This is a genomic window from Campylobacter sp. 1569, assembly GCF_024723675.1.
GTDB classification, from domain to species: Bacteria; Campylobacterota; Campylobacteria; order Campylobacterales; family Campylobacteraceae; genus Campylobacter_D; species Campylobacter_D jejuni_C.
In genome coordinates this window covers 1-54,923 of sequence record NZ_JANQDB010000002.1, presented here as the reverse complement: position 1 = coordinate 54,923, position 54,923 = coordinate 1, and the positions used below count along the sequence as shown (strand labels likewise).

The following is a 54,923-nucleotide window of genomic DNA, read 5'->3' as shown; positions in this document are numbered from 1 at the left end:
AAAGAATAGCTCATCGTATTACCTTTTCTTTATTTTTGCTTAAATAATTAAAATTGGTGTCGGTTTTTTCTTTTAGTTTTTGAGAAAACTTTTCCAAATTTTGCAAGTGCAATATTTTTTCTTCTTCTTTTGTTTTTTGATGGCAAAGTTCTGTTTTTAATTCTATCTTTTGAATATCCAAGCTCAAATCTTTACCAACTCTATGCTGGTTTTTAAACATGAAGTCTATAAGTGCCTCTTTAAAATACCCATCTTCCACCAAAGACCCATCGTGATATGTTAATTCTTTAAAGCCATTTATACATATTAAACAATCATTTGAACTATTTTCAAGTTTTACTTTATTTTTGAAACTATCATAAGCAAAATATTCATATGTAAAATCATTTTTATACACTCTAAAGAAGGCTCTTGACTTGTAATTTCTAAAAAGCCATTTTAAAAAACTTTCTTTATTTTTAAATCGTTCTTTAAACTCAAGTTGTGCTATCTTGCAAACAATTCTAAGTTTTTCATAAGTAGAACCGATGATTTTTTCACTCATACATGTCTCAAAATAATAATCTAAAAAAACATGTATATCTTTGACATCTTTTAAATATCTACCAACTATATCCACCGCTTGAGCTTCATTAAGCTCTAACAAATTCATTAAAATTTTAACTTTTTCTTTCATTTCATCCTCAACTAATACTTACTACATCAATATAATCAATATATTTTTGTTCTTGACTATCTTCAAATCCATAATAATCCATCAAAGAACTCACCACACAAGCTTCAGCTTCTTTTTTTCTAGCTTTAAAAGCATTTTTTCTTAATGCATTTTCCTTTGCATATTTGAGCCAAGTATGTAAGCTACCAGCAACAGAAGCCATTTTTTTGTTGCTTCTCTTCCACTGTCTAACATCCCAATACTCTATAAAATCTTCAGCCAAACTCTCATCAAAGCAAGTATTGTGCTTTTGATTAAAGGTATTAATCTGCTCCATTAGATCATCTACACTAGGTTTTTTAAATTTACCCATGCTAAACTCCTGTGTTTTTAAAGCTCCAAAATCAACAACAAAAAAAGTTCGCGTAGCGTTATTATTTTTATTTGTATTCTCTTTATTTTCTAAATTTTCTAAATTTATAAATTTATTATTATTTATATTTATATTATTTTCTTTATACGCGTGCGTGTGTGTTTCTATATATAGGGAATTTTCATTTTTTTCTTTTTCAATAGTCATTTTTGTGTCGATTGATAAAGTGTTATTTTCAGCAACTTTGCTTAGGTTTTTATCTTCTAGTTTAAGCTTATATTCAGTTTTATTAAAATGCTTAATAATGTTTTTATTTTCATCAAATAAAATCCATTCAAAAAAATTCAAAGAACCTTTTCTTACTTTATCTATTTGCAATAAATCAAAATCTATTAATTCTCTCTTTGCTACCCTAAGTCTTTTTAAGCTTATTCTTGTATCTTTTTTGATTAAAATAAGTTCTCTTAAGTAAATTTCACTTACTAAAGTTTTTTCACTCATTCTCTTAAGCTGTAAATAAAGAGCCAAAGCATCCATACTTAAGCCACCATAAAAAATCGTATTAGCTACTTTTGTGAAACCTCTTCTAGCTCTAAGTGACTTTTTAGCTCCTAAAGCCACTTCTAAACTAGCTTTAAAATGCGGTATACTCATCATTTTTCCTTAATTTATTTCCTCTTGGCTGATTTATATTTATCTTTGAACTTTTGATGTAAAAAATGAGACAAAGAATAAATAAAAACTCCGATTAAAAATCCTATACTAAGACCCGAAAGCAAGTAGTTAATCACACTCATAAAACATCCTTTTCATCCGCACTCCTTTTTAGTTAAAATTCCCCATCTTTAAAGAAAGGAGGATTAAAATGGAAATCCAACAATTAGAAAAAATCATTTTAGATTTAAAACTAAGAGTTGAAGCATTAGAAAGCAAAGTGGCTTTATTGGAAAAGGATAAAAACACTTCGCAACACTTTAGTCTTGATACTCCAGATTTAATTAGTGACAAAGATTAATCCTTATTAAGTATCAAAGCGTTTTCAACCCTTAAAGCCAAGCTAATATCAAGAGAGATGAATTTATTTAAAGTCGAAAAAATATATTCATCAACACTTTTATTATCTTGGCTAGAAAGTGTTTCAAGCACCTTATAATGCTCATCTTTAATTTTAATTTTTAAATTAAGCTCTTTCACTCACACTCCTTTTTTGGTTTTCCTCTATAAAATCAAGCAGCTTATCTCTATTTACTCTACCCCAAATATTTGGTGGGATATGATATTTCTCCCAAAGTTCTCCCGCAACTTGCACTTTTATCCCAATGCGAGAACTCAAAATACTATCAACTCCAGCCTTACTATAATAAGTTAATAGAATTTTTTTCAACTCTTTTCTGTTCAATTTTGCTTCCTAACTTTTTAAATAAAAATGTAGTATAACTACCATAAAAATAAGCTTAAAATTTATGTTGTTATACTACATAAATTTTATAAAAAAACGATGTATAATTACTACAATAAAAATAAGGAATGCGATGTTTTATAAATTAAACAAAGAATATTTAACAGAAGTGCTGAAAGAGAAAAAAATCAGTAGAAGTAAACTCGCTCAAATGCTAACAGACAACGGCTATGAAATATCATTAGATGGCATAGCCTATTGGTATAGATCTGAAAACAACCAACCTGAAAATTATGAAAATGTTATAAAAATTGCTCAAGTGTTAAATGTTCCGATAGAAAAATTAGCACCAATAAACGATAATATAAAAACAAATATAATTCCCTTGTTAAAAAAAGACAATCAAATCGAATTTAAATACTATCCTGATGTTTCTGCTTCAGCTGGATATGGAGTTTTAGCACAAGATATAAATTATACTAGTATTTGTGTTGATGGAAGTTTTCTAAAAGAGATTTTAGACATTCCTATAAAAAAAAGCTATGATATTATAAAAATAAATGGCGATAGCATGGAGCCACTTTTAACACATGGAGATTTTGTTGTTATTGATAGAAGCAAAAATACTCTTGGTACTATATCGAGTGCTGATATAGTTATTTTTAGACAAGGCGAAGATCTATATTGTAAAAAAATTAAAAAAGAAGCTTTTTGCGATTTTATTTATTTAGTATCTGAAAACAAAGACTACAAAGAAGTTAAAATTAGCGATTTTGCACAGTGTGAAATTATAGGGGTGGTTGTATCAAAAATGACAGTTGAAACCTTTAAAAATTTTATAGAGTTTGTAAGATGAAGTATAAATATGATATATTAGTTTTAATTTAATATTTTTACATATTTATGTTAAAATACAAAAATTTACAGTTAAAGAAAACACAATGAAACACCAAGACTTAATAAGTAAGCTAAAAAACTATTTAAAACATGAACAAAACAATAATTATATCATATATGGCAAAAAGAAAATAGGAAAGACATATTTCATTAAAGATTTCATTAAAATTAATGAATATCAAGAAAATAGTTATATTAATTCTTTAATATCTACTTTTGAAGAAATTAAAAAAAATATTATAGAAAATCAAACAAATATAATCGTAATAGATGAATTAAATAAAATTTCAAAAAATAAATTAAAAAAAATACTCAATTTGGTTAACGACTATCAAGATAAAAAAAATTTTTTATTGATAAGCACAAAAAAAGGAAAAGAAGTAATTTCTAAAAAAATATACAAGTATAAAGAAATATATCTTAACTATTATTTTTTAAAAGATACAATTGAAAAAATTTCATCCGAGAAAAATATAGTAGATATACTAGGTATAGTAAGTATAGTAGGTATAGTAAAATATAAAAATTTAAACGAGTTTTTTGAATTTTTATATCATATATCTTGTATTAAAAAAGAATTAAATAAAATTGATTTAAACTTAAGAGAAGATGTGCTTAAACAGTTTTTTTATAGCATGAAGTATCATATTTTCCACAAACAAGAAAGAAAAGTTAAAATCAATATTACTGAAGTATATTTTAAATATGGTGTAGAAGCTTTTACAGATATATTCAACCACTTTTATGAAAAGAAAATAATAAATAATAAATTATTTGCATATGAGTATTATATTGAAAGTGATTTTTTCAATCGTAACAGCAATGATATTATATTGTTTTTAGATCCTGATACTTGCAAGATTTTAATTAAAAATAATATAATAACAAGAGAATTATTCATACAAACTATAAAAAATGCTATTGAAAAAATAATAACAAACGAAAAATTACTTTGTATTTATTTTGATATATATATAGATATATTAAATAATTTTGATTATTTGGATAATAATAATGAAGATATAAAAACAATATTTAATATTTTTTTAAATATTGTTATACAAACCAATACAGACAAAATTATTAAATTAGATGAGCATAGAATAAAAAAAATAAAAGAAAAATTTCTAATAGATTTTTTAAAAAACAAAAATATACAGTATTTTTTTAACAATGCGGTATTGAATGAATATACACAAAGTAGTTCTTTGAAAGATAACAAAATAATAAAAGCATTAAAAGCAATAGGACATATAAAAGAGAAAGCAGAAAAAACAAAATTATTTTTTAGTGATAAACACCCCAAACCAAACGAAATTATTTTTTATTAAAAAATAATTAGAAACAAACAAAAGATAATGGATATGAAAAAATGCTTAAAAAGATATTCTTATTAGCGCTATTTACCTCATTATCTTTTGCAAAGTACACGCAATATAAACCGAGTGAAGATTTTGCAAAGTATTTTACTACACAAAACTGCTCTCAAGTTTTAGATAAATTTTATTATATTAATTGCTATGATTATAACTACAAAGGTACTAAAGCAGTAGCTTATAAATTAGAAGCAGATAATCTAAAAGGCGAACAAATCAAAAAGCGTCCGCACTTTGAAGATGATACAAATATACCTAAAAAATATCGTACCACTTGGAGTGATTATAAAAATAGTGGTTATGATAGAGGACATACCCTTTCTAATGCCTCTATGAGAAAAACTACTCAAGCTCAAAGAAGTACATTCTTAATGAGTAATATTACTCCGCAAAATCCACAAATTAATCAAAAAGTATGGAATAAGATTGAAAAAAGAGAAAGACAAGTAGCTTTAAAGCTTGGAGAAATTGAAGTTTTAAATTTAGTTAATTATGATAGCAACCCACAAAGAATAAAAAATCAAATTGCTATTCCAAACTCTTATATCAAGATTATAAAAGGTAATAATTTTAAAGAATGCTATCGAGTGTCAAATCATGAAGTGGAAAACGAGAATATAAAAAATTATAAGGTTGATTGTGGTAAAATTTTATTTTAAAAATACCTTTCTTTATTTTTAATAAGATATAATTGTAAATATTTTAATAAGGTAACACTTAATGCAAAAAATAATAATTAAAAATTTAGGACCCATACAAGAAGCAGAGATAATCTTAAAACCATTTGTAGTATTTATAGGAAAAAGCGGTAGTGGAAAAAGTGTAATTCTAAGAACCATTAGTATGCTAAAATGGCTATATAAACATGAATGGATGAAATCATTTTATGAGCCAAAATTACTTAACTCTATAAGTCAAGAAAAATTTAATGAATATCTAAAAGAATCCATGCTAGATACTTACATAGACAAAAGAACTGAAATTGCATTTATAGATAATAAAACTCCAGTAATAGAAATAAAAAATAAAGAAATAATTATACATCTAATAAAAAACAAAAATCCAATTGGAAAAATAGTATTTATAAATGATACTAGAAATTTTTTACCAGAATTGTTTACGCTTCCAGAGCAAAGAAAAATCAAATTATCGTATCATACAGATGATATGATAGCAAATTTTATTGAAAGTATCAACAAGTTAAAGAACTTCAAACTAAATACTATGGAAAATATAACATTTATTTCTGAAACAGAAGCAGATTTTAATAAGTTTTATTTAAAATATAATGACATTAAAATACCATTTGAGCAATCAAGTTCTGGGGAGAAGAGCGCTAGCATATTGGAAATAATATGTAATTATTTTGCCCATGAATATAATATCGAACAAAAAAGTGCAAAAAAAATTATTCTTGAAAACATATTAAATAAATTTATTACAAATAAAAATAAAATACAAGAACAATACCGGAGCATTGAAGAAGAAATATTAAAACAAATTAATTTTCTTCAATTTCTTTTTTCTCAAAAAAACAAACCGACTTTAGAAATTTTTATAGAAGAACCGGAATCAAATTTATTTCCAATTAATCAAATGAATATGGCTTATTATCTCACAAGCCTTAGGAATGCAAAAAATAAACCGAATATTATGTTTTCAACTCATAGCCCATATATATTAACATCATTAAATAATATTTTATATGCTTCAATGGTTGAGCAAAAACTGCAAAATAATAAAAAAGATGATATTTATAAAATAATTGATAAAAAAAATATTATAGATTATAAAGACTTAGCAGTCTATAAATTAGAAGATGGAAAAGTTGAATCAATTATGGACAAAGAAACAAATCTAATTGATGCTGAATATATAGACACTGTGTCAGATAAAATAATGGATGATTATTATAAAATAGCAGAGTTGGATAAATGAAAAAAAATATATTAGAAGAAAAGTTTATAAATAAAGACGAGTGCTATAATAACACATTAGTATGTGAAGATAGTGTAAAATTAATACTTGAATGCAATGGAAGAGATTTTTATAAAATTTTAATTGATACAAAAGATATTAATAAATTAGAAAATAAACAATCAAGATGTGATTATCTTGTTGCTACAACTGATTTAAAAGATATAATTATATACACAGAATTAAAAGGTGGAGATTTAAAAACAGCTTATGAGCAAATACTAGCTATATATGAATTACTTAATGAAGATTTTGAAAAACGATATATAGCCATAGTACATACTGGAAATCCAAAAGCATCTACTATAAAACAAAAATATGAAAAAAAATTAAAAAAGAGTAATTTTGAACTACCCCCACTAACTTCAAGTAAAATTATAACGCTTAAATATAATCCAAATACTAAAACAATTAGCAAATAAAAAAATGGATACCAAATTATCCTCAATACCCCATCAACCTTTTATATCCATCACAGCCAAGTTGATAACCGCCATCACAAGCTAAGCCATAGTATTTTTTTGCTTGTTTAAAATCAACCCTTACACCTTTTCCATTTTCATAAAGCCCACCAACAACTCCACAGCTTACACTATCTTTATATTTATCACATAAAAGTTTTAAATTTAAAAAAGCTCGTCTTATAGTATCTGGTTTTATTAAAAGTGCAGTATTTTTTTTACAGGCACAGGGCATGTCTATTATATCAGATTGTAATTTATCATTATAATACAAAGGACACACATAAGCCCGATTAACTTCAAAATCACTCATCTTTTTTAGTAGCTTTAATGCCTCTATAGCTTTTGTATCATTAGTTTTATTTAAAGCAAAATCTATCAATTCTGATGATTTTTTCCAACTATCTAAAGCTATCAAGCGATTAATTTCTTTATACTTTTTATCTTTGTCCATATCAAGAATTAAACCAACATAAGCCATTATTTCAATCAAATTAAATATATTGCTCTCAACTTTAAAATTTCCATCTATAGCAAAATTATTATAAATATGTAAACAAGCTTCTTTATTCTTTTTATCATAGCAATCGCTAAAAGATTTTTTGTATAGTTTTTCTTCTGAAAGATTAAAATTTTTGCTTTTATAACCAACAGCATGTTTTTCTATATACGCAGACATTTCAATCTCTCTTCGCTCACACACATCAAACCCAAAAGCATATATACATACAAATAAAATCAGTAATTTTTTCAACAACAACCCTTTATTTTGCCTCTATTTTATACTCAAAATTATATCATAAATGCATTTTTTAAAATATGTAGATATACTACATATATTTAAGTTTATTTTAAATGTAGTTATACTACAATTTCTTCATCGAAACAAATGAAACCTAAGAAACAAAAAAGGATTTAAAATGTTAGATAGTTGCTACCTTGATTTAGAAAAAAGAGAAAGAGAAGCTGATACTCTAGCTAAAGAGCTTATGTATGATGAGAGTATGAGTGGTAAAAATCTTTTTTATCTTAAAGATTTGATAGAAGATTTTATAACAGATCTTGAGTGCAAATTGCAAGATTGGGAGTTTTCAACTTCTTTAGAAACTTACAGAGAAGAAGATGTTAACTTTAAGATTTGGGATTTAATATCCAAAGTAAAGGAAACGCAAAAAACTTTAAATGCTATTAAAGCTTAACAAAGTCTTTTACTAAAAAGACTTGATTAAGCTTTTGACTGCTTGGAAATTAAGCTTTACTATCGCGTTGATAGTTCTTATAGCAGAAGGGTTAGCAAGTTATCCAAAAACTTGGCTTAGCATAAATGTTTATAGTGCTATTTTATGTTTTCTTGCACTTTAAAAATGACAGAAAACTAAGGGTTTAAGAAAAATTTTGTATAATTATAAAGTTTAAGTTGCTAACTTATCTCGGTGTTGAGAAAGGAGGCTCTAAAATGTTAGATAAAACTTTAACAATTTTAATCTTAATCTTAGAGCTAATTAGAGAGCTTATAAAACTCTAATACTTTTTAACACAGATAAATTTTAACTAAATCCGCTTAGCATAAACTTAAACAATTATACAATACCGAGATTTGCGGATTTACTCGGCTTTCTTAAACCCTTTTTATACTCAAATGAGCGCAAAGATTTTTGTTTTGATTTTACATCACATTCATTAAGTTTTTTTCATTGCGATTACTCCTTAATTATAAACAATAAGACATATTTTTTCCTTTTTGCTTTGCGCTCTTTTGAGTATAAAGATTTTGAAAGGAATATCAATGAGAGCAGAAGTAATAAACAAAAAGGCATACGTTCGTTTTGATGATTATGCAAATGAAGTCAGCGAATATAAAAAGAAAATAGTTTTATTAGAAGAAAAACTAAAAGAAGCTAAAGACTTATTTAAAAGTGAAAATAAATTAAGAATGGCTATAGAAGTTGAAAACATTAAACTATTAAGCTTATTAACAAAGGAGCTTTGATGTTGTTATTTTTCAAAAAAGATGATGATTTAAAAATAAAGCTTTTCAAAGCCCAGCATCATATCAGGCTTAAAAACAAGGCAATCAATCAAAGCTTATTAGCTTTAGAAGAAAAAGAAAAAGAGCTTAGAAAACTTCACTCTTTTAAAATAAAAATACTTGATGAGTTAGGGCTTATAGCTATGGATAACGCTGAAGAATTAGCAATTAAAAAAATAAAAACACTAAAGGAGAAAACATTATGAAAAAACAAACAAAACCGCTAAGTATAAGAATTCCATTAGAATTAAAAGAAGAGTTACAAAAAATAGCAGATAAAGAATACCGCCCTTTAGCAACTCAAATAGTTAAAATTTTAAGCGATTATGTTAAAAATAAAACTAATTAGGGTAATCACCTTTTTGCCATAATGAATTTTCGCCTTCATAGGTATTAATATAATCTTCAATGATTTTTCTTATTTGTAAAGCCATAGGGCGATACTCAAGTTCGCATATATAGGCGAGTTTGTTTTTTGTTACAGTATCAAGCCTTACAGATATAATTTCAGATTTATTGTTTTTTTGCTTTTCTTGCATCGTCTTACCTTTTGTATTTTATTGTAATTCTAATAAAAAATATTTTTTTTGTAAAGCATACATTGTATTACTTGACAATACAAAAATAATTATATATAATTTTGGTATTCTTAAGAATACAAAAAAATACGAAAGGTTACAAATGAGTCAAGAAGATAAATTTTTAGAATGCTTAGAAAAAGCAACTGGTAGAAAAAGAAAGCTAGATAATTTTGAGGTTTTAGCTTTTGCTTTTGATTTATTTTGTTGTCTTGATAATTACATCCAAAATATTAAGGCTAGAGATGAAGAAATTTTAAAACTATTAAAAAGGAATGAAAAATGAACTTAGAAATTTTTAAAAAGGATAATTTAGAAGTTAGAGTAATAAAAGATGAAAATAATGAGCCTTTGTTTTGCTTAAGTGATGTTTGCAAAGCTTTGGAAATACAAAACTCAAGAGATGTCAAAGTGGCTATAAATAGGGAGTTTGAAGATGATGTAGATAATATCTACCCCATCCAAGATAGCTTAGGTAGAATACAAAATGCTATCTTTATTACAGAAGCTCAACTTTATTTTGTGATGAACAACAGCCGAAGTAAAAAAGCCAAACCTTTTAGAATGTGGGTTAATAAAGAAGTTTTACCTAGTATCAGAAAAAATGGAAGCTATGGCATAAAGCCTTTAACTCATAAAGAAGCTTTACTTTTAGGTTTGGAGCTTTTAGAGAAAAACGAAAAACTAGAATTAGAAAATGTAAATTTAAAAAACGAAGCCAAAGAAAACGCACCACTTATTCACTTTGCAAATCGTATAAAAAATACTAATGATGCTATTTTAATAAGAGATTTCGCAAAAATACTTTATGAAAAAAATAAAATTGAAATCGGAGAAAAAAGACTTTTTGCCTTTTTAAGAGACAATGGCTTTTTAATGAGTGATAACAAACCTTATCAAAAATGCATAGAGCAAGGACTTTTCAAAGTAAGTGAAACAACTATCAGCACAATAAATGGAGATAGATTAGTAAGCACGACAAAAATTACTGGCAAAGGACAAATCAAAATAACAAATTTACTATTAGAAAGGCTTAATCATGCAGTATAAAATCATAGAATTAGAACAAGGCTCTAAAGAATGGCTTGAGTTTAGAAAAGGAAAAATCACAGCTAGTATAGTCGCTTCTTGTATTGGTGAAAAAGGTGCTTTTTTAAGCAAAGAAAAGGCAAAAGAACTTATACAAGGACTTTTTGAGCCATATACCAATAAAGCTATGCAAAAAGGTAGAGAATATGAGGAATTAATCAGAGCAAAAATGGAATTTATGATAGGAAAAGATATAACTCCTATTGTTATTCAAAGCTTAGAAAATGAGCTTTTTATGGCTTCTTTAGATGGTATAGATGATGAAAAAACAATATACGAGTTTAAATACTCAACGAATAACGAAGAATACGAGCAAGTGTTAAAATTTAAAAAACCTAGCCCAAAATACTACGCTCAAGTCCAATTTCAACTTTTTGTAGGTGGTTTTGAAAAATGTGTTTTTGCAGTCTTAAATGAGAATGATGATTTGACTTATTGTGTAGTTAAAAGCGATAAGGAATATCAAGATTTTATGCTTAGAAAAATAGATGAGTTTATAAAAGATTATCTCGTTAATCAAAAAAGCGACTACAAAGAACTTGATGATGCTCATGCAAAAGAACTAGCCTTAGAAATAATTAGACTTGAAAGCACAATGAAGCCTATAAAAGAAAAACTAGAAGCTCTTAAAAAAGAATTTATAGAGTTAGCAAATGGCGAGAAAGTTAAATGCTTGGATATTAGTGTTTATCCGCAAAATAGAACAACGATTGATTATAAAGGCTTTTTAGATTTTACTAAATTAGAAATCCCAAAAGAATATATAAAACAAAGTACTTCAATGTGTTTAAAAATCAAAAAAGGAGCATAAAATGAGTGAATTAGTAGTAGCTGAAAAAACACAAAAAAATAATTTTAACTTTAATCCATATGAATTAGCACTAGTTAAAGGAGATTTATCAAAATTAAGTGATGAAGAAAGAACTTCTTATGTAAAAAGTATTTGCGATAGTTTAGGCATCAATATGTTAACTAAGCCTTTTGAGTACATTGAACTTAATGGCAAATTAACTCTTTATGCAACAAAAACAGCAACAGATCAGTTAAGACAAATCCATAAAGTATCTATCACTAAAACAGAAGCTAATCAAATTGGAGATATTTATATGGTTACGGTTTATGCTAGCACTCCAGATGGTAGAACAGATTGCGACACAGGAGCTTTAAATATTAAAAATTTGGGCGGAGATAACCTAGCAAATGCTTTAATGAAAGCCATAACTAAAGCTAAAAGGCGCGTTACTTTAAGTATTTGCGGTCTTGGAATGTTAGATGAGAGTGAATTAGATACTATCAAAGACTATAACAATACTAAAGCAACGCTAATAAAAGATGAAGCAAATGAGCTAAAAAAACTTGGGCTTGAACTAAGAAAAACCTTAGAGGATATGGGCTTAAATAAAGAAGAACAAAATGCATTTATCAAAAACAACAATATCTTTACAAGAGAGAAAATAAAAGAATTGTTAGATGATAAAAATAAAATATTCGAACTTAAACAAGGACTAAAAAATGATACCAACATTTAAAGCAAATTATGAAGTGGCAAATTATCAGCCACTACTTGAATATTTAAACGAAGGTGGTTTATATAGTGGCTATTTTAGAAAAATATTCTTATATGATACTATCGGCAACACAGGCCATACAAATACTTTTGTAAAATGTGAATTTGTATGCCAAAAACACAATAAATTAGCTGATTTTAATTTATTTATTGCAAAGAATGGAGATTTTACATACACAACTTCAAAAGGCGAAAAGGAAAGCTACTTAGGCTTTAGACAACTTAACGCAATAATGCTATTTTTAGGTATAGAAGAACTTGATCTTAGCAAAAAAACAAAAGCAAATATCTACGGAAAAGAAACAGAAGCTACAAGTCTTGATGAGCTAACAAATAAAACTTTGCTTTTGGGTTTTGACACAGAAGAGTTTTTAAATAAAAACAATCAACTTGAAAATAAAATAGTACTTAGTAGAATTTTTAACTCAAAATTACAAAGTCTTGATGAATTTAAAAACCAAAAAGAGCCAGTTGCATATAAAAACTTTAAAGCCAAACACAAAAAATTACCACAAGAGCAAAATGAGTTTCAAGCTCAAAGCATTTCATTTAATCCATATGCACAAAATTTTAATCAAAAACCTCAACAAATTCATACTTTAGATGCCACTTTAGAAGATGATGGTGAGCTTCCATTTTAAAGTAAGTAAAAATGTTAAAAGAAAAAATTAACACAGCCATAGAACACGCAAGAGCTTTGGCTTTAATTAACAAAGAATGCTTAGAGTTGATTGACTACATGGAAGAGTGTGATGAGGATGAATTAAGATCTAATTTAGATGACTTAAAAAAACTCTTGATAAAAGCAAAAGAATTATTGAAAGGCGAAAAATGACAAGAGAACAATTTAACGAAATCAAAGAAAGATTAGCTAAATATAGAGAAATAAGGCATTTAACCTATGAAAATCAACAAGCAGAGTTTTCAGTTAATGCTTTTGAAAAAGTTATCGAGTATTTTAGAGTTAATAATGATTCAGAAAGAGTAAAAGCACTTTGTGGTATTGCAGTATTTTGTTTTAATGCTTTTGATATGGATTATAATTATTACTACGAATTTATAAGCAGTAATGAGAATATAGAAATATATAAACTTACTGATGCGATTATTGAAGTTTGTTACAGAGAAATTAAAGAATTCTATGCAGAATCATATATACCTTTAATTATATCTTATTGCAGATTTTTAATTAAAAACTTAGGCTTTGACTTTTATAAATGTATGTTAGAAACAATAAAAGAAATAGAAAGTAAAAATATAGGCAATTACTGTGAATATGAAAATAAGTTTCATCAAATGCCTGGTGCTTATACTTTAGATGAGGCATATAAATTAGCATTTTATCGCGAATCAAATGAACCAAGTCTAAATGGAAAAACTAAACCTAAATTACACAAAGAAAATAACATAATGTGGACTTTTAAATACAAAAGTGCATTAGGTGGTGATATGGAATTAAATTTTATCAAATGGTACAAAGCTGATTATGAGGGTTGCAAGCTATGATTACAAAAACAATAAGATCTGCTTTAAATGCCCTCTCAAAAGCTTTTAATATTATTATCTCAATATTAGCTTTAACTTTTGCATTTCTTGGGATTTGTGCAATTATCATAGGATTATTTATTCTTGAAATTTTCTCAAAAGATAATCTTAAAAAATGTAAAAGGATGTTTAAATTAGATAAAACATACTAAAATCTTCAAATCTATAAACAAAGAAGTTGTTTATAAAATACTTTTTGATAAAATTATACAAATAAAAGAAAGGTTAAAATGACAGAAGAAAACATCGTTAAAAGAGTTTGTAAAGAATTGAATATTACTCAAGCCGAACTAGGAAGACAACTAGATGTCCCTGCTTCCACAATAAATACTTGGGCTAGTGGTAAAATTCCAAAAATGGCAGAAGTAGCATTAACTCTTATGCTAGAGAATAAACAACAAAAAGAAATACTAGAAGCAATTAAAAAAAGCAAGGGATTTTATAGGTAGGATTTAAAATCCGTCCTATATCAGTTTTATTTTTCTCATTTTTGAGAAAAATAAATAATAGGCTTTTCGATAATTTTATTGAAAAGTTTTAAATAAGAAAATGCAAAGGATAAGTATGGAAAATAAAAAACTACAAATAACTTTTAATGGTGAAATGCTAGAGATTATGGAAAAAATAGCACAATCTTTAGGAATGACAATAAATCAATATATAGTTTATGCAGTTACTAAAGATTTAGACAATAGATTAAATAAGTAATCCTTTTAGAATATAATATTAATCTATTAATATTCTTTTAAGCTTCTTTTTGGAATAATTTTAGAATACAAAAACAATCCAAAAGGAAGCTAAATGCAAACACAAATTCAAATCTACAATGATAAAACAATAGGTGCTGAAATAAATTCAGCTAATGCAAGAGAAATATTTTACTACCTAAATTCATTGCAAGATTATTCTAATTGGATTAAAAATCGTATCAGCCACTACAATTTCATTGAAAATCAAGACTACATTATAGAACTTGTTTATACAAAAGGTCGCCCACGCAAAGAATACTATGTAACCTTAGATATGGCAAAAGAACTTTGTATGGTTGAAAACAACGAAAAAGGCAGACAAGCAAGGCGTTATTTTATAGAATGTGAAAAACGCCTTAAAAACCTCGAAAAAGAACAAATGCAAAAACTAGCTTTTAGACAGAGCTTAGGTTACAAATCTCAACTAGCACAGCAAAAGCTAAAGTATGAAAATGAGATTAAAGCTTTAAAGTATGATTTAGAACATAAAAACGAGCTAAGCTTTAAAAGAAGACTTAATCAAAAAGAACTACTTGAGCTTAGAAAAATACTTGCTCGTGATTATAACATTCTTTGTATGAAAGAGTGGGAGTTTAGTTTATTTGCAGAAAAAATAGGAAAAAATGAAGTTTTTGAAGCTATCTTAAAAAGGCTAGAAAACAAATTATACTACTATAAAAACTACGATGATATAGAAAAATTTTATTCAAAACACCCATTCTTTAAAAAACAATTCTAAAGGAAATAAAATGGCTACAATTTATGACAAAAATGGAAATATTATTATAGAAAAAACTGAATTTAGTTTGAGCGAACTACTTGATTTTTGTAGAAAGCAAAAAATATCTTTAAAAAATGCTAATTTTAAAGAGCAAAATTTAACAGGCGTAGATTTTAATAGTTTAGATCTAATCGGGGCTGATTTCACTAATGCCATTTTACAATGTTGCGATTTTCAATCAAGCATTATATCAAATGCTGTTTTTACAAATGCTGTTTTAAAAAACGCTTATATGCAAGATGTAATTGCAAATGAAACTAATTTTAAAAATTGCTCACTACAAAACATTTTTTCAAATTCTGCTAGATTTATAGATTGTGATTTTAGCGGGGCTGATTTAAGAGAAAACAATTTCTTAAAAACAAGAATTACAAATCCATTTTTTAAAAATACTTTAATTTCAAATACCATAGGAGATATGAAAAACATATGCTCATTACAAGTAGAAAAATTTTCCATATCCTTTAATTCTCAAGATATAGCCATAGGTTGCAAACAAGAAAGCATATCATGGTGGAAAAATGTAAAAAATGAAGAGTTAAACGATAGTCGTGAAGATTATACGCAAGTATGGAATGCATACAAAGACATTTTATTTAAAATCATCAATATAAAATACAATATTTAAAGGAAACCCCATGTCAAATATAGAATTTTTAACACCAAAGCAAGTAGAGCAAATGTATGGATTAAACCCTTTACAACAATTTAGAGCAAGAAGCAATGGCATGCCACACTACAAGATTGATGTTAAAACAATCAGGTACAAAAAAACAGAACTAGATCATTGGTTTAAATCTAAAAAAGTTATCATTTAAAATCAAATGGACACAAAGAATTTAAGTATTCGCCATACCAATTCATAAGCTGTTTTCTTAAATCAATGGCCTTACTTCTATTATAAGCTCTTTCAACTTCACTTCCATTTACATGGTGCAATATCATCTCAGCGATATCTTTGCCTATGCCAAGTTTTATAAGCTCGTTGCTTTTTTCTGTACATATACTCCTAAAAGTACTTCTAAATCCATGTATTGTATGTTTCAAATCATACATTTTGAAAAACTTGCTTGCAAAGTTATCGCTAATGCATTTATCAAAATTAAAAAACACATATTCTTTGTTTACATTAAACATCTTTTGTATTTGTAATATTTTTAATGCATATTCATTCAATGGGATAATATTTTCACCATTGCTTTTTACCTTCATATCTTCAGCTTGTATAACCCAAAGATTATTATCAAAATCTATCTCACTCCATTTAGCAAATCGTATATTTTTGCTTCTTTGCGCTGTCAAAAGCGTAAAATAAATTGCATTTATAATATTCACATTAACCCTAGCTCTTTGCCTATACTCTTTCATACATTCAAGCATAAACTTAACTTCTTTTTCTTCTACTAAAGCCTTAAAATGCTTCACATTGCAATCATCATTAATTAATCTATAGTACTTTTGTAAATCTTTTAAATCTGCAATAATGTTAGTTTTTAATTCTCCTCTTTGTCTTGCGAGTTCTAAAATCCTGCAAATAAAAGCAATACTTTTATTTAAAGTTGAATAAATATTTTTTGAATTCATATGATCATAAATAGGAAGAAAGTCTTTCTTTTCTAGCAAATTAATAGGCTTTTCTCCTAGCATAGGCTGTATGTATTTTACAAAAGTCCCCTGTTCCTTTTTTATAGTAAAATATGAAAGTTTTTTTCCTATAGTTTCCATATAGTGATCATTTGCCATATTTAATGTAAATTTTTTATTCTTATTATCGATAAAATCCCCGCTTCTTAATTGTTGCAAAATCTTAATCGCTTCCTTTCTAGCTTCTGCAAGACTTAACAATCCTTTTCTAAACTCTCCTATGGTTATATATTTTTTTAATTTTTGCTCTCTAAGTTGAAAAACTTTTCTACCTGTAGGATGAATTTTTAAATAAAGCTCTTTTGGCTCACCGAGCGGAACTAAGTATTGTTTTTCCTTTATTTCTAATGCTTCTATATCACTTTGAGAGAGTGCCATTTTCGCCCCTTTATACCCAAAAAATACCAAAAATATACCCAATATCTATAAAAATAACGATGGGTATAAAATGGGTATTGAAATTATATCAAATAAATGAAATAAAAGAAATAAATAAAATACTACAAATACCTAAAAATAGATGTTTAAAGAAATGTAAGAAATATATTTAAATAATAATGGTGTCCCCAGCAAGGTTTGAACTTGCGACCTCAGAATTAGGAATTCTGCGCTCTATCCAGCTGAGCTATGAGGACAAATATTTTTATTATTTTAAGAAAAAATTTATTTTATAGAGCTTAAAATTTAAGCTCTATAAAAAAACATTTTGGATTTTCATTAAAACCTAAAACCCCATTATGCGCATCAATAATTTGTTTTGATAAAGAAAGGCCCAAGCCATTACCTTTTAACTTAGTTGTTTTAAAAGCTTCAAAGACCATTTTTTTATCTTTAATGCTTACTCCATTATCATAAACCTTGATAAAAACTCTATCTTCTTTTTGCTCACATTTAACTTTTATACAACCATCATCATTTTCGCTTTCTTCAATAGCATCTATGGCATTATAAAGCAAATTTTGCAAAACTAAAGCAAGCAAAGATTTATCTGCATTGATTTTTAAATCCAAAAATTCAAATTTAAAATCAATATTAGCTAGATAATTATAAGCTCCAATAGCTTGTTCGCATTCATCTTGTAATTCTTTTAAATTAAACTCATTTAAATTAACATGAACTCCTTTTGTAAAAAGCAGGGTAGAATTTACAATACGCTCTACTCTTGAAATTGCTTTTTGAATTTCTAAAACTATATGCTTATTTTTCAACTCACTTCTTTCAAACAAAGTAGAACTTAACAAAGAAATAGAACCTATAGGATTGCGTATTTCATGCGCTAGGTGTGCTGCAACTGTTCCCATACTAGCTAATCTTTCATTTCTTTTCTCATCACTAATATCTGTTGCATTCACTATCAGTTTATCAGTATGGGAGGTGATTTTGATTAAATAAAACTTATGATCAAACTCAAGCTCATAATGTGTTTTATCAAGATCAATGCATTCTAAAAACTTTGGCTTTTGTGTAGCTAGATTATTTTGCAAAATAATATTTTTATTCGCGTCTAAAATCCATAAAGCCATAGGTAAAACCTCTATAATCTCACTTACCATTTGTCTTAACGCAGTATAGTTTTCATTAAGTTGTTTGTATTCATTTTCTATAACATAGGTTTGCTCTATTAAGGCTTTTAATCCTTGTTGTAAGTTTTCTTTTTCACTAGAATCTAAACTTTTTAAAATATTCTCATCCACACTTAATCCTTAATTAAAAATTGAAAATCTTCTAAAGTATATAAAAGCAAATTACGCTCCTTATTTGAAATAAGCTCTTTGCTAAAACCACTCTTTGAAAAAAGTACATATAAATTAGGCTGAATTTGCAACTGTTTTGCTTTGCTTTTTAAAATATTTAAAACATTTTTACATATTTTTCTCTCTTTAAATTTAACTTCACCTAAAACACAAAAATTGTTTTCATGATAATACAAGTCTATCTCATGGTAATAATTCCAAAAACTATACACTTGACCCACTTTAAGTTTTTTTGCCAAAAATTCTTTACATAAAAGTTCAAAAGTAAAACTTTGGTATTTTTCTAAATTTTCTTGGATAAATTCTATTAATTCATTATATTTTTTTATCACAATTAAATTAAGTTTAGGATATATAAAATAAAAGAAAAATCTTAATCCTTGATTTTTAAAAATTACCTTATCTTGTATATTATAAGAGCGTAATTCTTTTTTAATTTTTTGTCTTTTGTTTTTTATGATTGGCTTTTCTTGACTTTTTTCTAAGATCAAAATATTTCTTTCTAAAAGTTTATTAATAAGTCCTAGAGCCTGGAAATGCGGAATAGATTTATTAATAGAATAGCGTTTTCTATCGTTTTTACTTAAAACACTCAAAGCTTTTAAAGCATTCTCATCTAAATTTAAAGAAGCTAAAATATCAAAGGCTTTCAAAATAAAAACATTTAAGATATTTTCATATAAACTTAATTTTAAATCAAATTCAAACTCATCAAAAATACTATAAAAATCAAAAATACTTTCAAGCTCCAAAGTTTCGCAGCGTTTTGAAAAATCACCAAATTTTATAATCACATCCTTAAAATAAATATTTTGTATGTTATAATTTTAACAAAAAATTAGAGGATTTTTTTTGGATATTGAAAAACTAAAACAAGATATTATTTTAAAAAAAGGAATATATTATTTTGATTTTACAGCTAGTGCTTTAGCATTAAAAAGCATAGAAAAAGAAATTAAAAAAATTCTTACTACCTATGCAAATACACATTCAGATAGCTCTTTAAATTCTTTTATTACACAACAACATTATGAAAATGCAAGAAGAAATTTAAAAAAATATCTTGAATTAGATGATAGCTTTGCTCTTATAGCTTGCGGAAGTGGGTCTTCAGCAGCTATAAAAAAATTTCAAGAACTTTTAGGTCTATACATACCACCACTTATTAAAGAAAAATATTTTAAAAATACAAACAAAAATACCTTACCTTTGGTTATAGTTGGACCCTATGAGCACCATTCTAATGAACTTTCATTTAGAGAAGCTTTATGTGAATGTGTTCGAGTGCCCTTAGATAAAAATGGAGAATTAGATTTTAATTTTTTAGAAAAATTATTACAAAAATCAAAAAACAGACAAATCATAGCAAGTTTTAACGCAGCTTCTAATGTTACAGGAATTTTAAGTGATTATAAAAAAATCTATACTTTAATCAAACAGCACAACGGTATAGTTGCTTTTGATATTTCCACTTTAGCTCCTTATGCTAATTTAGATCCTAAATTTTATGATGCAGTGTTTATTAGCTCTCATAAACTACTTGGGGGTGTAGGATCTTGTGGCTTACTTGTTATCAAAAAAAATCTATGCGGCAATACCCCTAGCTTTGCAGCAGGTGGGACTGTAGGTTATGTTTCAAGAACCTCTCAGCAATATTTATGTGAAGTTGAAAATTTAGAAGAAGGTGGCACACCAGGTATCATTCAGCTTATTAGAGCAAGTTTAGCTTTTAAAGTACGCAATGAAATGGGTTTAAAAAATATAGAAAAAAAAGAAAAAGAACTTTGTGAATATTTTTTCAAACAATGCGCAAATTTTCCAAAAATGATCTTATATGCAAAAAATATCACTCATAGATTGCCTATTTTTGCTTTTAATATAGAAGGAATTTCTCCTTTTGATTTAGCTTACAAATTAAGCAAAACCTATAAGATAGAAACAAGAGCTGGTTGTGCTTGTGCTGGACCTTATGGACATGATTTGCTAAATTTAAAAGATAATCAAGAATTAAAATCTAAACCAGGATGGCTAAGAGCGAGTTTTCATTATACGCACACAAAAGAAGATATAGAGTATTTTTTTAAAGCCTTGAAAGCAAGTATCAAGGCTTTAAGTTAAATTATTGCAAATCGTATTTTTCTACGATTTTTTGATAAGTACCATCAGCTTTAACTTTTTCTAAACCTGCATTGATTTTTTGAACAAGTTCAGTTTGCTTTCCTTTATCAAAAGCCACACAAAATCCTGAACTTCCATCATTTTCTTCTAAAAATGCCTCCAACTCTTCGTTGGTTTTTAAATAACCTTTGCCAATATCTTTATCTGTTAAAACCGCATCAACTTTACCAGCTTTTAAAGCCAAAATCGCGGCTAACATTTCTTCACTAGCCACTACTTGAACGTTTGGAATAGCCTTAGCAGCACCTTCTTGAATAGTTCCAAGTTGAACACCTATTTTTTTACCTTCTAAACTTTGCTTACCACTAATACTAGAATTTGTTTTTAATTTTAAATATAAATTTTTAGTATTAAAATAAGTATCACTAAAATCCATACTTGTTAATCTTTGAGGAGTTGAACTCATAGCAGAAGCTATCATATCAATCTTTCCAGCTTTTAAAGCAGGAATTAAACCATCAAAACTCATATTTACCCATTCAAGTTTTAAATTTTCTCTTTTTGCTATCTCTTCTAATAAATCAACATCAAAGCCGGTAATTTTTGCATCTTTAATAAAATCAAAAGGAGGATAATTTGCTGCTATACCTACTTTATAAACCTTTTCACCAGAAGCACTAGCTTGATTTTTATCGCTTGAACAAGCACCTAAAGCTAATATACCAAATAACACTAAAACAACATATAGTATTTTTTTCATTTTAATCCTTTAAATTATATTTAACTAGAAGTTTCTCCAAAGTCCCATCTTTTTTCATTTCTTCTAAATGTTGATTAACTTTAGAGATTAAATCTTTAAATTCATTTTTTCTAAATGCTATACCAAAACCATCGCTTCCATCATCTTCCTCATAAAAAGCTATTATATTGGGATACTGCTTTAAAAAATTCATTGCACTAGCCTTATCGGTTACCACGACGTCATTTTTTTTAACATCCAAGCTTAAAAAACAATTTAATATATTCTCGCTAGCAATTACTTTTGCATTTAGAATTTGCTTCGCTGCATTTTCTTGAATAGAACCCAGCAACACACAAATATTTTTTGATTTTAAATCATCTTTTTGTGAAAAATCATTATCTTTGTGTTTTAAATATACATTTTTATCTTTGAAATATGAAATACTAAAATCTACATTTTGCGCTCTTTGAGGGGTAATTCCCATAGAAGAAATAGCAAGATCAATTTTTCGACCCATTAAAGCAGGAATGAGTGCATCATAACTCATATTTACAAACTCTATTTTAAAATTAACTCTTTTTGCAAGCTCTTTGATAATATCTATATCAAAACCATTAAGTTTCCCATCTTGCATAAATTCATACGGAGGATAGCTTGCCTCTACACCAACTTTTAAAATTTCATTCTGATTATCAGCTTGTTTTGAACAAGCACCTAAAACTAATAAACTAAATAACGTTAAAACAACATATAATTTTTTTTTCATTTTATCTCCTAAAGATTAAATTAATAAAAAGTTACATTGTGTTTAAACGCCTATATTTTTTCATTGATGCTCCTTTTTGTAAATTATGTTTGAAATTATATCAAAAAAAACTTATTTGTAAAGATTTTATTATTATCTGTTTTTTTGATATTTCTGTACATACTTCCCAATAATTCATTTACATTGAATTTTATTTACATCTACATGAAATAAAATATATATTATTAATTACGATTTATTCGGCTTTATTTAGTTATTTACTTATTGAAAAATAATACCTTATAATCTCTATTATAATTAGCAGTTTTACATTATGCTTGTTTTAGTTTTAGATATTAACTTAAAGCTATAATTTCATATTTAAAAAACAAAGCAATGCTTTAACTACATAAAGACGATTTACGGCCTCTTCAAAAATTACTTTTGAATGTTTTTCAAAAACAATTTCACTAACTTCAAAGCCTCTATATGCTGGTAAGCAATGAAGTAAAATAGCATTACTATTTGCATATTTCATTGCATTATCATCAATGATAAAACCACTAAAATCTTTTAATTTAATTTCTTTTTCTTTTTCTTCGCCCATAGAAATCCAAGTATCAGTAACAACAACGTCTTTATTTTTCAAAGCATCAAATTTGTTGTGAAATAAAGAGATTTTTGCTCCTGAAGTTTTTGATTTTTCTACAACAAACTCCCAAACATGAGTATTGATATTGTAATTATATGGTATAGCTACACTCATTTCATATCCTAAAATTGCAGAAGCTATTAACCAAGAATTGCATATATTATTACTATCTCCTACAAAAGCAATTTTTACATTATTATCTTTTTCTTTACCCCATTCTTTTATGGTTAACAAATCTCCTAAAATTTGTGTTGGATGATAAAATTCACTTAAAGCATTAATAACTGGGGCTCTAGAATATTTTGCAAATTCCACTAAACTATCATGATTTTTTACCCTCATCACAACAAAATTAACCATAGAACCAATAACCCTAGCTGTATCTTTAATAGGTTCACCTCTACCGAGCTGCAAATCATTACTATTCAAAAATATAGCTTTTCCACCAAGTTCTGTAATTGCAAGCTCAAAGGCCATTCTAGTACGTGTAGAATTTTTTTCAAAAATCATTGCTAAGGTTTTATCATGCAATAGTTTTTTTGGATTTGCTTTAAGTTCAATAGCGTGATCAATAATAGCTAAAATATCCTCTTTAGTAAAATCCATTAATGTTAAAAAATGCTTCATTTTTATTACCTAGTTTTTTATTTAATATAAAAACATTATATGGTATAATTTTATTTATAAAAACTCTATAAAACTCAACCATATTAAAATCTTACAATGACAAAATTACAATCTTTGTTTAATCTAATATTTTAAATATGGGTAAATTTATATAAATATACCATTTTTATAAACTATTGCTTATTATCGTAATTAAAAAATAATATTTATATTTTTACCTTTTTACTAATCATCAAAACATAACCTATTCCAAGACAAATAGACCACATAGAACTACCACCATAACTTAAAAGTGGCACCGCAACTCCTTTTAATGGAGTTAAAGAGATAATTCCAAAAGCATTCATAAAGAATGAAAATAATAATAATAAAGCCACACCTGAACAAAATAAAAAATGTACTTTATTTTCACAACGCCCAGCAATCCTAAAAATCCTGAGTATTATCATTAAATAAATTACACATACAATACTTAAACCAAACAAACCTATTTCCTCAGTAATCCCTGATAAAACAAAATCTGTATGCACTTCACTTAAAAATCCTAGTTTAAAAGTTCCAAGCCCCAATCCTTCTCCAAAAATTCCACCATGTGCTATGGCATTTAAGCTGTGTGAAATTTGATAGGGTTCTGAATTATGACTTACCCTTAAAACTTTTGCTAACCAATCAGGAAAAAAAGGCAAAAAAGCATCTTGGATATTTCCCCACCAAGCAGAAATACGCTGAATTCTTCTTTGATTACTTAAAATTACCAAAACCCCAATCATTCCAACAATAACTACACCAAAAGCAAAAAGTCTTTTACTAGCTCCTGCAAAAAAAGCTAAAGCAAAAACCAAGAAAAAAGAAATAACGCTTTGTCCTAAATCATTTTGCGTCATATAAATATAACCAATAACAAAAGCAGCTAAAATAAAATAAGGGATTAAGATTAAAACCTCATGCTTGATCGCCTTTTTACTATCATCAATCCTTCTTGTATAAGACCAAGCAAGAAAATAAATCAATCCTATTTTAAAAAATTCAACAGGCGAAATAGATAAGGGGCCAAGTCTAATCCATCTTTTAGCACCACCTGCTGCAGTAGCTAAAAAAGTTGGTAAAAAAGGTAGAATAAGAATACACAAAAAAGCAATTATCAAAACACCTATCATTAAATAATGCATTGTCTTATTATCAGGATTTAATCTTGATACAAAATAAATAATTGCTATACCACTAAGTCCAAAAAAAAGCTGTCTAATAAAAAAATGAAATTCACTATATTCTAAATAAAGCACAGTAAAAGCACTTAATGAATATGAGAAAAGTATTCCTATGGTTATTAAAATACAACTTAAAAAAAATAATTGTTTATCAGCAACCAATATTATTCCCTAAATTTTTATAAAAAATTAATTTTAATAAATTGCAACTTAAAATGATGTTATTTTAATATCAAGTATTATTTTTATATAAAGATTTTAAACTCTCATAAGCAAGCTGAATTTTCTCAAATTCTTCACGGCAATAAGCTTGCTCGATCTTACTTTTACCTTGATGACGATCAGGATGATAAATTTTTACTAAATTGAGATAATTTTGTCTAATAGTAGCAAAATCATCACTAGAATTACACCCTAAGGTTTGAAAATAATTTTCAAAAAGCTTTGCTAGGGCATTAAATTTCCAATTAGTATTAGCTTTGTTTTTCATTTTATTTCTAAATTCTAAAAGCTGAGTTTCATGAATCGTAAAATCAACACAATATTTCAAGTGCTCGTTTACACTAGCTAAAATTTCTAAAAGATTTAAAGTATTATCATCTTTGTATTCTACTGAAAAAATACAATTTTTTTCATCATACACGCTTTTATGATCTTTAAAATACTGCTCTAAATATACAGCAAATAATTTTTCATTCGAACTTAGTGTGATTAAAATATTTTTTTGTGCAAAGCCTATTTTGGCAAAGATTACAGGCTTTAAAGTATTTGCTTGAGCAAGGTTTAACTTAAAGGTTTTATAGTGTGCAAAAGCAAGATTATCAATTTGATTTCCAGTATTTTTTTTATATTTGTGATTAACAAGTTTTAAAAAATATCTTCTTTGGGGAATTTCATTTTCTACAAAAAAAGACAAGGTTTTATTTTTATTACCTATAACTTTGGAAAAATTTTTACGGATAAGATCTTGAAAATATTTAAACATTAAAAAATCATCAGTATTAACACTAACTGATTCTAAAGTTTGCACTACTTGCATAAAATCCTCTCTATAAACCTAACTCCACAAAAATGCTTGCTCGTTTAAAGCACTAGTGTGTTTTAAAATTTCATTTGGACTATAATCGGCTTTATACGCTAAAGATTGACACCCTTTTACAAAATATCCCAAATAAATATATTTTAATTTTTTTAATTGTGCAAGTTTAATTTCTGTTAAAAGTGAATATTTCCCAAGACTTAGATGTGAAAAATCAGGGTCATAAAAACAATATATACTAGAAATTCCATCTTCTAAAATATCAATCAAATCAACACAAACTAACTTATTATCCATATAAAAATCAAGCTCATATCCAAAAGTACCCGCATTATCTACATAAAGATTATAATATTTCCTGAAATTTAGATCATAAATTTTCCAATTTCTCTTATCTTTTTGATAATGGTGGTATTTTTCATATAATAATAAATGCTCATCACTTAAAGAAGGTTTTTGTAAGATTATTTTAGTGGCTGTATTTTTTTTCAAAACCCTACGATAATTTTTGCTAAAATGAAAATTTTCTACTAAAATACGCAAATTTTGACATTCATTGCAATCATTACATATTGGTCTTGAAAAATACGAGCCAAAGCGACGCCAACCTCTTGAAACTAATTCTTGATTTTGTGTTTTTGTGATAAAAGATATATAATTATACTCATTTCTACAATATCTATTTTCAAGATAAGGACATTCTTCTTCTAAAGTACAAAAACCAATAATATTATTCATTAGATCTTTTTAATATCGCTATTTTTTACAAATTCCATAAATTCATTAGCTAAACGCTCTTCTTTTAAAAACATATCTTCAAATTCCTGCTCTTGTTTTTTATCTTCATTTTGCTTAGCTAAATCTTTTTGCATAGTATCTAAGTCAATATTTTTCATACTAACTCCACTTTTACTTACTTTAACTTTTTCTTTTTTTGTTTGACCTTGTTCTTTTTGGAGTGCTTTTTTTATATCTTTTAATTCATCTAAAAAACTCATGATTGCCTACTTTCTTTTATTTTTTGTAAGGCTGCAGCTATAGCAGCAATTACTTCTTCTTTATTTTCTTGGTGTCTATCTTCTGTCTTTTCCAAAAGCTCTTCCATATGTGTTTCTATGAAAGAAGTATCAAAATACCCTCTTCTAAATTCTCTTATTTTAGTAATTGCAATCAAAAATGGCACAGTTGTTCTAATATCATCAATCACAAATTCTTTCAAAGCTCTCTCAAGCCTATTAACTGCACTATCATAACTTGAACCCTTAACAATTAATTTTGCAAGTAAAGAATCATAATAAGGTGGCACAGTATAGTCTTTATACAAATGACTATCCACTCTTACAGATGGCCCTAAAGCTGGAAAATATTCTGTGATTTTGCCTGGACTTGGAATGAAATTTTTCCATACATTTTCTGCTGTAATCCTAGCTTCTATAGCAAAGCCTCTTGGTTTTATATCGCTTTGTTCAAGATCTAAAATTTCTCCATTTGCTATACGAATTTGTCTTGTGATAAGATCAATTCCTGTGATTTCTTCAGTAATTGGGTGTTCTACTTGAATTCTTGTATTCATTTCCATAAAATAAAATCTATTATAATCATCAAGCAAAAACTCAACCGTCCCAACATTCGTATAACCCACTGCTTTTGCAGCAGCTACTGCAGTAACCCCTATGGTTTTTCTTAGTTTTTCTGAGATACTTGGACAAGGCGCTATTTCAATTATTTTTTGGTGTCTTCTTTGTATTGAGCAATCTCTTTCACAAAGATGAATGATATTGCCATAATTATCTGCTAAAATTTGAAATTCGATATGCCTTGGATTGATAACATATTTTTCCATAAAAACTTCATCATTTTTAAAAAAGCTTAGTGCTTCTCTTTTGCATGCTTCAAAAGATTTTTCTAAATCCTCTTCTTTATGCACTACGCGTATACCCCTACCGCCACCGCCACCACTAGCTTTCAAAATTACAGGATAACCTATTTTTAAAGCTTGGAGTTTGATTTCCTCTAATGTACAATGATTTAATTTTTCGGTGCCTGGAACTACAGGAATTCCATTTTTTTTCATTAAATATCTTGCTATATTTTTATTTCCCATCTTACGGATAACATCTGATTTTGGTCCTATAAAGATAATCCCTGCTTCTTCACACTCTTTTGCAAATTCATAATTTTCACTTAAAAAGCCATATCCAGGATGTATAGCATCAGCTCCACAAGCTTTGGCAATTTCAACTATTCTTTTACCATCCAAATACCCTCTTATAGCATCAGTTCCTATTCTATATGCTTCATCAGCAACTTTTACATGTAAACACTCATGATCAGGTTCAGTATAAACAGCAACACTTTTTATATGTAAATCTCTACAAGCACGGATTACCCTTACTGCAATCTCACCTCTATTGGCTATTAAAATCTTATGTATCATTACTTTGCCTTAAGCTAAAATATTATTCAAAGAAGATTAGCATAAAAATATAAAAATTCTATAAAATTACTTGTTTTTGCTAATTTTAAGAATTTTTTGATAAAATTACTCTTTTATTTTGCGCCCATAGCTCAGCTGGATAGAGCATTTGATTGCGGTTCAAAAGGTCAGAGGTTCGAATCCTCTTGGGCGTACCACTCATTTCTTTTTCTTTTTTACAGAAAATTCATCTAAATCCAACTCTTTTTTATCTTTAAATTGATACCATAAAAATAAAATAAAAAATATAACTAAAATTGTGGTCAAAATATAATAAGTTCCATATTCATTCTCAGATAAAAATAAATTTTTAGTATTCATACCAAAAAAACCAACAATTAAATTTAAAGGTAAAAAAATCGCAGAAATAATACTCAAAAAATAAATGTTTTTATTGATTTTTTCACTTCTTGCAGTATTAATATAAGTATATATTCCTTCTAATCTTGCAATGTTGTCTTTTATGCTTCTTTCTAAAATTGCTAAATTTAAAATAATTGTTTTTAAATTTTTCTTTATAAAGTGTTGTTTACTGTGACATATTTTACAAGCTTCAAGTACAGATGAAACAATCTTAGAACTTTTACCAAGCTTAACTTTTAATATAAAATATTTGGTTAAAAAATTCTTGACTTTTTTATTTTCCAAAATCAACTCTTCTCTTTTTTCTATAGAGAGATTAATAGTATTGTTTTTTTCTTTTTCATTTTGCAAAATTTCTTTTAATATGGCTATAAATTCTGCATTAGAAAATAAAATCAAATTTTCATCTTTGTATTCAAAAATTTGATTATCTTTAAAAATAAAAATATTTCTAGAATTTTTAGCAATATCTAACATAAAAACATCAAATTCATCAAACTCATAATAAGCATTTGATATATTAATATTATTAATAATTTGCTTTAAAGTATCATTTAACATATTCTTTGCCTATAAAATTCTTTTCTAAAATTTTCAAATTCATCTTTGATAATAGCTTCACGCATTTGCTTTACCAAATTTAGATAGTAATGCAAATTATGAATACTTGCAAGTCTAAAAAAGGTTAATTCTTTAGCTTTAAATAAATGATTCAAATAAGCTCTTGAAAAGTTTTTACATGTATAACAAGAACATTTATTATCTATAGGGGCATGATCAGTGATAAATTCTGCCTTTTTGATATTAAATTTTCCAAAGCTAGTAAACAAAGTTCCATTTCTTGCATTTCTTGTTGGCATCACACAATCAAACATATCCACACCCCTTGCTACATTTTCTACTAAATCTTCAGGTGTGCCAACTCCCATTAAATATCTAGGACGATTATTATCTACATAAGGCATCATAGCTTCAACCGTATCATACATAGCCTCATTTTCCTCTCCTACACTTAATCCACCTATAGCCAAACCATCAAAATCCATCTCACAAAGTGCTTGAGAACAAATTCTTCTAGCTTCAAAATCCGTTCCACCTTGGATAATACCAAAGATATTTTGCCCTATTCCTATACCTTGACTTTGCTTTAATTTATGATAATCAATAGCCTCTTTTGCCCATTTTATAGTGCGTTTTAAAGAAAGCTCTATCCTTTCTTTGCTTGCAGGTAAAGCCACTAAATCATCTAAAATCATCATAATGTCTGAATTAAAATCATACTGTGCATCTAAAACACTTTGTGGAGTAAAATAATGCAAACTTCCATCAATATGACTTTTAAACTGAATTCCTTTTTCATCAGGTTTTGAATTTTTACTTAAAGAAAAAGCTTGAAAACCCCCACTATCTGTTAAAAAAGAACCATTAAATTTACTAAAACCATGCAAGCCACCCATTTGTTTAATCACCTTAGATCCTGGTCTTAAATACAAATGATAAGTATTTGCTAAAATAATTTTTGCATTTAAAATTTCGCTCATATCAACAGCATCTAAGCTTTTAATCGCAGCCAAAGTTCCAACGGGCATAAAAATAGGAGTTAAAATTTCACTATGTGTAGTTTTTATGCGACAAGCTCTAGCATTTGCACTTTTATATTGAACTTCAAATTCCATTGATTTTCCTATATTTTTTGCATAATCATACCAAAGACTTGCTTATAAGTTTTTTTGAAAGAAAGCCTGTTTTTAACAGGCTTAAGAAATTAGTAGTTTTTTACAAATTCAACGATCTTTTCACAACCTTCAATGATATCTTTTTCATTAGTTGCATAAGAAAGTCTAAAATACCCTTCCATACCAAAACCTATGCCTGGCACTAAAGCTACTTTTTGCTCTTCTAATAATCTTTTACAAAATCTCATAGAATCACTATCAACTTCTTTACAAGAGATAAATAAATAAAAAGCTCCTTGTGGAATTTGTTCTAATTTTAACTTATCGCTTTTAGCTAAAATTTCACACGCTAATTCTCTACGCTTTAAAAAAGCTTGTCTCATCATTTCAATATCACTATCTGCTTTTCCAAGTAAGGCTGGTAAAGCTGCGTGTTGAATGATTGAGCAGATATTTGAAGTGCTTTGTCCTTGTAATTTTTTAACAGCATTGTTAAACTCACTCATTTTGCTTGCCATATAACCAAAACGCCATCCTGGCATAGCACCGCATTTACTAAGACCATTAATACTTACAGTTCTATTTAAAGCATCTTCGCTCACTTGCGCAAAAGCACAAAATTCTCCATCATAAACTAATTTTTCATAAATCTCATCACTTAAAACTACGATTTTAGTTCCTTCTAAAACCTTAGCTAAAGCAGTAATTTCTTCTTTAGAATATATAGCACCCGTAGGATTTGATGGGGAATTAAACATCAAAACCTTTGTTTTTGAAGTAATAGCTTGTTTTAATTGCTCAGGAGTAATTTTAAAGCCATTTTTTGCTTCACCTTCTATAAATACAGGAGTTCCACCTGCAAATTTCACCATTTCAGGATAACTCACCCAATAAGGACTTGGTATGATAACCTCATCACCTTCTTCAACCAAACACTCAATCGCCATAAATAAAGAATGCTTAGCACCAACATTGGTAATGATTTCACTTGCTTTATATTCTAAATTATTATCATTTTTAAATTTATATTGTATAGCTTCTATAACTTCTTTTATACCCACAACTGGCGTATAAGCCCCGCAACCTTTTTCAATAGCTTCAATTGCTGCTTTTTTGATGATTTCTGGAGTATCAAAATCAGGCTCACCTGCTGAAAAACTAATAACTTTTTCACCATTTGCTTTTAAAGTTTTGGCTATATCAGTCATTACTAAAGTTAAGGATTCTCCTAAATTTTGAGATCTTTGACTTAGCATTTTTTATCCTTTATTTTGCTTTGATTTTTATTTGTGTTAATTGTTACAACTTGGAGCTTAAAAAAATCTACGAATAAAATTAAGAGCGTATATTTTTATAAATTTGTGTAGAAACTATACATTTTCTACACATAAGAATTTTATATTGTTTCTTTGAGTAATTATTCTAAAGCTTCTATGTCGCTTTCATTATGATGAATAAAACGTTCATCTTTTTCTATAGTTTCAACCAAACGCCCTACTCTTTCCCATCTAACTTTTTTATTTTCATCCCATGAAAAATAAATAAACCAAGGTTGACCAACTATATATTTATAATCTACACTTCCCCAAAATCTACTATCACTAGAATGATCACGGTTATCACCCATCATAAAATACTCATTTTCAGGTACTTTATAATAATAAGCATTAAAACCATAAATATTATTAGTACCTAATTCATCAAAAGAAGCGGGCTTCATAGCAAATTGACCCAAATTTAAATAGCGAAAAAACACACTTTCTATATCCACTCTAGAGTCATAATGTATTCCTTTTTCCACAAAAGGTTCTTTTACAAAAAGTCTTCCACCTATAATTTTTGTTTTATTAGGATAATAATCTTTCATATATTCATCACCCTCAACCATACGCACATATAAGGTTTTATTTGCAAAAACAACCTCATCTCCGCCCTTAGCCACGCATCTTTTTACATAATGAATTTTTGGCTCATGTGGATATCTAAATACTACAATATCCCCTCTTTTAGGACCTTCAGCGCTTACTAAATGTCCATTTTTATTAAAATCAGGCAAAACAGGCACTTCTATCCAAGGAATATGCGGAGTTGGAATACCATAAGAGAATTTTTTTACAAATAAAAAATCCCCTACTAATAAAGTATTTTTCATAGAACCGCTTGGTATGGTAAAAGCTTGTATAAAGAAAAATATAATCAATAAAACAACTATTAAAGTTCCTGTCCAAGATTGCGTGAATTTATAAATTTTTTTCAAAAAATTCATTTTTTAATCCTATTTTTAGCTGATTTTATAGTATTTTCTAAAAGCATTGCTATAGTCATAGGCCCTACCCCACCTGGCACAGGGGTAATATAACTAGCTTTTTTACTTACATTTTCAAAATCAACATCACCTACTATTTTTCCATTAACTCTATTAATCCCTACATCAACTACTATCGCACCCTCTTTAACCATATCTTCTTTTAAAAGATTTGGACAACCCGCTGCTACGATGATAATATCAGCATTTTTTGTATAAGCTTTTAAATCTTTTGTATAAATATGACAAATACTCACACTAGCATTAGCGTTTAATAAAAGCGTCGCCATAGGACGACCTACTATATTAGAAGCTCCTATTACAACTACATCAGCACCTTCTAATTTTATATCATAACGCTCTAAAATTTTCATAACACCCAAAGGTGTACATGGCAAAAAACCGCCTTTTAAATTTAAATTTAAATTCCCAACATTAAAAGGATGGAAACCATCTACATCTTTATTAAAATTAATACTTTCTAAGATTATATCTTTATTAATATGCGCTGGCAATGGAAGCTGAACCAAAATTCCATCAACACTATCATCATGATTTAAGGTATTAATCAAAGCTAGCAGCTCATTTTGGGTTGTATTTACATCAAGTCTATAAACCAAAGACTTAATCCCACATTGTTCGCAAGCCTTTGCTTTAGAACCCACATAAGTAGCGCTAGCAGGATCTTCACCTACTAAAATCACAGCCAAACAAGGCTCTATACTTTGGGTTTTGAGTTCTAATACTTCTTGTTTTAGATTATTTTTTATCTCATCACTTAGCTTTTTACCATCTAAAAGTGTCATTTCTTTCCTTAAATTTATAGCTTTCTTTAACTTAAAAAATTGTATCATAATAAAACTTCTTTTTTTGTTAAAGGTGATAAATGAAAATTATTTTATTTTTGTTTTTTATAGTTTATGGTGCTTGGGCTGAAGATTTCATCTCACCTAAAGAATACCAAGAGTCCCTTTACAAAAATCCAAGAGGCATAAGTTGTGCTAAATGTCATGGCGATGGAGGGCAACAAATACTAGGTTATTACACTAAAAATGGAGAAAAAATTCCTTTTATTGTGCCAAGTATTAAAAACACTCCTTATGCACGTTTTAGAGAAATTCTAAGCCAACCTCAAGAAGCAAAAAGCATTATGCCAACTTACTCATTAACAGAAGATGAGATGAAATCGCTTTATGATTATATTACTAATAACAAAAGGAGTAAAAAATGAAAAATAATAAAAAAGCCTTTGAAGAAGCTTGTGAATATATAGCAGGTGGTGTTGATTCACCTGTGCGTGCCTTTGCCAGCGTGGGTAGCAATCCTTTATTTATCAAGCAAGGAAAAGGTGCTTATATTAGCGATATAGAAGATAATACTTATATAGATTATGTACAAAGTTGGGGGCCTTTACTTTTTGGGCATTGTGATGAGGATATTGAAAAAGCTTGCAAAAAAGCATTAGAACATGGTTCAAGCTTTGGTGCACCAACCCTAGCTGAAACTAAGTTAGCTAAATTTATCTTAAAAGATTGGCCACATTTAGACAAAATACGCTTTGTAAGCAGTGGCACAGAAGCTACTATGAGTGCTATTCGTCTTGCAAGAGGATTTAGCAAAAAAGATAAAATCATCAAATTTGAAGGATGTTATCATGGGCATTCTGATTCTTTATTAGTAAGTGCTGGAAGCGGTGCAGCTACTTTTAATACCCCAAGCTCACTAGGAGTTTTGACCGATGTAGCTAAAAATACTCTAGTGGCTATTTATAATGACATCGATAGTGTTAAAAACTTAATCAACAGTGATGATAATATAGCTTGTATCATTATAGAGCCAATTGCAGGAAATATGGGCTTAGTACCTGCTAAAATAAAATTTTTACAAGAATTAAGAAAACTATGTGATGAACATCAAATTCTTTTAATTTTTGATGAAGTAATGAGTGGCTTTAGAGCTTCGTATTTAGGCTCTTTTGGAATTAATAATATAAAAGCTGACATAGTAACTTTTGGTAAGGTTATAGGCGGAGGTATGCCTGCGGCTGCTTTTGCTGCAAGAGCTGAGATTATGGATTTATTAAGTCCTTTGGGTGGGGTCTATCAAGCAGGAACACTAAGTGGCAATCCTCTTGCTATGGCTGCAGGTTATGCGAGCTTAAAAAAAGCAAGAAATTATGAAGGTTTATATGAAAAATTAGAAAAACTAGGTAAAAGACTTACTCAAGGCTTTAAAGAAGCTGCAAATGATTGCAAAATTCCTTTGCAAGTTAATTGCGTTGGTTCTATGTTTGGATTTTTCTTTTGTGAAAACCCTGTTAATAATTATCAAGATGCTTTAAAATCAGATACTAAATTATTTGCTAAATTTCATGCACAAATGTTAAGCAAAGGTGTGTATTTGGCACCATCTCAATTTGAAACAGGTTTTATATGCGAATGTATGGATAAAAAAATCATTGATAAAACTATACAAGCAGCACAAGAAAGTTTTAAAGCCCTATGAACAAAAGACAAAAAATCATTCGCAAAGGCATAGAAGCTGCAGATGGATTAAGCCTTGGTATATCTATGGTTGTGGCTGTTTTAATCGGGATTGGCATAGGCTATTTTTTAAAAAATTTAACCGGTATAGCTTGGCTTTTTTGGGTAGGAGTATTCATAGGAGTAGCTGCAGCGATTTTAAATGTTTATAAAGCTTACAAAGCACAAGTAAAAAGCTATGAAGAATTTAAAGAAGAAAATCGCTATAAAGATTTAAAAAATGATCCTAAAGCCTAAAATTTTATTAAAACTCTTGCTAGGATTAAATTTACTTTTCTTAGCAGGAGTTTTTTTCTACAAAGAATTAAGTTTTAAAATCTTTATAAGCTTTGAATTTGGCTTTTTAGCTCAAAATTTAATCATTCTAATCTCTTTTTTAAATTATAAAAATTTTATTTTTAAAGCGGCTAAAAATTACGATTTTACGCAAAGACCTTTGCAAATTTTTGCTAAAAAACAATATTCTTTACCAAAAATTATAAAATTTATCCATATAGATGACGATTTAAAACCAAAATTTAAAAGTATTTTTAAAAACGCATTAGCTTTTTTTTCTTTGTTTAAAATTTTTGCTTATGTGTTTTTAATAGCAGGATTTTTATTTTTAGAGTTTCAAGGCTTAATGAGTATTTTTGCCTTGTTTTGTGCAATGTTTGTCACACCCATAGCGGTATTAATATATAATTTTTTAATAAGAAAATGTTGAGCTCAAAAAGAACGATTAGATCATTAACTGCATTGTTTTTTGGTATGATTTTTGTTTTTATAGGAAGTGCTTTAACGGTAAATTCTATAGCAATTATTTTAAAACATAACGGTGTTAGTAATTTTTATATAGGGATAATAGGAAGTTGTTATTTTCTTGGTGCTATGGTAAGCACTATTAGTGCTCATAGAATAGTCTCTAAAGTAGGACATATAAGATCTTTTGGAATTTTTGCTATCATTTTTGGTATAGCCACTATGCTTCATAGTTTAAGTTCTAATCTATATTTTTGGATGGTTTTGAGATTTTTGCTAGGTTTTTGTTACTATGCACTTTTAATGGTCATAGAATCATGGCTTAATGAAAAAGCAAAAAATGCTATTCGCTCAAGAGTAATAGCCTTTTATGAAGTAGTATTTTACTCATCATCAGGCTTTGGAATTTTACTTATGTCATTTGACTTCCCAAGCAATACAGTATTTATTTTAAGTGCTAGTTTTATTATGTTTGCTTCTATTCCTTTATTTTTAATCCGTATTAAAGAGCCAGTTTTACCACAAAAAACCAAAATTTCCATTCCTAAAGTTTTTGATATAGTACCTTTAGCTTTAGTGACAAGCTTTATAGCAGGTATGCTTTTAAATGGATTTTTCTCCATGGCTTCTTTATTTATACTCATACAAGGATTTGGCGCAAAAGAAGCTTCGATTTTTATATTTTGTACCATGTTAGGAGGGTTTATATCTCAACTTTTCATCGGAACCCTTTCTGATAAAATTAGTCGTAAATTTGCTATTATTTTATGTGCTTTTACCGCTTTAAGTGCTATGCTTTGTATTTTGTTATTAAGTTATAATATTTATTTAAAATACTTTTTTGGCTTTTTGCTAGGTATGGGAATGTGTTGTTTATATGCTCTTTCTTTAGCTAGAGCAAATGATATGCTTGATGATTCTAGCAAAAGAGTTGAGTTAGGTAGAGCGGTTCTTTTTACTTATTCTTTTGGTGCTTTATTTGCGCCTGCTGTGCTTGGAACTTTGATGTATTATTTTGAAGGTAATGGTTTTATGTATTTTTACATCGTTTTATTAACTGTTTTAATTGCCTTTGCTATAGATAAACCAAAATTTAAAAATCTAACCAAATTTAAAAGAAAACCAGGTAATATGGTAATGCTAGATGATAACTAATATTTCTAACAATCAAAATCAATTTGCAAAAAACGAAACAAGCAAAGACAACAAAAGTGAGAAATCAGACAAAAAAACCTCACTCAATGATGCTTTAAAAAATCCTTTATTTTCTAAAAATAATCCTGAAGTCAAACTACCTAAAGATTATGTAAGCAAAATCGATCAAAAACTACAAGAATTATTAAGTAAACTTTTAGATCAAATCAAAACCAGCAAAGATCCTGATTTAGCAGTATTAAAAAATCACAAAGATTTAAATTTTGCACCTAATTTTGCTAATGAAGTTAAAAAACTTCAAGCAGAGCTTTCTAAAAATCCTGAATTTGAAAAACTGCTTAAAATTTTAGAAGATCTAGTTAAACCTGCTAAAGATATCAACAATAAAAATCTTTCATCTTTGGTAAAAAATTCAGGTGTATTTTTAGAAGCAAAACTCAATCATTCTCTAAAAGAGCAAAACCTACCACAAAGCTTTTTTAATCTTTTAAATACTATAAAAGGGGCTACTAGTGAAAATCTAAAACGCGATATAAGTAATTTAGATCTTAAAAATCTTGATACCACAAGCACCTTAAAAGAACTTATTCATATCTTACAAAATCACAAAAAAGATAACAAAATTTCTTTAGAAAATACAAACTACAAGACACTTTTTAAACTATTTGATAAAATAGAAAATTTCAAAAGCTATATCAATAAAAACCCAAGTTCTATTAGTCAAGAAAAGTTACAAAATATTGCTAATAATTTCATTAAAAATCTTAATAAAAATTTAGCACTTATCAATAAAGAACTAGCCAAACCTGAAAATATAAAAATTCAAAATACGCATATACTAAAAGAACTTAGTCAAAACATTAAAGATCTTATAACACTTTTAAAAGACATAAAAAATCACAAAAACAAAACTGAAACAACACAAGAAAATTTAAATAAAGCTCCACATACTAAAGACATCAAAGAAGTGTTAAAAGAGGGAATAAAAACTCCACAAAAAAACACAGAAGATAAAAAAGAAACTCAACAAAAACAAGAAAACATAGCAAAAGATAAAGAAATTCAAAACACAAAAGAAGAAAAAACACCACAAAGTAAAGATATCAAAGAAGAATCAAAAGTACTACAAAAAAATACCGAAGAGCATAAAGAAACTAAAAATAAAGAAGAAAACTCATTTAAAAACAAAGAAATAAAAACACCACAAAGTAAAGATATCAAAGAAAATCCCAAAGAAGAGCCAAAAACACCACAAAAAAATACTGAAGAACCAAGCAAAAATGATAACAAAAGTCAAAATTTACAAGCAAATAATACCAAATTAGAAGATATATTTAAAAGCACTTCGGGTAAAATTTTACTAGAAGATATTTTCAAACAAAATGTAAGTAAAAATCTTAATTTTAGCCAAAATTTGCAAGAAGAACTTTTAAACAATCTAAACAAAGAACTAGGCCTAATAGGAAGAAAACTCAACGAGGTTTTAAAAGCTTTAGATCCTAAAAATTATGAAGCAAAAAATTCTTTAGATGATATAAAAAATATAGAAAAAAAATTAGAACTTTCTATAAAAGATATTGGAAAAATCACCCCAAAAGATACTACAGAAATTTCTTCAGAATTACAAAAAGATATTAAATCCACTCTTTTGCAAGTTTCTAATCTAGCTAAAAATTTAGACAACGAAAACATACTAAATCAAGCAAATCGTCTTATAGCTCAGCTTGAGTTTAATCAGCTTTTATCTTTAGCTAATAATAGCATTCATACTTTTTTACCTTTCTTTTGGGATAATTTAGAAAAGTCTAATGTAGTTTTTAAACGCGGTAAAAAAGATAAATTTTATGCACAAATTAATCTTGAATTTGAAAAACTAGGAAAAATCAATGTATTTTTATCACTAAGCAATGATAAATACATTGATATAAATATGATGATAGAAAATGCTAATTTTAGAAAAAAACTTTATGAAAGAGCACATGAGTTAAAAAAAGCCTTAGTTAAAGTAGGACTTCTAAGCTCTAATTTTTTCATCAGCGATATAGTTAAAAGTAAATTTCACAATCAAGAAGAATATAATGACTTTAATATGGGTTTTGATACAAGGGCTTAAAAATGGCTAAAAAAACAAAAAAAGCCGTTGCGCTAGGCTATAACAAAGAAGATCAAAATGCACCAAAAATTCTAGCTAATGCCAAAGGTGAAAACGCTGCTAAAATCATCTCTTTAGCTAAAGAAAATGGCATACCCATAAAAGAAGACAAAGATTTAGTAGAGGTGCTTAGTAAGCTTGATCTAGGCGATGAAATCCCACCTAATATGTATAAAGCAGTGGCTGAAATTTTTGCCTTTTTATATAAAGTTGCTAATGAAGATGAGACTAAGCAAAGTCCGCAATCTTCTTAGAAAATTCAACTTGCTCATAAGCATTTTTACTAAATTTTAAAAATCCTTTTTGGACAATTAAAACTATAGTCGAACCTAGTTCAAAATTTCCAAGCCTTTGACCTTTTTTTATAAAAAGATCTTCATAAGTATGAGTAAAATCAAAATTTGCAGCATTAGTTTGTATACTAGTATCAAAACTAAAATGCATTTTACCGACATTTAGCGCACCGACAAATACCATCCAAAGTATAAATTTTCCTTCCACTAAGCACTTTAAAACTACTCTTTCATTTTTAGTATAAAGATTTATAATCTTAGCTAACTTTGCCTCACTCACACTAAATAAAGCCCCACTCATATATGTAGCACTTAAAATTTGCATATTACAAGGTGCGTGATAATGATGATAATCTTTTGGAGACAAATAAATATTTGCATAATCTATGCCATTTTCTAATTCTTCTTTACTAGCTGAGTTTTTTAAAAGCTCTTCTATGCTATAACTTGAACCTTTAATGCTAAAGGCTAAATTTTCTTTGAAGTCATTTTGAAAACTACTTCCAAGTTCTAAAATTTTACCATCACTTGGACTTATAAAGCCATCTTCTAATTCTCGCTCATTTAACAAAGTTCTTGTAAATAAAGCATTTAAACTCTCGTATTCTTCTAAAGGTTTAAATTCGCTCATATTGATATTAAAAGCATTTACATAAGCTTTATTAATGTTTTTTTGTATGATTTTTGGAAATTTATATTTTGCTATGATTCCAAATATTTTTGAAGCACTATTACTAAATCCCACTCATTCTCCTTTTAATCTAATCAAAGCTATCTCACTAGGAGCTAAAAATCTCACAGCAGGTCCCCAAAATCCAGCTCCACTGCTTACATAAAGCAAACTATCCTTGCTTAATTTATAAAGCCCATACACAAAACCTTGTTCTAAATATACCAGCAAAGAAAAAGGGAAAATTTGTCCTGCATGAGTATGTCCTGATAAAATCAAATCAAACCCACTTATATCATAAGTTTTTACATATTTTGGCTGATGCGTGATTAAAATATTAACTTTTTCTTGATTGATTTGAGTTTTGATTTTTTCTATATTGCTTTCTTTAAAACCCAAACGTTTAGCAGCCAAATCCAAAGTCCCACTTAAAGTAAAATCCCCAAAATCAACGCTTTCATCTTCTAAAACTTTGAAATTCTTAAGTGTTTTAAGCCTTTTACTTATTGCATTTATATCATTATAATACTCATGATTTCCATAAACATAATAAGTGCCATATTTTGATTTAAAATTTTCTAATAAATTAATATAAGGCATGCTAGCAATATCTGCATCGATTAAATCCCCAGCTATGATGATTATATCAGCATTTAAAGCATTAACCTCATCGATTAAGGTTTTTAAAAAATCTTCTCCTAAATTTTTTCCCAAATGCACATCAGAAAGCAAAGCTATATTTAAATCTTCTTTTAAATTTTTAATTTTAATATCTACCTCATTAACCTTAGGTGTACTGATAGCATTTACAAAACCTTTAAATACCATACTAACACTAAGTATAATAAGCCAAGAATCAAAAATTAATTTTAAAAACTTTCTTCTTTGGACACTGAAAATTTGCTCTTTTTTATTTTCATTAAAAAAAATCCAAGAACCAATTTCAAAAACCACTCCAAAAAGTAAAAAAAAGCAAGTAATGGTAGGAAAAATAGCCAAAATATAATAAAGCTTTTCATGCAAAAAATCCCCGCGCATATTTACAAAAAAGATTAATTCACATGCAAAAACTATTAAAACAAAAGCTATTACAAACTTCTTATAAGGTTTTAAAAAATCAACCCTACTTAAAAATCTTTTACAAATATACCAATTTGCCAAAGCAAAAAATAAAACTAGTAAAGTAAAAAAAACAAACACTCTCATAGTGTAATTTTATTTAAGCAAAATTAATACTTTTTAAAGTAAAATCGCAAAAAAACATTTGGGAAAGAAATTTGGCTTTAATAGATTTAATCGACGCAAATAAGAAATTTAATACAAAAATAGTTTTAGAAAATGCAAATTTTAGTGCAAATTTAGGAGAAAAAATCGCCATTATAGGCAAAAATGGTGAAGGAAAATCAAGCTTTTTAAAAGCCCTTATGGGGACTTTAAAACTAGATAGCGGTAGAGTGATTAAGCAAAATAACGCTAGTATAGGTATGCTAAGCCAACAAGTAAGTTTTGAAAGCACCTTAAGCGTGAGCGAAGCCATCAAAAAAGAACTTGAAGAAATTTACCAAGCCTTAAAAGAATTTGAAAACTATAACGAAAAACTAGCTCTTGATCCAGAAAATAAAGAATATTTAAAAAAAGTAGATGAATTAAGTTTATTTATAGATTCAAAAGATGCATGGAATTTAGACCAAAAAATACAAAGAATACTAGAAGAGTTTAAACTATTAGAGTATAAAGACAGAACACTTTGCTCTTTAAGTGGGGGCGAGATAAGACGTGTAGGACTTTGCACACTTTTGCTGAAAAATCCTGATATATTATTGCTTGATGAGCCAACCAACCATCTAGATGTATATATGAGTAGCTTTTTAGAAGAAAGATTAAAAGCCTCTAAAATGTGTGTTATTTTCATCTCTCACGATAGATATTTTATCGACGCAATAGCACAAAAATGTATAGAAATAGAAGCGGGAAAATTAAGTATTTTTGAGGGTGGATATACGCAATATCTAGAAAAAAAAGCAGCTATTTTAACTTCCTTAGCTAAAAGCCATGAAACCCTACTTAAACAGCTCAAAAGTGAGGAAGAATGGCTAAGAAGAGGAGTCAAAGCTAGGCTTAAACGCAACGAAGGACGCAAAGAACGCATTTTTAAAATGCGCGAAGAGGCTAAAAAAAACCCAGGAGCTATCAAACGCCTACAACTTGAAATCAAAAGAGCAAGCAAAAATTTTAACCAAACTCAAAGTCAAAACCGCAAAAAAATGCTTTTTGAACTTAAAAATATCTCAAAATCTATTGCCAACAAGACACTTTTTAAAGACTTTAATACACGAATTTTACAAGGTGAACGCATAGCCATAGTAGGTAAAAATGGCTGTGGCAAATCTACTTTCTTAAAAATTTTACTTGATCAAATTCCACTTGATAGTGGGGAAATTAAAAGAGGTGAAGTTAAAATAGGCTATTTTGATCAAAACAGGAGCTTATTAAATACTGATAAAAAACTTTTAGAAATTTTTTGCCCAAATGGCGGTGATCACATTCAAGTGCGTGGTAAAAATATGCATGTTTATGGGTATTTAAAACAATTTTTATTTCCAAAAGAATTTTTAGAACAAAGTGTGAGTGTATTAAGTGGAGGTGAGAAAAACAGAGTTGCCCTAGCCTTGCTTTTTACTAAAGAATATGATGTATTAATCTTAGATGAACCAACAAATGATTTAGACATAGCTACAATTAATATCTTAGAAGAATATTTACTTTCTTTTGAAGGTGCGATTTTACTTGTATCACATGATAGATATTTTGTTGATAAAATAGCAACTAAACTTTATGCTTTTGAAGATAATGCAAATATCAATATAGAAGTTCTTTCTTATAGTGAATATTTAGAAAATGAAAAAGAATATAAAGACTTTGAAGAATTTTCTAAAAATTTAGAAACAAACACTACAACAAGTGTAAAAACAAAAGAAAAATCAAGTAAAAAACTAAGCTATAAAGAAAATGAAATTTTAAACTCATATCCTGATAAAATTCATAAATTAGAAGAAGAAATCAAAGAAATCAAAAATGCTCTAAGTAATCCCACAATCTATCAAGAACTAGGTATAAATACCCTTTATGAAAAGCTAAACTCTTTAGAAAGTGAACTTAGTATTTTAGAAGAAGCTTATTTTGAGGTTTTGGGAAAAAGTGAAAATAATTAATTTTTTACTTTTTTGCAAACATATTGTGTAACAATAATCTTTGAATATCTAAATAAGTTATAAACTTTATTTATATTTAATTGACTTTTTTTATTATTATTGATATAATCGTCTTTCAATAAAATTATAATTTTATTAAGGAGTTCTAGAACAATGAAAAAGTTGAACAGAAAAATTTTTCTTTCCGCTTGTGTTGCTACTTTTGTAGCTAGTTCGGCTATGGCTATAGAGCCATCTAACCCTAGACCAGGGGTTATTGATGATTACCAATTAACTCATTTAGGAGACGGTGAATACCAATTTATCTCATCTAAAAATCCACAAGGCAACATCTTTCACATAACAACAGATTTAGGAGATGCTGATTATGGTCAAGGTGCTGTATTAGAAACACCTATCAAACACTTAACAATCAATACTCCTGATTCAATCATCGAAGTAGGTGGAGAAAGAGGTTCTCATTATGGATCTATCGGTGGTATAAAACCTCATTATTCTTTTGCTATCAAAGCTAAAGAAGTTAATTTCATAGGCAAAAAAAATCCAGATAATATTATTGGTTTCAAACCTTATCCTGTAGGCCCTAATACTGGAGCTGATATGAGCAATCCTGGTAATGTTGATAGTGGTTTTGGTGCAGATTTTGATCCAGAAACTGGTATAAATAATGGCGCATTAATAGGTTGGAAACCATGGGGACCAACTTGGATTCAAGACTCAAGAGAAAATGTTTCTCTAAATGTTTTCCACAATGGCTTAATTGATGGCAATGTTAATATGGATCATGCAAACTTTAAAATCATTGCAGGCGATTTTAATGGTATTAACTATAATGGTGCTTTAACTATTAACGGAAACCTTTTTGCACATGATTCACTATTTACTCTACATGGACCACACCAATTTACTGTAAATGGTAATGCAGTAATTAGAAATTCTGTATTTGAACTTGCTAACTTTAGCAATCCTGTAACAGAAAAAGGTGTTTATCTACTAAGCGCGACAAACTTCAATAAAGAATTTGCAGAAGTAAATACAGTTAGAAATGTATTACTAATCCCAGAAGGAAAAATTCTAGGCCTTAAAGGTCATGCACTAGCAGAATACGAAGGTGAAGTAGTAAAAGTAATCATAGATCAAGATAAAAAATACTTCAACTACAAACTTAATGTAATTGGAAATGATGCTTATGTTCAAGGTGGCTTAACAAGTGGTATTAAAAATATCAATATAAGTGATTTCTTGAAAGAAATGAGAATTGAGGTTTTAACTCAATTACATGATTACTATGCTCAAAAAGCTTATGAGCAAGAAAATAGCTTAGATGGCATTGATCCTAAAGTTGATTATAGTAAAATTCTAGCAGATATTAAAAAAGAAATGAATAATATAACTAATAACGAAAAAGTTATTACTTATGGACATCAAATTGATTCGGTTTTAGCTTCATTGAAAAATTCTGATAGACATCTTGCAGCTAACTCTGCTTTAGTTAATGCTATTAAAGGTGATGTAAGACAAGCTCAGGCTATAGTTGATTCAGCTAGAGAAAGTGCAAACAACTCTAACCGTCAGGGTGCTATCCAAGTTATCAACCTAGCTAACGAAATGGCTATCGCAACAAGAATGGCTCAATCAAGAGGTACTGGTGAAAATAGCGTATGGGCTAACGCTTTTGGTGGTGCTAATATAATTGGTAGTGATAGCGAAGGTGTATACGGAACTACTATAGGTATCGACAGACAATTTAATGATGCTATATTCTTTGGTGCGTATTTAACTTATGCTGATTCACAATTAAATCATAATTCATTAAATCAAGATTCTAACAATTTACAATTAGGTCTTTACTCAAGAATTACAAATGGTCAACATGAATTTGATATCAAATCTTATGCACAATTTAGCTTTGCAGACCAAGAAAGATTTGTTAATGGTTCAGTACAAAAATCTGACTTCACACAAACTTACTTAGGTGCAAATGGTAGCTATGGTTACGTGTTTGACTTTAGTGATAATTTCTCAATTAAGCCATTAATTGGATTAAATCTTTACTACAGCCATACTCCAGACTATACAGAAAGTGGTATTTGGGCTCAAAAAGTTTATTCAATGGATAGTTTTGCTGCAAGTGCTGAAATTGGAGCGGAATTTAGAAAATTCTTCAGCGGCGGTAGTTATTTCTATGTTACTCCAAAAATTGAACAGTTCTTTGCTATGAGCGGAGATGATTTCAGAGGTCGTTTTACAGGAAGCGATTTTAGTTATAATGTAGCTGGCGCTGAAAAAGATAAAACTTTTGGTAAAATCCTTATCGGAAGTAACATTAGTGTAACAGATAGATTCTCTGTTGATCTAAGCATAGGTGCTAAACAAATCTTAGGCAATAAAGATGATAATACCGATGAAACTTATGTAACTGGTAATATTGGAGTTAAATATTCATTCTAATTTTCTTTAAGTAAATTTAATAGTTAAAGAAAGCCTTCTTAAAAGACTAGGTAAAATTTACCTAGTCTTGTTTATTTTTTTATATACCAAATACTTTCACAAATAAACTATATGGATAAAAAATGACTTTGATAACTATTTTATGTATTTACACAACTTTTTTAGTTTTTATATCTTATATGCAAATTTCTTTTTTAAAAAAAGAAAAAGAAAAACAAGCAATTATTTTAAGTGAGCATGATTATAAAAACGCTGCAAATATCGCCATAGAAAATGAAAAATACAAAATATTTTCTAATCTTTATAATCTGATAATTAACATTTCTTGGATTAGCTTTGGCTTTTTGTATTTAAAAGAATTTTTTATAAAAGAAAATTCTACTTTAGAAAATACTTTATTTTTACTTGCATTTTTATTGATTATTAGTATTTTAAATTTACCACTTAGTTATTATGAAAGCTTTGTAAAAGATAAAAAACACGGCTTTTCAAATATGACTTTAGCACTTTTTGTTAAAGATAGTATTAAATCTTTAGCTCTAATGCTCGTTTTTGGCTTTTTAATCATCTATGCCTTAGTATTTTGCTTTGAATTTTTTAACACATACTGGTGGATTGTTGCTTTTGCCCTAAGTTTTATAATCATACTTATTATAAATCTTATCTATCCTACACTCATTGTGCCGATGTTTAATAAAATGAAAAAACTTGAAGATGAAAATTTATTAGAAAAAATCACTAATTTGATGCAAAAATGTGGTTTTAGTGCAAATGGTGTTTATGTTATCGATGCAAGCAAAAGAGATAAAAGATTAAATGCTTATTTTGGTGGTTTATTTAAAAGCAAAAGAGTAGTACTTTTTGACACGCTTTTAAATGCTTTAAAAGAAAAAGAACTCATTGCTGTTTTGGGTCATGAGCTAGGACATTTTGTACATAAAGATTTATTAAAAATGTTATTTTCTAGTGCTTTGATGCTTTTTGCTTTATTTTTTATCTTTGCTCATTTACCAAGCTTTTTTTATATTGAAAGTCACTTAGATGGAGTAAATGCTGGAGTTTTTGCACTTTTATTGATTTTTGGAAATATTTTTACTTTTATTATCTCTCCACTATTTAATAAAATGAGTCAAAAAAATGAATTTAATGCTGACTTACATGGAGCAAAACTAAGTTCTAAAGAAGATATGAAAAATGCCCTCATAGCTTTAGCAAAAGAAAACAAAGCCTTTGTTAAAACAAGTAAAATTTATACTTTCTTTCATCTAAGTCATCCTTGTATTTATGATAGAATCAAAGCTTTGCAATGATTTCAATCAAACAAGCTTTAAAGCAAGCTTATGCAAAAGATCCTGCTCACAAAGAATATATACTTTTTATTCTTTGTGAGCTTTTGCAAAAAGATAAGGCTTGGATTTTTTTAAATCCTGAATTTCAAATTAATGAAAAAGTTTTTTTAGAATATGTAGATAGATTTTTAAACGGCGAGCCTTTTGAGTATTTGTTTAAAAAAACACAATTTTATGGTTTAGATTTTTTCGTAGAAAAAGGAGTTTTGATACCACGCTTTGATAGTGAAATATTACTTGAAAAATGCTTAGAAATTTTAGATCATAACTCTTTTAAAAATATACTTGAGATCGGTTTTGGAAGTGGAATTTTAAGCATCTCTCTAGCAAAGTTAAAACAAATTTTTATACAAGCTTGTGATATTAATCCAAAAGCACTAGAGCTTGCTAAAAAAAATGCAGATTTTCATAATGTTTCAAATTTAATTAATTTTCAACTTTGCGATTTTAAAAATATGCGTGGAAATTTTGACTTTATTTTTTCTAATCCACCTTACATAAAAAATGACTATCCTTTGGATAAATGGGTGCAAAATGAACCGCACAATGCTTTATTTGGTGGGGATAAAGGCTGGGAAATTTTGCATGAAATTATCCTTTTTGCTAAAAATAATAACACAAAAGTTTTAGCATGCGAGTTTGGTTATGATCAAAAAGTAATTTTAAATAAAATTTTAAAAGAAAATGATTTCAAGGCTACCTTTTATCAAGATTATAATGGATTTGATAGAGCCTTTGTTGCGTGGAATTTAAAAAATTAGACTATAATTATCTTTTTATAGGAGAAAATATGAAATCAATATATTTATTTTTATTAGCAAGTTTAATTGGGATTGAAATTAGCATAGGTGTATTTTTAGCTCCGACTATATTTTATCCTGCTAAATTCATAGGCGAAGGGGTTTTAACTCATTTTCAAAGTGGGCTTTTAATGACACACATTTTTGTGCAATTTGGTTATGTTTTATTAGGTGTGAGTGTTTTATCTATTTTAATGGAAATTTTTTCATTCAAAGACAAAAATTTAACTTTTAAAATAAATTTTTCAAAATTTATGCTTTCTTTAATCATTTTGGCACTAAGTTTGCTTTTTGTATTTTACTTCACTGCTTATGTTTTAGAAGCGCAAAGCTTAGGAGAAGAAGCAACTAAGACTCAAGAATTTATAAAAATTCATGGTGCAAGTGAAGTTGTGATGAAAATTATCATGTTATCACAGGTAATTTTGTTTTTTTTAAATTTTAAAACAAAAAAGTGATATAATAAAACAAGTCTTTAAAAGGAGTCAAAGATGAAAATAGGCGATATAGGAACAACTCAACAAAACCATTACTTAAATCAAGCTCAAAAAAGCCAAGAAAAAGCTTTAGAAAATATAGCCGCAATGCGTGCTATAGACGGAAGCGATGGGGCAAATTTAGCTATAGCTGATTCTTTAAGAAGTCAGTATAGCACTATAGATCAAGGTATTTTAAACGCTTATGATTCAGTGGGTGTTTTACAAATTGCCGATTCAACACTAAGCAATATATCAGCTACTGCAGATAGACTTAATGAACTTTCTGTACGCTCAAATAGCGCTGCATTAAATGACAGACAAAAAAGTATGCTAAACGCTGAAGCAAATAAGCTTATAAGTTCAATCAATGATGCATTTTCAAATGCAACTTTTAACGGAAAAAATGTTTTCCAAAGTATGGATTTTGTTGTTGGAGCTGGGGTTGAAAGTATTAATTTAAATCAACCAAGTACAGCAAATTTAAGCCTTGAAAACCAAGATGGAATTCGCGATTTTCAAGATCAAGTAGGTTCTTTACGCGCAGATATTGGTGCTGGGATTAACGCTATTTATTCTAATATCAACTCATCTTTGCAAACTAGCATAAATACCAAAGAAGCTGAAAGCAAATTGCAAAATAACGACTTAGCACAAAATATCAATGATTTTAATGCAAATTATCTAAAAGAAAATGCGTTTTTATTTGCAAATGCTCATTCAAATGTAATGTTACAAACTAAACTAGCAAGCCTACTTCAATAATAAAACTCCCAAATAAGGGAGTTTTTCAAGGAAAAATATGCAAGATAATGCTTTGTTAAAGCAAGTTTTAAAACATCCTTTATATGAAAAAATTCAAAAACTTAGCACAAAAGTTCAAAACTCAAATTATCTTATAAATGAAAGTTTTGATATTTTTTGTGATAAAAGCTTAGATAGTGAGATTAAAGATATCGCTTTAGAATTAAAACCTTGGCGTAAAGGGCCTTTTAAAATTAATGATTTATTTATAGACACAGAATGGCAAAGTTTTATAAAATTTAATATATTAAAGCCATATATGCAAGAAATCAAAGGTAAAATAGTTGCAGATATTGGCTGTAATAATGGTTATTATATGTTTAAAATGCTTGAATTTAGTCCTTCAAAACTCATAGGTTTTGATCCTTCTATTAAGTATTATTTACAATTTTTACTTTTAAACTCTATTGCAAAAACTCCTATACAATATGAGCTTTTAGGTGTAGCTGATGTGCCAAATTATGGCATAAAATTTGATGTGATTTTTTGCCTTGGAGTAATTTATCATCGTAGTGATCCTATAGCCATGCTAAAACAACTCAAGCAATCTTTAAATAAAAATGGCATAGTCTTTTTAGATACTATGTATATAGAAGATGAAAGAGAAATAGCACTTATTCCTCAAAAAACTTATTCAAAAATACCAAATATTTTTTTCATTCCGTCGATATTGGGTTTAAGAAATTGGTGCCATAGAGCTGGATTTAGTGAATTTGAAGTCATAACAACTAAGCAAACCGATCTTTTAGAACAAAGAAAAACACAATGGATTGATTCTTATTCTTTAGATCAATTTTTAGATAAGCAAGATTCAAATTTAACTTGTGAAGGCTATGAGGCACCAAAAAGAGTTTATGTTAAATTAAAGGTGTAAAAATGGCAAGAGTAGCAAGTGCTGTTAGTATAGAAGAATTAATAGATCCTGAAGAATTAAATCGCATTAAATCAGAACTTATCACTTGTCCTGGGATAAATAATACTTTAGCAGGAAGTATTTCTCATATAGAAAAAAATTTCGCCAAAGGTATTTTAATCACAACTCATGATATGGCAGTAGATGAATTAGGGCTAGTACATAGTGGATTTGTATTTAACGCGGCAAATTATATAGCTCAAGCTGCAATCAATAAAGAGTTTAGCGTATTAATAGGTTCAAGAAGCTTTTTCTATGCTCCTTTAAAAGTTGGAGATATCCTAAATCTTGAAGCAAGCGCTTTGTTTAGTGACGACTCAAGAAAAAGAGAAGTTAAAGTGGTTGGCTTTGTAAATGAGATTAAAATTTTTGATGCTTCTTTTCAAGTTGTTACAACAGAAGAGCATATATTCAAGCTCAAACAAACACAAACAACAAATAACAATCAAAATCAGCAAGAACCAGCTAAACAAGAAACTACACAAGAAGAACTCAATGCAGCCTTAAAAGGAATCGGGGGTTAAAGGTAAATCTACCCAGTTCTTTGGGCATTCTTTATGGTAAGTCCCACTTGCATCATAATATTCTTTACAATCATCATAAAAGCGGTTTGAAATTCCTCTTTCATTTACAAAACAGCCACCAAAAAACAATACTACAAACCCAATGAAAAATATTTTTTTAAACATCTCTTTTCCTATTTTAATCTTATTTGTTTACGCCATTTATAAGGCTCTATAGGATTTTCATCTACCCATAAACCTTTTTTATTTTCTTTAGCATAGTTTTGCTCATTTACATATAAATCACTATAATATTCATAAGCCCAAGCAAAACCATTTTTAACCATAACTTGATTGATATCTTTATCATTTAAGTACACAATGGCCAAAATTCTACCATATTTATCCTCATCTTTTACATTTAAAACAACTTCTTTATTTAATACAATAGCTTTTAAAAATTGCATAGCCATTTTTCCATAGGCTTGATCACTCTCAGGTGCGTCTATACCAAAAAGTCTTATTTTAAGTTTTTCATCTTCAAATCTAGCTTCAATAGTATCTCCATCTACCACACGACTTACTTTAGCATTGATATATGAGCCGTTATCATAATTTAAAATATAAGCAAAAGCGACTAAAAAAAGCACAATTAAAAATTTCTTTGGCTCTTTTAATAAGGTTATTAATAATTTAATTTGCTTTTTAGAAATTTTCATTTAAACCTCATCTATATAAAAATATGCCATAATTACAGTAAAAAAGGAGATTTTATGCAAGAAATTATACAAAATTTTAAACAAATTACTCAAATACCTCATTGTAGTTTTAAAACCGAAGAATTAAAAAATTTTCTCATTGATTTTGCCAAAAGTCAAAACTGCCAAGTAAGCGTTGATAATGCAGGTAATATCCACGCATACAAAGGAAATCCAAAAATTTGTTTACAAAGCCATTATGATATGGTTTGCATGGGGGAGGCTCCAAATATACAAATGTATGAAGAAAATGGATATTTAAAAGCTAAAAACTCAAGTTTAGGTGCAGATAATGGCATAGGAGTATCATTAATGATGCAAGCTTTAAAAGACTTTGAAAATATCGAATGTCTTTTTACTAATGATGAGGAAGTTGGCCTTTGTGGAGCAAATAATCTTACACATACTTTGATTTCAAACAAGCTGTTAAATTTAGACCATGAAAGCGATGATGAAGTTGTTATAGGTTGTGCTGGCGGAGTAGATATTTTTGCTAATTTGAAATTAGAAATAGATGAAAAAGAAGATGAATGCTATGAAATAGAGGCAATAGATTTTAAAGGTGGACATTCAGGGATTGATATTGTTAAAAACATCAAATCTTCTATCAAAGAAGCAAGTTACTTTATCACTCAAAATCAAGGCGAACTTTGCGAGTTTAAAGCAGGCGAGAGAATAAATTCGATACCAAAACATGCTAAAATTATAGCATTTTTTAAAAATCCTCCAAAAGAAAATAATCATTTTAAAGTAAATTATATAGGTAAAATCAAAAGAACATATTATAAAAACTCTCAAATCATTTTAAATCTCATTAATGCTTTTGCACAAGGTGTTAGAACTTTTAATCATCATCTAAATTTAGTCCAAACAAGTATTAATCTTTCATTAGCTTATGAAAAAGAAGGTAAATTTCATTTTGAACTTTTTGCAAGATCAAATGATTTACAAGAGCTTAAAAATATAGAATTTGAAACCTTAACTTATTTTAAAATGCAAAATTGTAATGTTTCAAGTGCAAATTTTTATCCACCTTGGGCTAATAAAGATACTAAATTTGGAGAAGAAATTCTAAGTTATTTTAAAAAAGAAAATCCAAACGCCAAGCTTTACACTATACATGCTGGTTTAGAATGTGGTATTATAAGTGAAAAACAACCTCTAGAATGTTGTTCTATAGGGCCAAATATATATAGTCCACATTCAACAGATGAAAAATGCGAAATAGCTTCTATCGAAAAAATCAGTAAAATTCTTTTTACAATTTTAAAAAATCACCAATAATATATAGATAAAAAAACCAATATTTTGACAAATAAATTCAAAATATTGGTAAATATTTATTTAAATAATAAAAAGTTTTATTTACTATTAATAAAATTTGCATTATACTCTCGCATATTTTACAAACAAGGAGAGAGTATGGAAATACTAACTAGCCTTAGCGAAGGCACTCAATTTAGTATCCAACTAGCTGTAGTTCTTATTTGTCTTTTTTATGGGGCAAAAAAAGGCGGTATCGCTCTTGGTTTATTAGGCGGTATAGGTTTATTAGTTTTAAGTTTTGGTTTTGCCGTAGCACCTGGAAAACCTTCAATTGATGTTATGCTTACTATCCTAGCTGTTGTTGTTGCTAGTGCAACCCTGCAAGCTAGCGGTGGTTTAGATGTAATGTTACAAGTTGCAGAAAGAGTTTTAAGAAAAAATCCTAAATTCTTAACTATTTTAGCTCCATTTGTAACTTGCATTCTTACCATGCTTTGCGGAACAGGACATGTTGTTTATACCATGATGCCTATTATTTATGATATTGCTATTAAAAATGGTATTCGCCCAGAAAGACCAATGGCTGCTTCTAGTATTTCTTCTCAGCTTGGTATTATTGCAAGCCCTGTTTCAGTTGCTGTTGTAAGTTTAACAGCACTACTTTTAAATCCAGAAATTAACAAACATCCTTTAGTAGGATTTGATGGTTATGTAGATTTACTTGCCATTACTATACCTTCTACCTTGGTAGGTGTTTTGGCTATAGGAATTTTTTCTTGGTTTAGAGGGAAAGATCTTGATAAAGATGCAGATTTTCAAGCAAGAATCAAAGATCCAGAACAAAGAGAATACATCTACGGTGATAGCAAAACTCTTCTTGGACAAAAACTTCCAACTATTCAATGGGTAGCTATGTGGATTTTCTTGGGAGCCATTGCGATAGTAGCCATACTTGGAGCTTTTCCAGAACTTAGACCACAATTTACCTCAAAAGGTGTTACTAAACCTATGAATATGGTTGCTGTAATTCAAATGTTTATGCTTTTAGCAGGTGCAGCGCTAATCATCTTTACTAAACTTGATGCAAGTAAAATTGCAAAAAATGAAATTTTCAAATCAGGTATGATAGCTTTAGTGGCTGTTTTTGGGATTTCTTGGATGGCAGACACTATGTTTGCAGTACATACTCCTATGATGAAAGAATCTTTAGGAAATATCGTTATAGAATACCCTTGGACTTACGCAGTTATGCTTTTATTAATTTCTAAATTTGTTAATTCCCAAGCGGCAGCAATCGCAGCTTTTGTGCCACTTGCACTAGGCATTGGTGTTGAACCAGGCATTATCATTGCTTTTGCAGCAGCTTGCTATGGATATTATATTTTACCAACATACCCAAGTGATCTTGCAACCATACAATTTGATAGATCAGGTACTACAAAAATAGGTAAATTTGTTATCAACCACAGTTTTATCTTGCCGGGTTTAATTGGTGTGATTGTTTCTTGTATAGTAGGTTATTTCTTAGCTTTAGGTGCAGGATATTTATAAAATTTAAAGGGCTTTAAAAAGCCCTTTTTTCTTATTTAAATGCTTTTTCTAAATCAATAGGCATAGCTTGATAACCAGTACTTGCTCCACTAAAGCGAATTTGTACCGAAGGTTCTTTAGCTCCCCATTTAAATTCATCTATTTCAGGTCTTGGCTCACCCAATGCAACACCTTTATTTAAATCAAAAGCCATTCCAGCAGTAGCACTATAAACCACTATAGAATTTTTATCTTTATGATACTCAGTTAAAGAAGTAACAGGTGAAAACCATTCATTACCTCTTTGTTTTCCGTATTCCCATACCTGTTCTACGGTTTTATTTTTTTGATCTATTTTATACACAACCGCTCTTGAATATTTCATCGAAGCAAAAGCAGGTTGCTCTATACCCCTTGCATCACCATTATCAAAAGCTGTGATATAAACATATCTTTTATCAGATTTTTCATCTATTCTAAAA

At 28.2% G+C, this 54,923-nt stretch carries 69 protein-coding genes and 2 tRNA genes (1 of these 71 running past the window's edge); 42 read left to right on the top strand and 29 right to left on the bottom strand.

Annotation, left to right across the window (positions count from 1 at the left end; all coding sequences use genetic code 11):
* The 3 genes in view from CAMP5060_RS01330 to CAMP5060_RS01320 are tightly spaced (at most 7 nt apart) and all read right to left on the bottom strand, a layout consistent with a single transcriptional unit that may run on beyond the window.
* Positions 1-14, bottom strand: the 5' end (the start) of a protein-coding gene (locus CAMP5060_RS01330) for an endodeoxyribonuclease RusA-like protein (protein WP_039625747.1). It extends 373 nt beyond the left edge of the window; 14 of the gene's 387 nt are visible here — the first part of the coding sequence; it begins with the start codon at positions 12-14; the stop codon falls past the left edge of the window.
* Positions 11-676, bottom strand: coding sequence for a hypothetical protein (locus tag CAMP5060_RS01325; RefSeq protein ID WP_337217765.1), 666 nt, complete (start codon positions 674-676; stop codon positions 11-13). The genes CAMP5060_RS01330 and CAMP5060_RS01325 overlap by 4 nt, the downstream gene beginning before the upstream one ends.
* A gap of 7 nt (positions 677-683) precedes the next feature.
* Positions 684-1,682 (bottom strand): hypothetical protein, encoded by a 999-nt coding sequence (locus CAMP5060_RS01320; RefSeq protein ID WP_337217764.1) that lies wholly within the window; start codon positions 1,680-1,682, stop codon positions 684-686.
* Positions 1,683-1,893: 211 nt separating this feature from the next.
* On the opposite strand from CAMP5060_RS01320, the gene CAMP5060_RS01315 reads away from it, so the two are divergent.
* Positions 1,894-2,043 carry a hypothetical protein gene (locus CAMP5060_RS01315; protein WP_158100226.1) on the top strand — a complete coding sequence of 50 codons (150 nt, stop codon included), beginning with the start codon at positions 1,894-1,896 and terminating at the stop codon, positions 2,041-2,043.
* Here the strand turns inward: CAMP5060_RS01315 and CAMP5060_RS01310 are convergent.
* Entirely contained in the window at positions 2,040-2,222 is a 183-nt protein-coding gene (locus CAMP5060_RS01310) for a hypothetical protein (RefSeq protein WP_087685558.1), read from the bottom strand. The two genes, CAMP5060_RS01315 and CAMP5060_RS01310, sit on opposite strands and share 4 nt — an antisense overlap.
* Positions 2,209-2,427 carry a hypothetical protein gene (locus CAMP5060_RS01305; protein WP_263672817.1) on the bottom strand — a complete coding sequence of 73 codons (219 nt, stop codon included), beginning with the start codon at positions 2,425-2,427 and terminating at the stop codon, positions 2,209-2,211. Before CAMP5060_RS01305 ends, CAMP5060_RS01310 begins: the two co-directional genes overlap by 14 nt.
* 133 nt (positions 2,428-2,560) lie before the next feature.
* Between CAMP5060_RS01305 and CAMP5060_RS01300 the strand changes: the two genes are divergently transcribed.
* From CAMP5060_RS01300 to CAMP5060_RS01280, 5 genes are all read left to right on the top strand, one after another.
* Positions 2,561-3,283 (top strand): S24 family peptidase, encoded by a 723-nt coding sequence (locus CAMP5060_RS01300; RefSeq protein ID WP_337217763.1) that lies wholly within the window; start codon positions 2,561-2,563, stop codon positions 3,281-3,283.
* 85 nt (positions 3,284-3,368) lie between these two features.
* Positions 3,369-4,655, top strand: coding sequence for a hypothetical protein (locus CAMP5060_RS01295; protein ID WP_337217762.1), 1,287 nt, complete (start codon positions 3,369-3,371; stop codon positions 4,653-4,655).
* A 41-nt stretch (positions 4,656-4,696) separates the two neighbouring features.
* Entirely contained in the window at positions 4,697-5,359 is a 663-nt protein-coding gene (locus tag CAMP5060_RS01290; RefSeq protein WP_337217761.1) for a DNA/RNA non-specific endonuclease, read from the top strand.
* A 61-nt stretch (positions 5,360-5,420) separates the two neighbouring features.
* Entirely contained in the window at positions 5,421-6,638 is a 1,218-nt protein-coding gene (locus CAMP5060_RS01285; protein ID WP_337217760.1) for an AAA family ATPase, read from the top strand.
* Positions 6,635-7,099: a hypothetical protein gene (locus tag CAMP5060_RS01280; RefSeq protein WP_066008557.1), complete on the top strand. Its 465-nt coding sequence runs from the start codon at positions 6,635-6,637 to the stop codon at positions 7,097-7,099. Before CAMP5060_RS01285 ends, CAMP5060_RS01280 begins: the two co-directional genes overlap by 4 nt.
* 22 nt (positions 7,100-7,121) lie before the next feature.
* On the opposite strand, the gene CAMP5060_RS01275 is transcribed toward CAMP5060_RS01280, so the two are convergent.
* On the bottom strand, positions 7,122-7,817 hold the full coding sequence (locus CAMP5060_RS01275; RefSeq protein WP_442863345.1) for a sel1 repeat family protein: 696 nt from the start codon (positions 7,815-7,817) through the stop codon (positions 7,122-7,124).
* A gap of 241 nt (positions 7,818-8,058) precedes the next feature.
* Between CAMP5060_RS01275 and CAMP5060_RS01270 the strand changes: the two genes are divergently transcribed.
* From CAMP5060_RS01270 to CAMP5060_RS01250, 5 genes are all read left to right on the top strand, one after another.
* Positions 8,059-8,337 carry a hypothetical protein gene (locus CAMP5060_RS01270; RefSeq protein WP_337217758.1) on the top strand — a complete coding sequence of 93 codons (279 nt, stop codon included), beginning with the start codon at positions 8,059-8,061 and terminating at the stop codon, positions 8,335-8,337.
* Positions 8,338-8,371: 34 nt separating this feature from the next.
* The gene (locus CAMP5060_RS01265) at positions 8,372-8,500 is read left to right on the top strand and encodes a hypothetical protein (RefSeq protein WP_263672814.1); all 129 of its coding nucleotides are present in this window, start codon (positions 8,372-8,374) and stop codon (positions 8,498-8,500) included.
* A 424-nt stretch (positions 8,501-8,924) separates the two neighbouring features.
* On the top strand, positions 8,925-9,128 hold the full coding sequence (locus tag CAMP5060_RS01260) for a hypothetical protein (protein WP_214115095.1): 204 nt from the start codon (positions 8,925-8,927) through the stop codon (positions 9,126-9,128).
* Complete coding sequence (locus tag CAMP5060_RS01255; protein WP_263658864.1) at positions 9,128-9,373, top strand: hypothetical protein; 246 nt, start codon at positions 9,128-9,130, stop codon at positions 9,371-9,373. Before CAMP5060_RS01260 ends, CAMP5060_RS01255 begins: the two co-directional genes overlap by 1 nt.
* Complete coding sequence (locus CAMP5060_RS01250) at positions 9,370-9,516, top strand: hypothetical protein (protein ID WP_192860688.1); 147 nt, start codon at positions 9,370-9,372, stop codon at positions 9,514-9,516. The genes CAMP5060_RS01255 and CAMP5060_RS01250 overlap by 4 nt, the downstream gene beginning before the upstream one ends.
* Here the strand turns inward: CAMP5060_RS01250 and CAMP5060_RS01245 are convergent.
* The gene (locus CAMP5060_RS01245) at positions 9,509-9,706 is read right to left on the bottom strand and encodes a hypothetical protein (RefSeq protein ID WP_087685550.1); all 198 of its coding nucleotides are present in this window, start codon (positions 9,704-9,706) and stop codon (positions 9,509-9,511) included. The two genes, CAMP5060_RS01250 and CAMP5060_RS01245, sit on opposite strands and share 8 nt — an antisense overlap.
* A 142-nt stretch (positions 9,707-9,848) precedes the next feature.
* Here CAMP5060_RS01245 and CAMP5060_RS01240 point away from each other — a divergent pair, with 142 nt between their 5' ends.
* The 12 genes from CAMP5060_RS01240 to CAMP5060_RS01185 all read left to right on the top strand — a co-directional run bounded on the left by CAMP5060_RS01240 (position 9,849) and on the right by CAMP5060_RS01185 (position 16,294).
* Entirely contained in the window at positions 9,849-10,031 is a 183-nt protein-coding gene (locus CAMP5060_RS01240; RefSeq protein WP_087685549.1) for a hypothetical protein, read from the top strand.
* Positions 10,028-10,795 (top strand): phage antirepressor, encoded by a 768-nt coding sequence (locus tag CAMP5060_RS01235; RefSeq protein ID WP_337217757.1) that lies wholly within the window; start codon positions 10,028-10,030, stop codon positions 10,793-10,795. The genes CAMP5060_RS01240 and CAMP5060_RS01235 overlap by 4 nt, the downstream gene beginning before the upstream one ends.
* On the top strand, positions 10,785-11,645 hold the full coding sequence (locus CAMP5060_RS01230) for a lambda-exonuclease family protein (protein WP_337217756.1): 861 nt from the start codon (positions 10,785-10,787) through the stop codon (positions 11,643-11,645). Before CAMP5060_RS01235 ends, CAMP5060_RS01230 begins: the two co-directional genes overlap by 11 nt.
* Position 11,646: 1 nt before the next feature.
* Positions 11,647-12,363 carry a hypothetical protein gene (locus CAMP5060_RS01225; protein ID WP_074692789.1) on the top strand — a complete coding sequence of 239 codons (717 nt, stop codon included), beginning with the start codon at positions 11,647-11,649 and terminating at the stop codon, positions 12,361-12,363.
* Positions 12,347-13,042: a hypothetical protein gene (locus CAMP5060_RS01220; protein ID WP_337217755.1), complete on the top strand. Its 696-nt coding sequence runs from the start codon at positions 12,347-12,349 to the stop codon at positions 13,040-13,042. The genes CAMP5060_RS01225 and CAMP5060_RS01220 overlap by 17 nt, the downstream gene beginning before the upstream one ends.
* 11 nt (positions 13,043-13,053) lie before the next feature.
* Positions 13,054-13,236 (top strand): hypothetical protein, encoded by a 183-nt coding sequence (locus CAMP5060_RS01215; protein WP_047208132.1) that lies wholly within the window; start codon positions 13,054-13,056, stop codon positions 13,234-13,236.
* On the top strand, positions 13,233-13,907 hold the full coding sequence (locus CAMP5060_RS01210; protein ID WP_337217754.1) for a hypothetical protein: 675 nt from the start codon (positions 13,233-13,235) through the stop codon (positions 13,905-13,907). Before CAMP5060_RS01215 ends, CAMP5060_RS01210 begins: the two co-directional genes overlap by 4 nt.
* Before the next feature lie 269 nt (positions 13,908-14,176).
* The gene (locus CAMP5060_RS01205) at positions 14,177-14,395 is read left to right on the top strand and encodes a helix-turn-helix domain-containing protein (RefSeq protein ID WP_337217753.1); all 219 of its coding nucleotides are present in this window, start codon (positions 14,177-14,179) and stop codon (positions 14,393-14,395) included.
* A gap of 115 nt (positions 14,396-14,510) precedes the next feature.
* Positions 14,511-14,654 (top strand): hypothetical protein, encoded by a 144-nt coding sequence (locus CAMP5060_RS01200; RefSeq protein WP_002873567.1) that lies wholly within the window; start codon positions 14,511-14,513, stop codon positions 14,652-14,654.
* A gap of 93 nt (positions 14,655-14,747) precedes the next feature.
* Complete coding sequence (locus tag CAMP5060_RS01195; protein WP_337217752.1) at positions 14,748-15,434, top strand: antA/AntB antirepressor family protein; 687 nt, start codon at positions 14,748-14,750, stop codon at positions 15,432-15,434.
* Positions 15,435-15,444: 10 nt separating this feature from the next.
* Positions 15,445-16,104, top strand: coding sequence for a pentapeptide repeat-containing protein (locus tag CAMP5060_RS01190; protein WP_337217751.1), 660 nt, complete (start codon positions 15,445-15,447; stop codon positions 16,102-16,104).
* Positions 16,105-16,114: 10 nt separating this feature from the next.
* Entirely contained in the window at positions 16,115-16,294 is a 180-nt protein-coding gene (locus CAMP5060_RS01185) for a DNA-binding protein (protein ID WP_039625719.1), read from the top strand.
* Here CAMP5060_RS01185 and CAMP5060_RS01180 read toward each other — a convergent pair.
* The 4 genes from CAMP5060_RS01180 to CAMP5060_RS01165 all read right to left on the bottom strand — a co-directional run bounded on the left by CAMP5060_RS01180 (position 16,287) and on the right by CAMP5060_RS01165 (position 19,668).
* The gene (locus CAMP5060_RS01180; protein WP_337217750.1) at positions 16,287-17,498 is read right to left on the bottom strand and encodes a tyrosine-type recombinase/integrase; all 1,212 of its coding nucleotides are present in this window, start codon (positions 17,496-17,498) and stop codon (positions 16,287-16,289) included. The two genes, CAMP5060_RS01185 and CAMP5060_RS01180, sit on opposite strands and share 8 nt — an antisense overlap.
* 180 nt (positions 17,499-17,678) lie before the next feature.
* A tRNA-Arg gene (locus tag CAMP5060_RS01175) sits at positions 17,679-17,755 on the bottom strand.
* 42 nt (positions 17,756-17,797) lie between these two features.
* On the bottom strand, positions 17,798-18,814 hold the full coding sequence (locus CAMP5060_RS01170) for a fla regulon two-component system sensor histidine kinase FlgS (protein ID WP_337217749.1): 1,017 nt from the start codon (positions 18,812-18,814) through the stop codon (positions 17,798-17,800).
* Positions 18,815-18,816: 2 nt separating this feature from the next.
* Positions 18,817-19,668, bottom strand: coding sequence for a DUF234 domain-containing protein (locus CAMP5060_RS01165; protein ID WP_214100712.1), 852 nt, complete (start codon positions 19,666-19,668; stop codon positions 18,817-18,819).
* A 58-nt stretch (positions 19,669-19,726) separates the two neighbouring features.
* On the opposite strand from CAMP5060_RS01165, the gene CAMP5060_RS01160 reads away from it, so the two are divergent.
* Positions 19,727-20,992, top strand: a complete 1,266-nt coding sequence (locus CAMP5060_RS01160) for an aminotransferase class V-fold PLP-dependent enzyme (RefSeq protein ID WP_261544863.1) — start codon at positions 19,727-19,729, stop codon at positions 20,990-20,992.
* A 1-nt stretch (position 20,993) separates the two neighbouring features.
* Here CAMP5060_RS01160 and CAMP5060_RS01155 read toward each other — a convergent pair whose 3' ends face one another.
* The 8 genes from CAMP5060_RS01155 to CAMP5060_RS01120 all read right to left on the bottom strand — a co-directional run bounded on the left by CAMP5060_RS01155 (position 20,994) and on the right by CAMP5060_RS01120 (position 28,442).
* Entirely contained in the window at positions 20,994-21,752 is a 759-nt protein-coding gene (locus CAMP5060_RS01155) for a basic amino acid ABC transporter substrate-binding protein (protein WP_337217748.1), read from the bottom strand.
* Between the two features lies 1 nt (position 21,753).
* Positions 21,754-22,500 carry a transporter substrate-binding domain-containing protein gene (locus CAMP5060_RS01150; protein ID WP_214126170.1) on the bottom strand — a complete coding sequence of 249 codons (747 nt, stop codon included), beginning with the start codon at positions 22,498-22,500 and terminating at the stop codon, positions 21,754-21,756.
* Between the two features lie 346 nt (positions 22,501-22,846).
* Positions 22,847-23,758, bottom strand: a complete 912-nt coding sequence (argF, locus tag CAMP5060_RS01145; protein ID WP_214126169.1) for an ornithine carbamoyltransferase — start codon at positions 23,756-23,758, stop codon at positions 22,847-22,849.
* Between the two features lie 206 nt (positions 23,759-23,964).
* A complete protein-coding gene (gene ftsW, locus CAMP5060_RS01140) occupies positions 23,965-25,128 on the bottom strand; it encodes a putative lipid II flippase FtsW (RefSeq protein ID WP_087700527.1) in 1,164 nt (387 codons plus the stop codon).
* Positions 25,129-25,198: 70 nt separating this feature from the next.
* Entirely contained in the window at positions 25,199-26,005 is an 807-nt protein-coding gene (locus CAMP5060_RS01135; protein WP_087700526.1) for an adenylosuccinate lyase, read from the bottom strand.
* Between the two features lie 18 nt (positions 26,006-26,023).
* Positions 26,024-26,743: an arginyltransferase gene (locus CAMP5060_RS01130; protein ID WP_214126166.1), complete on the bottom strand. Its 720-nt coding sequence runs from the start codon at positions 26,741-26,743 to the stop codon at positions 26,024-26,026.
* A complete protein-coding gene (locus tag CAMP5060_RS01125) occupies positions 26,743-27,003 on the bottom strand; it encodes a hypothetical protein (protein WP_214126164.1) in 261 nt (86 codons plus the stop codon). The genes CAMP5060_RS01130 and CAMP5060_RS01125 overlap by 1 nt, the downstream gene beginning before the upstream one ends.
* A complete protein-coding gene (locus CAMP5060_RS01120) occupies positions 27,000-28,442 on the bottom strand; it encodes an acetyl-CoA carboxylase subunit A (protein ID WP_039617956.1) in 1,443 nt (480 codons plus the stop codon). The genes CAMP5060_RS01125 and CAMP5060_RS01120 overlap by 4 nt, the downstream gene beginning before the upstream one ends.
* Before the next feature lie 120 nt (positions 28,443-28,562).
* Here CAMP5060_RS01120 and CAMP5060_RS01115 point away from each other — a divergent pair.
* Positions 28,563-28,639 (top strand) — tRNA-Arg (locus CAMP5060_RS01115).
* Position 28,640: 1 nt separating this feature from the next.
* Here the strand turns inward: CAMP5060_RS01115 and CAMP5060_RS01110 are convergent.
* The 5 genes from CAMP5060_RS01110 to folD form a co-directional block, all read right to left on the bottom strand.
* Positions 28,641-29,405 carry a CorA family divalent cation transporter gene (locus CAMP5060_RS01110; protein ID WP_087700523.1) on the bottom strand — a complete coding sequence of 255 codons (765 nt, stop codon included), beginning with the start codon at positions 29,403-29,405 and terminating at the stop codon, positions 28,641-28,643.
* A complete protein-coding gene (tgt, locus tag CAMP5060_RS01105; protein WP_087700522.1) occupies positions 29,399-30,520 on the bottom strand; it encodes a tRNA guanosine(34) transglycosylase Tgt in 1,122 nt (373 codons plus the stop codon). Before tgt ends, CAMP5060_RS01110 begins: the two co-directional genes overlap by 7 nt.
* An 89-nt stretch (positions 30,521-30,609) precedes the next feature.
* Entirely contained in the window at positions 30,610-31,776 is a 1,167-nt protein-coding gene (locus tag CAMP5060_RS01100; RefSeq protein ID WP_214126163.1) for a pyridoxal phosphate-dependent aminotransferase, read from the bottom strand.
* Between the two features lie 161 nt (positions 31,777-31,937).
* Positions 31,938-32,786, bottom strand: a complete 849-nt coding sequence (gene lepB / locus CAMP5060_RS01095; RefSeq protein WP_087700520.1) for a signal peptidase I — start codon at positions 32,784-32,786, stop codon at positions 31,938-31,940.
* Complete coding sequence (folD, locus tag CAMP5060_RS01090) at positions 32,783-33,631, bottom strand: bifunctional methylenetetrahydrofolate dehydrogenase/methenyltetrahydrofolate cyclohydrolase FolD (RefSeq protein WP_337217747.1); 849 nt, start codon at positions 33,629-33,631, stop codon at positions 32,783-32,785. Before folD ends, lepB begins: the two co-directional genes overlap by 4 nt.
* Before the next feature lie 80 nt (positions 33,632-33,711).
* Between folD and CAMP5060_RS01085 the strand changes: the two genes are divergently transcribed.
* Genes CAMP5060_RS01085 through CAMP5060_RS01055 form a run of 7 tightly spaced genes read left to right on the top strand, consistent with a single transcriptional unit; the run spans position 33,712 to position 39,670 of the window.
* On the top strand, positions 33,712-34,056 hold the full coding sequence (locus CAMP5060_RS01085) for a c-type cytochrome (RefSeq protein ID WP_337212469.1): 345 nt from the start codon (positions 33,712-33,714) through the stop codon (positions 34,054-34,056).
* Complete coding sequence (gene hemL, locus CAMP5060_RS01080; RefSeq protein ID WP_214126159.1) at positions 34,053-35,330, top strand: glutamate-1-semialdehyde 2,1-aminomutase; 1,278 nt, start codon at positions 34,053-34,055, stop codon at positions 35,328-35,330. The genes CAMP5060_RS01085 and hemL overlap by 4 nt, the downstream gene beginning before the upstream one ends.
* On the top strand, positions 35,327-35,605 hold the full coding sequence (locus tag CAMP5060_RS01075; protein WP_220555304.1) for an AtpZ/AtpI family protein: 279 nt from the start codon (positions 35,327-35,329) through the stop codon (positions 35,603-35,605). Before hemL ends, CAMP5060_RS01075 begins: the two co-directional genes overlap by 4 nt.
* Before the next feature lie 16 nt (positions 35,606-35,621).
* Complete coding sequence (locus tag CAMP5060_RS01070) at positions 35,622-36,074, top strand: hypothetical protein (RefSeq protein WP_337217746.1); 453 nt, start codon at positions 35,622-35,624, stop codon at positions 36,072-36,074.
* Positions 36,071-37,264: an MFS transporter gene (locus CAMP5060_RS01065; protein WP_250324992.1), complete on the top strand. Its 1,194-nt coding sequence runs from the start codon at positions 36,071-36,073 to the stop codon at positions 37,262-37,264. Before CAMP5060_RS01070 ends, CAMP5060_RS01065 begins: the two co-directional genes overlap by 4 nt.
* Positions 37,254-39,377, top strand: a complete 2,124-nt coding sequence (locus CAMP5060_RS01060; RefSeq protein WP_337217745.1) for a flagellar hook-length control protein FliK — start codon at positions 37,254-37,256, stop codon at positions 39,375-39,377. The genes CAMP5060_RS01065 and CAMP5060_RS01060 overlap by 11 nt, the downstream gene beginning before the upstream one ends.
* A 2-nt stretch (positions 39,378-39,379) precedes the next feature.
* Positions 39,380-39,670: a FlhB-like flagellar biosynthesis protein gene (locus CAMP5060_RS01055; protein WP_012661291.1), complete on the top strand. Its 291-nt coding sequence runs from the start codon at positions 39,380-39,382 to the stop codon at positions 39,668-39,670.
* On the opposite strand, the gene CAMP5060_RS01050 is transcribed toward CAMP5060_RS01055, so the two are convergent.
* Together CAMP5060_RS01050 and CAMP5060_RS01045 are read right to left on the bottom strand one after the other, a co-directional pair.
* Positions 39,645-40,454, bottom strand: a complete 810-nt coding sequence (locus CAMP5060_RS01050) for a phosphatidylserine decarboxylase (RefSeq protein WP_337217744.1) — start codon at positions 40,452-40,454, stop codon at positions 39,645-39,647. The two genes, CAMP5060_RS01055 and CAMP5060_RS01050, sit on opposite strands and share 26 nt — an antisense overlap.
* Positions 40,455-41,585: a metallophosphoesterase gene (locus tag CAMP5060_RS01045; RefSeq protein WP_337217743.1), complete on the bottom strand. Its 1,131-nt coding sequence runs from the start codon at positions 41,583-41,585 to the stop codon at positions 40,455-40,457. It abuts the gene before it with no gap.
* A 71-nt stretch (positions 41,586-41,656) separates the two neighbouring features.
* Between CAMP5060_RS01045 and abc-f the strand changes: the two genes are divergently transcribed.
* The 8 genes from abc-f to CAMP5060_RS01005 all read left to right on the top strand — a co-directional run bounded on the left by abc-f (position 41,657) and on the right by CAMP5060_RS01005 (position 50,908).
* Complete coding sequence (gene abc-f / locus CAMP5060_RS01040) at positions 41,657-43,591, top strand: ribosomal protection-like ABC-F family protein (RefSeq protein WP_337217742.1); 1,935 nt, start codon at positions 41,657-41,659, stop codon at positions 43,589-43,591.
* A gap of 153 nt (positions 43,592-43,744) precedes the next feature.
* Positions 43,745-46,042, top strand: a complete 2,298-nt coding sequence (locus CAMP5060_RS01035) for an autotransporter outer membrane beta-barrel domain-containing protein (RefSeq protein WP_337217741.1) — start codon at positions 43,745-43,747, stop codon at positions 46,040-46,042.
* A gap of 122 nt (positions 46,043-46,164) precedes the next feature.
* Positions 46,165-47,352 carry a M48 family metallopeptidase gene (locus tag CAMP5060_RS01030; protein WP_337217740.1) on the top strand — a complete coding sequence of 396 codons (1,188 nt, stop codon included), beginning with the start codon at positions 46,165-46,167 and terminating at the stop codon, positions 47,350-47,352.
* On the top strand, positions 47,352-48,152 hold the full coding sequence (prmC, locus tag CAMP5060_RS01025) for a peptide chain release factor N(5)-glutamine methyltransferase (protein WP_337217808.1): 801 nt from the start codon (positions 47,352-47,354) through the stop codon (positions 48,150-48,152). The genes CAMP5060_RS01030 and prmC overlap by 1 nt, the downstream gene beginning before the upstream one ends.
* 29 nt (positions 48,153-48,181) lie before the next feature.
* A complete protein-coding gene (locus CAMP5060_RS01020) occupies positions 48,182-48,649 on the top strand; it encodes a DUF4149 domain-containing protein (RefSeq protein WP_039628182.1) in 468 nt (155 codons plus the stop codon).
* Between the two features lie 33 nt (positions 48,650-48,682).
* A complete protein-coding gene (locus tag CAMP5060_RS01015) occupies positions 48,683-49,432 on the top strand; it encodes a flagellin (RefSeq protein ID WP_214126142.1) in 750 nt (249 codons plus the stop codon).
* Between the two features lie 37 nt (positions 49,433-49,469).
* Entirely contained in the window at positions 49,470-50,345 is an 876-nt protein-coding gene (gene cmoB, locus CAMP5060_RS01010; protein WP_214126140.1) for a tRNA 5-methoxyuridine(34)/uridine 5-oxyacetic acid(34) synthase CmoB, read from the top strand.
* Positions 50,346-50,347: 2 nt separating this feature from the next.
* Entirely contained in the window at positions 50,348-50,908 is a 561-nt protein-coding gene (locus CAMP5060_RS01005; RefSeq protein WP_087700505.1) for a hypothetical protein, read from the top strand.
* On the opposite strand, the gene CAMP5060_RS01000 is transcribed toward CAMP5060_RS01005, so the two are convergent.
* Both CAMP5060_RS01000 and CAMP5060_RS00995 read right to left on the bottom strand, forming a co-directional pair.
* Entirely contained in the window at positions 50,888-51,073 is a 186-nt protein-coding gene (locus tag CAMP5060_RS01000; protein WP_039617919.1) for a hypothetical protein, read from the bottom strand. The two genes, CAMP5060_RS01005 and CAMP5060_RS01000, sit on opposite strands and share 21 nt — an antisense overlap.
* A gap of 8 nt (positions 51,074-51,081) precedes the next feature.
* The gene (locus CAMP5060_RS00995) at positions 51,082-51,606 is read right to left on the bottom strand and encodes a thermonuclease family protein (protein WP_337217739.1); all 525 of its coding nucleotides are present in this window, start codon (positions 51,604-51,606) and stop codon (positions 51,082-51,084) included.
* Between the two features lie 54 nt (positions 51,607-51,660).
* Between CAMP5060_RS00995 and CAMP5060_RS00990 the strand changes: the two genes are divergently transcribed.
* Both CAMP5060_RS00990 and CAMP5060_RS00985 read left to right on the top strand, forming a co-directional pair.
* Positions 51,661-52,929, top strand: coding sequence for a M20/M25/M40 family metallo-hydrolase (locus tag CAMP5060_RS00990; RefSeq protein ID WP_337217738.1), 1,269 nt, complete (start codon positions 51,661-51,663; stop codon positions 52,927-52,929).
* A 138-nt stretch (positions 52,930-53,067) separates the two neighbouring features.
* On the top strand, positions 53,068-54,462 hold the full coding sequence (locus tag CAMP5060_RS00985) for an anaerobic C4-dicarboxylate transporter (protein WP_337217737.1): 1,395 nt from the start codon (positions 53,068-53,070) through the stop codon (positions 54,460-54,462).
* Between the two features lie 31 nt (positions 54,463-54,493).
* Here CAMP5060_RS00985 and CAMP5060_RS00980 read toward each other — a convergent pair.
* Positions 54,494-54,923 (bottom strand): aryl-sulfate sulfotransferase (locus CAMP5060_RS00980; RefSeq protein WP_337217736.1); only part of this gene is annotated, 430 nt, incomplete at its 5' end.

What these genes read in the sequence shown, in the direction of transcription:
- CAMP5060_RS01320 (WP_337217764.1), bottom strand. Translation starts at nt 1,682, where the DNA reads ATGAGTATACCGCATTTTAAAGCTAGTTTAGAAGTGGCTTTAGGAGCT.
- CAMP5060_RS01235 (WP_337217757.1), top strand. Translation starts at nt 10,028, where the DNA reads ATGAACTTAGAAATTTTTAAAAAGGATAATTTAGAAGTTAGAGTAATA.
- CAMP5060_RS00990 (WP_337217738.1), top strand. Translation starts at nt 51,661, where the DNA reads ATGCAAGAAATTATACAAAATTTTAAACAAATTACTCAAATACCTCAT.
- CAMP5060_RS01135 (WP_087700526.1), bottom strand. Translation starts at nt 26,005, where the DNA reads ATGCAAGTAGTGCAAACTTTAGAATCAGTTAGTGTTAATACTGATGAT.
- CAMP5060_RS01185 (WP_039625719.1), top strand. Translation starts at nt 16,115, where the DNA reads ATGTCAAATATAGAATTTTTAACACCAAAGCAAGTAGAGCAAATGTAT.
- CAMP5060_RS01275 (WP_442863345.1), bottom strand. Translation starts at nt 7,817, where the DNA reads ATGTCTGCGTATATAGAAAAACATGCTGTTGGTTATAAAAGCAAAAAT.
- argF (WP_214126169.1), bottom strand. Translation starts at nt 23,758, where the DNA reads ATGAAGCATTTTTTAACATTAATGGATTTTACTAAAGAGGATATTTTA.
- CAMP5060_RS01020 (WP_039628182.1), top strand. Translation starts at nt 48,182, where the DNA reads ATGAAATCAATATATTTATTTTTATTAGCAAGTTTAATTGGGATTGAA.
- CAMP5060_RS01220 (WP_337217755.1), top strand. Translation starts at nt 12,347, where the DNA reads ATGATACCAACATTTAAAGCAAATTATGAAGTGGCAAATTATCAGCCA.
- CAMP5060_RS01230 (WP_337217756.1), top strand. Translation starts at nt 10,785, where the DNA reads ATGCAGTATAAAATCATAGAATTAGAACAAGGCTCTAAAGAATGGCTT.
- CAMP5060_RS01315 (WP_158100226.1), top strand. Translation starts at nt 1,894, where the DNA reads ATGGAAATCCAACAATTAGAAAAAATCATTTTAGATTTAAAACTAAGA.
- CAMP5060_RS00985 (WP_337217737.1), top strand. Translation starts at nt 53,068, where the DNA reads ATGGAAATACTAACTAGCCTTAGCGAAGGCACTCAATTTAGTATCCAA.
- CAMP5060_RS01270 (WP_337217758.1), top strand. Translation starts at nt 8,059, where the DNA reads ATGTTAGATAGTTGCTACCTTGATTTAGAAAAAAGAGAAAGAGAAGCT.
- CAMP5060_RS01075 (WP_220555304.1), top strand. Translation starts at nt 35,327, where the DNA reads ATGAACAAAAGACAAAAAATCATTCGCAAAGGCATAGAAGCTGCAGAT.
- CAMP5060_RS01245 (WP_087685550.1), bottom strand. Translation starts at nt 9,706, where the DNA reads ATGCAAGAAAAGCAAAAAAACAATAAATCTGAAATTATATCTGTAAGG.
- CAMP5060_RS01240 (WP_087685549.1), top strand. Translation starts at nt 9,849, where the DNA reads ATGAGTCAAGAAGATAAATTTTTAGAATGCTTAGAAAAAGCAACTGGT.
- tgt (WP_087700522.1), bottom strand. Translation starts at nt 30,520, where the DNA reads ATGGAATTTGAAGTTCAATATAAAAGTGCAAATGCTAGAGCTTGTCGC.
- CAMP5060_RS01225 (WP_074692789.1), top strand. Translation starts at nt 11,647, where the DNA reads ATGAGTGAATTAGTAGTAGCTGAAAAAACACAAAAAAATAATTTTAAC.
- CAMP5060_RS01015 (WP_214126142.1), top strand. Translation starts at nt 48,683, where the DNA reads ATGAAAATAGGCGATATAGGAACAACTCAACAAAACCATTACTTAAAT.
- hemL (WP_214126159.1), top strand. Translation starts at nt 34,053, where the DNA reads ATGAAAAATAATAAAAAAGCCTTTGAAGAAGCTTGTGAATATATAGCA.
- CAMP5060_RS01210 (WP_337217754.1), top strand. Translation starts at nt 13,233, where the DNA reads ATGACAAGAGAACAATTTAACGAAATCAAAGAAAGATTAGCTAAATAT.
- CAMP5060_RS01295 (WP_337217762.1), top strand. Translation starts at nt 3,369, where the DNA reads ATGAAACACCAAGACTTAATAAGTAAGCTAAAAAACTATTTAAAACAT.
- CAMP5060_RS01280 (WP_066008557.1), top strand. Translation starts at nt 6,635, where the DNA reads ATGAAAAAAAATATATTAGAAGAAAAGTTTATAAATAAAGACGAGTGC.
- CAMP5060_RS01120 (WP_039617956.1), bottom strand. Translation starts at nt 28,442, where the DNA reads ATGATACATAAGATTTTAATAGCCAATAGAGGTGAGATTGCAGTAAGG.
- CAMP5060_RS01205 (WP_337217753.1), top strand. Translation starts at nt 14,177, where the DNA reads ATGACAGAAGAAAACATCGTTAAAAGAGTTTGTAAAGAATTGAATATT.
- cmoB (WP_214126140.1), top strand. Translation starts at nt 49,470, where the DNA reads ATGCAAGATAATGCTTTGTTAAAGCAAGTTTTAAAACATCCTTTATAT.
- CAMP5060_RS01325 (WP_337217765.1), bottom strand. Translation starts at nt 676, where the DNA reads ATGAAAGAAAAAGTTAAAATTTTAATGAATTTGTTAGAGCTTAATGAA.
- CAMP5060_RS01190 (WP_337217751.1), top strand. Translation starts at nt 15,445, where the DNA reads ATGGCTACAATTTATGACAAAAATGGAAATATTATTATAGAAAAAACT.
- CAMP5060_RS01130 (WP_214126166.1), bottom strand. Translation starts at nt 26,743, where the DNA reads ATGAATAATATTATTGGTTTTTGTACTTTAGAAGAAGAATGTCCTTAT.
- CAMP5060_RS01180 (WP_337217750.1), bottom strand. Translation starts at nt 17,498, where the DNA reads ATGGCACTCTCTCAAAGTGATATAGAAGCATTAGAAATAAAGGAAAAA.
- CAMP5060_RS01005 (WP_087700505.1), top strand. Translation starts at nt 50,348, where the DNA reads ATGGCAAGAGTAGCAAGTGCTGTTAGTATAGAAGAATTAATAGATCCT.
- CAMP5060_RS01300 (WP_337217763.1), top strand. Translation starts at nt 2,561, where the DNA reads ATGTTTTATAAATTAAACAAAGAATATTTAACAGAAGTGCTGAAAGAG.
- CAMP5060_RS01060 (WP_337217745.1), top strand. Translation starts at nt 37,254, where the DNA reads ATGATAACTAATATTTCTAACAATCAAAATCAATTTGCAAAAAACGAA.
- CAMP5060_RS01155 (WP_337217748.1), bottom strand. Translation starts at nt 21,752, where the DNA reads ATGAAAAAAATACTATATGTTGTTTTAGTGTTATTTGGTATATTAGCT.
- CAMP5060_RS01110 (WP_087700523.1), bottom strand. Translation starts at nt 29,405, where the DNA reads ATGTTAAATGATACTTTAAAGCAAATTATTAATAATATTAATATATCA.
- CAMP5060_RS01030 (WP_337217740.1), top strand. Translation starts at nt 46,165, where the DNA reads ATGACTTTGATAACTATTTTATGTATTTACACAACTTTTTTAGTTTTT.
- CAMP5060_RS01195 (WP_337217752.1), top strand. Translation starts at nt 14,748, where the DNA reads ATGCAAACACAAATTCAAATCTACAATGATAAAACAATAGGTGCTGAA.
- CAMP5060_RS00995 (WP_337217739.1), bottom strand. Translation starts at nt 51,606, where the DNA reads ATGAAAATTTCTAAAAAGCAAATTAAATTATTAATAACCTTATTAAAA.
- CAMP5060_RS01200 (WP_002873567.1), top strand. Translation starts at nt 14,511, where the DNA reads ATGGAAAATAAAAAACTACAAATAACTTTTAATGGTGAAATGCTAGAG.
- CAMP5060_RS01285 (WP_337217760.1), top strand. Translation starts at nt 5,421, where the DNA reads ATGCAAAAAATAATAATTAAAAATTTAGGACCCATACAAGAAGCAGAG.
- CAMP5060_RS01250 (WP_192860688.1), top strand. Translation starts at nt 9,370, where the DNA reads ATGAAAAAACAAACAAAACCGCTAAGTATAAGAATTCCATTAGAATTA.
- CAMP5060_RS01085 (WP_337212469.1), top strand. Translation starts at nt 33,712, where the DNA reads ATGAAAATTATTTTATTTTTGTTTTTTATAGTTTATGGTGCTTGGGCT.
- CAMP5060_RS01215 (WP_047208132.1), top strand. Translation starts at nt 13,054, where the DNA reads ATGTTAAAAGAAAAAATTAACACAGCCATAGAACACGCAAGAGCTTTG.
- CAMP5060_RS01045 (WP_337217743.1), bottom strand. Translation starts at nt 41,585, where the DNA reads ATGAGAGTGTTTGTTTTTTTTACTTTACTAGTTTTATTTTTTGCTTTG.
- CAMP5060_RS01055 (WP_012661291.1), top strand. Translation starts at nt 39,380, where the DNA reads ATGGCTAAAAAAACAAAAAAAGCCGTTGCGCTAGGCTATAACAAAGAA.
- folD (WP_337217747.1), bottom strand. Translation starts at nt 33,631, where the DNA reads ATGACACTTTTAGATGGTAAAAAGCTAAGTGATGAGATAAAAAATAAT.
- lepB (WP_087700520.1), bottom strand. Translation starts at nt 32,786, where the DNA reads ATGAATTTTTTGAAAAAAATTTATAAATTCACGCAATCTTGGACAGGA.
- CAMP5060_RS01100 (WP_214126163.1), bottom strand. Translation starts at nt 31,776, where the DNA reads ATGCTAAGTCAAAGATCTCAAAATTTAGGAGAATCCTTAACTTTAGTA.
- CAMP5060_RS01125 (WP_214126164.1), bottom strand. Translation starts at nt 27,003, where the DNA reads ATGAGTTTTTTAGATGAATTAAAAGATATAAAAAAAGCACTCCAAAAA.
- CAMP5060_RS01255 (WP_263658864.1), top strand. Translation starts at nt 9,128, where the DNA reads ATGTTGTTATTTTTCAAAAAAGATGATGATTTAAAAATAAAGCTTTTC.
- CAMP5060_RS01035 (WP_337217741.1), top strand. Translation starts at nt 43,745, where the DNA reads ATGAAAAAGTTGAACAGAAAAATTTTTCTTTCCGCTTGTGTTGCTACT.
- CAMP5060_RS01150 (WP_214126170.1), bottom strand. Translation starts at nt 22,500, where the DNA reads ATGAAAAAAAAATTATATGTTGTTTTAACGTTATTTAGTTTATTAGTT.
- CAMP5060_RS01000 (WP_039617919.1), bottom strand. Translation starts at nt 51,073, where the DNA reads ATGTTTAAAAAAATATTTTTCATTGGGTTTGTAGTATTGTTTTTTGGT.
- CAMP5060_RS01260 (WP_214115095.1), top strand. Translation starts at nt 8,925, where the DNA reads ATGAGAGCAGAAGTAATAAACAAAAAGGCATACGTTCGTTTTGATGAT.
- CAMP5060_RS01290 (WP_337217761.1), top strand. Translation starts at nt 4,697, where the DNA reads ATGCTTAAAAAGATATTCTTATTAGCGCTATTTACCTCATTATCTTTT.